Below are 56,990 nucleotides of genomic sequence, written 5' to 3'. Positions count from 1 at the left end.
CACGCCCGACGGCGTCGTGTCGAGTGTCCTGGACGGCCTCGCGTTCGCCAACGGGGTCGCGCTCTCCGCGGCGGAGGACTTCGTGTGCGTCGCGGAGACCGGCGCCCGCACGGTCGCCCGCTACTGGATCAGCGGCCCCGACAAGGGCACGCGGGACCTGCTCTGCAGCGACCTCCCCGGCTACCCCGACAACATCGCGCGTGGCTCGGACGGCCTGATCTGGATCAGCATCGCCAGTCCCACGGACCCCTTCGTCGAGCGCCTCCAGCGCGGGCCGATGGCGCTGCGCCGTCTCGCCACGGCCGTTCCGGCACCCCTGCAGCCGAAGCCGAAGGAGACCGTGCGCGCGCTCGCGTACGACGAGCGCGGCACGCAGGTGCACGACGTCGACATCCGTCCTGCGGAGCACGGGGCGTCGTACCACATGGTGACCGGAGTGCGGGAGCACGACGGGCGGCTGTGGATGGGCAGCCTCCACGAGCCCGCAATCGCGGCGTACGACCTGTGACGGCCTAGACTCGACTCCATGCCGGTGCTCGACACGATCTCCACCCCGCGCGACCTGAGGGGCCTGTCCGAGGACGAGTTGACCCAGCTGGCCGCCGAGATCCGGGACCTCCTGATCCGCACGGTCGCGACCAACACCGGCCACCTCGGGCCCAACCTCGGCGTCGTCGAGCTGACCCTGGCCATCCACCGCGTGTTCGACTCGCCGCGGGACAAGGTCGTCTTCGACACCGGTCACCAGTCCTACGTCCACAAGCTCGTCACCGGCCGCGCCGCCACCTTCGGCACGCTGCGCCGCGAGGGTGGCCTCAGCGGCTACCCGAGCCAGACGGAGTCCGAGCACGACCTGGTCGAGAACTCCCACGCCTCCACGGCCCTCAGCTATGCCGACGGCCTCGCGAAGGCGTACGCGATCCGGGGCGAGGACCGCCACGTGGTCGCGGTCATCGGCGACGGCGCGCTGACCGGCGGCATGGCCTGGGAGGCGCTGAACAACATCGCGATCCAGCACGACAGCCGCCTGGTGATCGTGGTCAACGACAACGGCCGTTCCTACACGCCGACCATCGGTGGCCTGGCCACGGCGCTCACCAGCCTGCGCACCAATCCTCGCTACGAGACGGTCCTCGAGGTCGTCAAGAAGCGCCTCAACTCGGTGCCCGGTGTGGGGCCGGCGGCGTACGACGCACTGCACGCCATGAAGAAGGGCATCAAAGACGTCCTCGCGCCCCAGGGCCTCTTCGAGGACCTCGGGCTCAAGTACGTCGGCCCGGTCGACGGCCACGACCGCTCCGCCATGGAGCAGGCGCTGACCCAGGCCAAGCGTTTCGGCGGTCCGGTGATCGTGCACGCGATCACCCGCAAGGGCTTCGGCTACGACCCGGCCGAGCGGCACGAGGCCGACCAGTTCCACGCTCCGGGACCCTTCGACGTCCAGACGGGTGCCGAGAAGCCCAAGGGACCGATCTGGACCGACCACTTCGCCGACCACATCGTCCGGATCGGTGAGCGCCGTCCCGACATCGTCGGCATCACCGCCGCGATGATGCACCCGGTCGGCCTCGACAAGTTCCAGACGCGCTTTCCCGAGCGGACCTTCGACGTCGGCATCGCCGAGCAGCACGCGGCGACCTCCGCCGCGGGTCTCGCGATGGGTGGCCTGCACCCCGTCTTCGCGGTCTACGCGACGTTCCTGAACCGTGCGTTCGACCAGGTGCTGATGGACGTCGCCCTGCACCGCTGCGGTGTCACCTTCGTGCTCGACCGCTCCGGTGTCACCGGCGACGACGGTGCCAGCCACAACGGCATGTGGGACATGTCGATCCTGCAGGTCGTGCCGGGCCTCCGCCTGGCCGCGCCGCGCGACGTGACCCGGATGCGCGAGCTCCTCGACGAAGCGGTCGAGGTCGCGGACGCCCCGACCGTCGTGCGCTTCCCGAAGGGCCCGCCGCCCGAGGACATCGAGGCGATCGACACCGCCGGTGGCTGCGACGTCCTGGTGCGCGAGGGCGACCGCGACGTGCTGGTGGTCGCGGTCGGCTCCATGGCTGCCACGGCCGTCGACGTCGCCGCGCGCCTGGTCGCCCAGGGCATCGGCGTCACCGTCGTCGACCCGCGCTGGGTCAAGCCCGTCGACCCGGCGCTCGTCGAGCTCGCCCGCACCCACCGCCGCGTCGTGACCATCGAGGACAACGGCGTGATCGGCGGCGTCGGCGCCGTGCTGCTCCAGACCCTGGCCGAGGCCGGTGTGCGCACCCCCGTGCGGATCCACGGCGTGCCCCAGGACTTCCTCGACCACGCCAAGCGGGCAGCGATCCTCGAACGGATCGGCCTGACCGCATCGACGATCGCCCTGGAGGCGCTCCACGACATCACGGCGGAGACCGCCCCGGAGGACAGGTCGCTGCTTGATGTCGACAGGTCGCGCTGAGCCCCGCAACGGGCAGCGGGACTTCCGTCGCCGTTCGGGTGTGGCGGTCCTGGCACTGCTCCTGGCGCCGCTGAGCGCCTGCTCGGACGACGTGCCGCCGCCGACCTACTCGGGCGGCGGCTACGACGACGTCGCGACCTTGATGCAGAAGGCCGTCAACGCACGTGCCACCGCCCTCAGGACCGGCGACCTCGCGAAGTTCCGCCGTACCCTCGACCGCGCCGACTCCACCCTGGTCCAGGACCAGCAGACCTACTTCGACAACCTCGAGCAGCTCCCCGTCGGTGCCCTGCGGATCCAGGTCCTGGCCGACACGATCAGCCCGGTCGAGGGGACCGAGCTCGACGGCGAGCCGGAGTACTGGGCCGAGGTGAGCGTCGCCCTGCGGCTCAAGGGGTACGACGCCGCGCCGGTCATCACCCGTGACCGCTTCCTCTTCGTCTCCTCGCCGGACGGCACCCGTCTCGTGGTGGGTTCGACCACCGACTACGAGTGGGAGGCCCAGCACCCCGGCAACATGCAGCCCTGGGACCTCGGCCCTGTCCGTGTCGAGACGGTTCCCGGTGTGCTGGGGATCTTCGACGACCAGACCGATGACACCTCTGACCTCGTGCTCGACATGGTCGCCTCGGGCCGCTCGGACGTGCGGGCGGCGCTCGGTCCCGGCAGCGCGACGCGCGGTCAGGGTGTCGTGGTCTACGCCGTGAGCGACCCGGCGTTCCTCGACGGTCTCGCCGGCCAGACCGTCGGGGACCCCGACCGGGCCGATGGCCTGACGATCGCGGTGCCGGCCGATGCGGCGGACCCGAGCAGTGGCGTGGCGTCGTACCGCATCTTCCTGAACCCGCGCGTGCTCGACGAGAAGGAGTCCGTGGTCGGGCGCCTGGTGCGTCACGAGCTGACCCATGCCCTGCTCGGCGCGCGCGGTCTGGGTGCGCCGCTGTGGCTCAACGAGGGCCTGGCCGAGTTCGTCTCGGTGCAGTCGATGCCGCAGTCCCAGCGGCGACTGCCCGCCACGGCGCTCGACGTCGGTGCGACCGTGACCGACCTCCCGGGGGAGGAGCAGTTCGGCGGAGCGAGCGCCGAGGCGTGGTACGCCGTGTCGTGGTGGGTGTGCGAGTACATCGCCAGCACCTACGGAGAGCAGGTCCTGCTGTTGCTCCTTGACCGCCTGGAGGGCGGCACGGACCAGGCCGAGGCGCTGGAGAGCGTCCTCGGGATCAGCTCGGCCGAGCTCGCCCAGCGCGGAGTGGCGTTGATGGCGACCACCTATGCAGAGCCGCCCGAGCCGCCGGACCCGTACGACGGCACGACGGACGATCCGTCGAGCGACCCCTACACGGCAACGCCCGAGGACCCCGCCACTACGCTTGGTCCGTGACGTCCTCCGCTCAACCCTCCGGTTCCTGGCCGCGTCTGGTGCACATCGTGGACGAGGTGCCCGAGCTCGAGGACATCGAGTCGCTGCCCATGGTGGTGGCGCTGGAGGGATTCCTGGATGCCGGCAACGCCGGTGCCCACGCCTGTCAGCACCTCGCCCGCACCGGTGCATCGTCCGCGGACGGCGGAGGGGTGGTCGTCGCGACCTTCGACGTCGACCAGCTGCACGACTACCGCGCCCGCCGGCCCCCGATGACCTTCGCTCGCGACCACTACGAGGGCTACGAGGCTCCGCGGCTCGTGGTGCGCCTGCTCCACGACACCGGCGGGTCGCCGTACCTCCTGCTCCACGGTGCCGAGCCCGACATCCGCTGGGAGGCGTTCTGCCGCAGCGTGCTCGAGGTCGTGCAGCGCTTCGGCGTGTCCGTGGTGGTGTCCATCGGCTCGGTCCCGATGGCGGTGCCGCACACCCGCCCGATCGCGATCACCCACCACGCGAACAACCCGGAGCTGTTGACCGGCACCAGCCCGTGGCGCGGCGAGCTGCGGGTGCCGAGCAGTGCCCAGGCACTGCTCGAGGTCCGTCTCGGCGACTGGGGCCACGACGCCCAGGGCTTCGTCGCCCACGTCCCGCACTACCTCGCGCAGCTGGACTTCCCGCGCGCCTCGCAGGCGCTGCTGGAGCAGGTCGAGCTCGCCGCCCGGCTCACGATCGATCTCTCCGAGCTCGGTGTGGTCGCCGAGGAGCGGGAGGGCGAGATCGCCCGCTACCTCTCCGCCAACGACGAGGTGCAGGACGTCGTCACCGCACTTGAGCAGCAGTACGACACCTTTGCCCGTGCCGAGGCCGACGGCAGCAGCCTCCTCGCTGAGGACGAGCCGCTCCCGACCGGCGAGGAGATCGGTCAGCAGTTCGAGCAGTTCCTTGCCGGCCTCGAGGGCCCGGACGAGACCGGAGGCACCCCGTGAGCGAGCCCGAGATCGGCCGGGAGACGGACCGGGAGACGGGCCGGGAGATGGGGGAGGCGACCCGCAAGCTGGTCGACCTGCTCGACCTCGAGGAGCTGGACACCAACCTGTTCCGCGGCCAGCAGCCCGAGACCATCCGCCAGCGCGTGTACGGCGGCCAGGTGGCCGCGCAGGCGCTCATCGCGGCGTCCCGGACGGTCGAGGAGGGCTTCCAGGTGCACTCGCTGCACTCCTACTTCCTGCTCGCCGGCGACTACGACGTGCCGATCATCTACGACGTCGAGCGGATCCGCGACGGGAAGTCCTTCGCGACGCGGCGGGTCCTGGCGCGTCAGCACGGCCGGCCGATCTACTACCAGACGCTCAACTTCCAGCGCGGCGAGGAAGGTCTCGAGCACCAGGACGTCATGCCGACGGTCAAGCCGCCCGAGGACGGGCTGGACATGATGCAGCTCATGAACGAGCGCGGTTCGGACGACGGCCTCTCGAAGGAGTGGGCAGCACTCGACGTGCGGTGGCTCGGCAACTCGTCGTACGGCCTGGATCCCGACCCGATGCACCCCTCCAGGACCCAGGTCTGGATCCGGGTCGACGGTCGCCTCAGTGACGACCCGCTGGAGCACCTGGCGACCTTCACCTACGCCAGCGACGTGTCCCTGCTCGGGGCGGCGCTGGCGGCTCACCCCGACCACGGCCCGCACAAGGTGCAGATGGCCTCGCTCGACCACACGATCTGGTTCCACCGGCCGTTCCGCGCCGACGAGTGGTGGCTCTACGACCAGTGGTCACCCTCGGCCAGCGGGGGACGGGGCCTCGCCCTGGGCAGGATCTTCACCCAGGACGGGACCCTCGTCGCCACGGTTGCGCAGGAGGGCCTGATCCGGCCCCGTCGCCAGGACTCCTGAGGTCAGAACGCGGACGTGCGGCCCAGCAGGTGCGGGGCACCGGACTTCGGGTTGACCAGCGTGAAGTCGTAGCCCTCGGCTGACTTCTCGGCGCCGAACTGCGCCTTGCCGGGCAGGAAGATCGGCTTCTTGAACGCGACCTCGACCTTGACCGCGTCGGGGAGCCGGTTCTCGAGCGCCGCGATGCAGCGCGCCTTGCTCCACATGCCGTGGGCGATGTGTCGGGGGAACCCGAGCGCCTTCGCCGTCAGCGGGTGGAGGTGGATCGGGTTGCGGTCGCCGGACACGGCGCCGTAGGTGCGTCCGAGGTTGTCGGGCAGCGACCAGACCGGTCCCTTGGCCTCGACGGCAGCGAACGAGAGGCCGGCGTCGCCGTTCTCCTTGTCGCCCTTGCCGACGCGCAGGTACGTCGACACCGACTCCCACACGACCTCGTCATCGACGGTGCCGGTCACGTTCATGTCCCAGGCGCGCCCCTTGGTGCTGGCGCGCAGGTTGTCGGCGCTCAGCGACAGCGACACGCTCTCGCCGATCGCCACCGGACGGTGCTGGACGATCGTGTTCTCCAGGTGCACCGAGCCGATGGCCGGGAACGGGAACGTCGCGTCGGTCATCAGCTGCAGGTGCAGCGGGAACGCCAGCATGTGCAGGTAGGGGACCGGTGCGACGTCGCGGGTCGGGAACCCGCACACGGCGGCGTACCGGTCGACCTCCGAGCGCTCGACGAGGACGTCGGTGCGCACGAGGGTGAGGTCCGGCAGCGCCCCTCCGGTCTTCTTGATCCCGGGCAGCTGGTTCAGGCCGGGGACAGCCGGAAGGGCCGCCTTGAGCATCACGGGCAGAGCCATGTCAGGCACCCAGCATCATCTGGCCGCAGACCCGCACGACGTTGCCGTTGACGGCGGTCGAGGCGGGAGAGGCGTACCACGCGATGGTCTCGGCGACGTCGATCGGCAGACCGCCCTGCGACATGGCGTTGAGGCGCTGGCCGACCTCGCGCGTCGCGAACGGGACCGCCGCGGTCATCTGGGTGATGATGAAGCCCGGGGCGACGGCATTGATCGTGATGCCGTCCTCCAGCGTGGCCGCGAGGGAGTCCACGAAGCCGATGACACCGGCCTTGGAGGCGGCGTAGCTCGTCTGGCCGAGGTTGCCCGCGATGCCGGCGATCGAGGCGACGCCGATGATGCGGCCGTTGGCGTTGACGACCTTCTGGTCGAGCAGCTCGGCGGTGATCCGCTCCGGGGCCTCGAGGTTGATCTGCAGCACCTTGCCGAAGCGCTCAGGGGTCTGGTTCGCGAGCTTCTTGTCCAGCGTCACCCCGGCGTTGTGCACGACGATGTCGACGCCGCCGTGCTTCTCCTTGAGGTGGTGGGCGATGCGCTGTGGCGCGTCGGGCGCCGTGATGTCGAGGGTGAGCCAGTCGCCGCCGAGCTCGTTCATGACCCTGACCAGGTCGTCCGCGGCCTGCGGGACGTCGAGGCCGACAACCGTGGCGCCGTCGCGGTGCAGCACGCGGGCGATCTCCTCGCCGATGCCGCGGCTCGCGCCCGTGACGAAGGCGACCTTGCCGGCCAGGGGAGCGGTCCAGTCGGCGAGCGCCGAGCCCTTCTGCTCCTCGTGGGCGCCGATCCGCACGACCTGGCCCGAGACGTACGCCGACTTGGGGCTCAGCAGGAAGCCGAGCGTCGAGAGGACCGAGTCCTCGTAGTCCTCGGCGACGTAGACGAGCTGGACGGTGCTGCCCTTGCCGATCTCCTTGCCGAGGCTGCGGGTGAAGCCCTCCAGTGCGCGCTGGGCGATCTGCTCGCTGCCCTCGACGAGGTTCGGGGGCGTGCCGAGCACGATCACCCGGGCGCAGCCCTTCAGGCTGCGCATGACCGGTGTGAAGAACGCCTGGAGCTCGAGGAGGTCCTCGACCGAGGTGGCGCCGGTGGCGTCGAAGACCAGGCCCTTGTACTTCTGGTCGTCCTCCTGGGACGTCGCCGAGGCGATGCCCAGCAGGTCCAGCAGGCCGGGCAGGGACTCGATCAGGCGACCGCGTCCGCCGACGAGGACGGTGCCCTTCACCAGCGGGTCGCCGGCGCTGTAGCGGTCCAGCTTGGTCGGGTTGGGCAGTCCGAGGTTCTTGACGAGCAGCTTGCCGATCGGAGAGGTCACGAAGCCCTGGTACTTGTCAGTCATGGCACCATGTAACTAGATGTGTAACTCTGAGTCCACATTTCGTGATCTGGCCCTCAAACGGTTCTCCCGGGGGCAAATGGACGTGAGGATAGGAAACATGGCAAACACTGTTCGTCGGGCCGCCGTCATTGGTGGCAACCGCATCCCGTTCGCTCGCTCCAACGGGGCCTACGCAACCGCCTCCAACCAGGAGATGCTGACCGCCGCGCTCGACGGGCTCGTCGCCCGCTTCGGCCTCGAGGGCGAGCGCATCGGCGAGGTCGCCGGTGGCGCCGTGCTCAAGCACAGCCGCGACTTCAACCTGGTCCGCGAGTCGGTGCTGAGCACCCGCCTCGCGCCCGAGACCGCCGCGATCGACCTCCAGCAGGCGTGTGGCACCGGCCTCCAGGCGATCAACTACATCGCCAACAAGATCAAACTCGGCCAGATCGAGTCCGGCATCGGTGGCGGCGTGGACACCACGTCCGACGCACCGATCGCGATCTCGGAGAAGCTGCGCAAGAAGCTCATCCAGCTCAACAACGCCCGTTCGACCAAGGACCGCCTCGCGATCCTGGCGACGATCCGTCCGGGCGACGTCGGCCTCGCGATCCCGTCCAACGGCGAGCCGCGCACCAAGCTCTCGATGGGTGACCACCAGGCGCTGACCGCGCTGGAGTGGCAGATCACCCGTGAGGCCCAGGACGAGCTGGCCGTCACCTCGCACCACAACCTCGCGGCGTCCTACGACGAGGGATGGCAGGACGACCTGATCTCGCCGTTCCGCGGTCTCGAGCGCGACAACAACCTGCGCGCCGACTCCTCGCTGGAGAAGCTCGCGAAGCTCAAGCCCGTCTTCGGCAAGGGGGAGGCGGCCACGATGACCGCCGCCAACTCGACCCCACTGACCGACGGTGCCTCCGCGGTGCTGCTCGGCTCCGAGGAGTGGGCCGAGGCCCACGGGCTCGAGGTCCTGGCCTACTTCGTCGACTCCGAGGTCGCTGCGGTCGACTTCGTCAACGGCGCCGAGGGCCTGCTGATGGCTCCCGCCTACGCCGTCCCGCGGATGCTGGAGCGCAACGGCCTCACCCTGCAGGACTTCGACTACTACGAGATCCACGAGGCCTTCGCCTCGCAGGTCCTGTCCACCCTCGCTGCGTGGGAGAGCCCGGTGTTCTGCAAGGAGCGCCTCGGCCTCGACGCACCGCTCGGCTCGATCGACCGCGCCAAGCTGAACGTGAAGGGTTCCTCCCTCGCGGCGGGCCACCCGTTCTCCGCGACCGGTGGGCGGATCGTGGCCAACACGGCCAAGCTGCTCAAGGCCAACGGTGGCGGCCGGGCGCTGATCTCGGTCTGCGCCGCCGGTGGCCAGGGCGTCGTCGCGATCATGGAGCGCTGAGCACCCGACTGCTGGAACCCCGACTGCTGGAACCCCGGGACCGCCGACTGACCCGTCAGTCGGCGGTCTCGACAATTCGGAGCAGGCCGTCCCAGTCGACGAGGTCGGCGTCGAGGAGTGCGCGCCCGACGTCGTCGGGGTCCGGCAGGTCGCCCTCGCGCTGGTAGAGCGTCGCCTCGAGTCGCGTGCGTCCGATCGTGGCGACGACCTCGGTGTCGCGGCCAGGCTCCTCGACGACGACGAAACCGTCCTCGGTCTCGCTGCAGGTGCTGGTGCCGTTGTCGCAGCGGGCGTTCTCGATCTCGGCGTCGGCCTCGCTCAGCAGCGGTCCGACGTCGACGCGGATCGATGAGGTGCCGGCCGTGTCCTCGCCGTTCGCCACCAGGTCGAGCCAGTAGCCGTCGCTGTCGAGCGCCACCCGCGGCTCCTCGCTCGGGCTGAAGCCGTCGATGTCAGGGCGCAGGGGCAGCACGCCGGCTCCCTCGAGAGCTGCCCGGATGCTGGCGACCGCCCGGGCGTCCTCGAGCCGGTCAGCGGCAGTGGGCGCGAAGGCGACCGCGCAGAGGGCGAGGCTGAGGCCGACGAGGATCGACCCGGTCACGATGCCTTCACGGCCTTGGTCCTGGTTGAGCCCCAGCGCTGTCCGGGTCGCCAGCGCCGCGCTCAGGGCGGCCGCAGGGACCCCGAGACCGAGGGCGGTCGTCGTCGGGCTCGATGCCGGACCGAGGACGAGGAGTGCGATCAGGACGGTGGGGCTGAAGAAGGCCAGCGTCATCAGGGTGGTGCCGACACTGCCCGGCAGGGCCGGGGCGAGCAGGAGTCCGGACGCGACCGCGACGAGGAGCGAGGCGACCAGGCCGAGCAGGACGCCGACGTACGACGTCGCGTCGAGGGTCCAGGCGAGCGGTGCGATCAGCAGGAGTCCGCTGCCGAGAGCGACCAGGAAGCGTTCGGAGCTGGCGGCAGCGGTGTCGTTCACGACCGGATCCTGCCGCCCGACGCGTCGGGCAAACCCGTGTCGGTGACCGGGCTCAGACGCTCGCGCGGTCGGGCGACACGAGAGCGAGTGCCGAGGACACCATGTAGGCACGCACCTGGGCCGGCGAGATCTCGCCGACGGTGGGGATGCCCGGCGCGATCTCGGTGACCAGGATGCCCAGGCGGGCGAGCTGCAACGCCCCGAGCCCGCTGGCGTAGAGGGCGTTCGCGAGCAGGACCGGGTCCTCGCTCAGTGCGAAGGAACCCCGCTCGACGCCGGCCGCGAGCGCTTCGGAGAGCACGGTCAGGCACGAGGTGATGCCACGACCGAGGCGGAAGAGCGGACCCTCGGCGATCTCGTCGAGCAGCTCGTCACCCGGCCGCACCATCAGCGCCTGTGCGCAGTCGACGAAGGCAGGGTGGGCAAGCCCGTAGTCGACGAACGAGCCGACGATGGCGGCGAGCTTCTCACGGTCGTCGTCGGAGGCCGCCGAGGCGGCCACCATCGCGTCGCGCAGCTCCTCGAGGTAGCCGACCAGGGTGAGCGCGAAGAGCTCCTCCTTGCCGGTGAAGTGCCGGTAGACGATCGCGCGGTTGATCCCGACGGCCGTCGCGATCTCCTCGATCTGCACGTCCCGCACGCCCTTGGAGTCGAAGATCCCTCGGGTGGCGGCAATGATCTCGGCCTGCCGGGCGCGCCGACGGACAGCCGCCGCCTTGCGCCGGCCGTCGGTGGCCGGGGTGTTGGTCGCCATGGGGGAAGTGTACGGCTCGTGCAACTCGGTGTTGCAACATCTGTGACGAGGTCGACTCGTCAGGCGCCGGCCAGCGACCGAACCGTCGTGATCGTGTCGGCCTCAGCAGCCGTCTTGTCGTCGCGGTAGCGCAACACCCTGGCGAAACGGAGGGCAACGCCGCCCGGGTAGCGACGGGACCGCTGGAGGCCGTCGAACGCGATCTCGACGACCTGCTCGGGGCGGACGGTGACCACCCAGCCGTCGTCGGCGACCTCGAGCTCGCGGAAGCGTTCGGTCTGCCAGCGCAGCATCTCGTCGGTCATGCCCTTGAACGTCTTGCCGAGCATCGTGAACCCGGTGGGGGAGTCGGGGTCGCGTGCGCCGAGGTGGATGTTGGACAGCCAGCCGCGACGCCGCCCGGAGCCGTGCTCGACGGCCAGGACGACCAGGTCGAGGGTGTGGACCGGCTTGACCTTGACCCAGGCGGCGCCGCGTCGTCCGGCGTCGTAGGGGGCGGTGGCGTCCTTGACGACCACGCCCTCCTGACCCTCGGTCAGTGCCCGCGCGGTGAAAGCCTCTGCCTCGGCGCGGTCGGTGCCGACCCAGCGGCGCACTCGGTGCTGCTCCGGGACCACGCGTTCCAGGGCAGCCCAGCGCTCGGTGGCCGGACGGTCGAGGAGGTCGACGCCGTCGAGGTGGAGGAGGTCGAAGAAGTACGGCACGAGGACGGCCTGGCCGGCCTCGGAGGCCGTGCGGGACGCCGTCTCCTGGAAGGGGCGCGGCCGGCCGTCCTCGGCGAGCAGCAGTGCCTCGCCGTCGAGGACGGCGGTGGTCACGGGCAGCGCACGGGCGATCTCCACGACTTCGGGCACGCGGGCGGTGATGTCGTCGAGGCTGCGCGTCGCAACGACGACCCGGTCGCCGTCGCGGTGCACCTGGATGCGGATGCCGTCCAGCTTCGCGTCGACCCCGCAGGTCCCGTCGGCGCCGCCCGCCTTGTCCATCGCGGCGGGGACGTCGGGAGCCGAGGAGGCGAGCATGGGCAGCACCGGACGTCCGACGCTCAGGCCGACCGCAGCGATCGCGTCCGGGCCGTCGAAGGCCGCGTCGACGACGTACGTCGTGCCGCCGGCGAGCATCGCGGCCCTGCGGACAGCGGCGAGGGGGATCCCGGTGGCAAGGGCGAGCGCCTCGGTCGTGACGGCCTCGAGCGCACCCTGGCGGATCTCGCCGACGGCCACCGAACGGAGCCAGGCCTGCTCGGGTGCCGTCGCCCGGCCGAACAGGTCGGACGTCATCCGCGCGCGGGTCGTCGCCGAGCCCGGGCCGGAGAGGTCGGCCATGGCGGCGAAGGCGGCGTCGACCTCGGGGAGCTCGAGGGTCGCTTCGAGAGCGGGCTCCGGCAGCTCCTGGAGGCCGCGCCAGCCGAGCCCGGTGCGGCGCTGCAGCAGGCGGCCGCTCAGGTAGTGCGCGGCGAGAGTGCGTTGCCCGGGCTCGACCGCGAGGAGGAGGTCGGCCAGCAGACGGGCCTTCTCCTTGCGGGAACGCGTCGCGGCCACCGCGCCGGACGCGTCGACCAGGCTGCGCAGGAGCATCGGTGGACCTCCCGGCGATCGATCAGTGCGAGGCTTCGAGGACGGCGGCGCTGACGGCGCCGTCGATGACCTGCTCGTAGACCACGTCGAGGTCGAGCAGGCTGGCGCTGGTGCCGGACAGGTCACCGAAGTATCCGGTCACCTCGAGGGACACGAATCCGTGCAGCGACGCGAACAGCGCCATCGCCGTCTGCAGCAGACGCTCCTCGGGCAGCCCGGCCGAGCGCACCATGACGGCCAGCGCCTCGATCGCCTCGAGCGCGGCGGCGTAGAAGCCCTCGCGGTCGATCGGGGGTCGGGTCAGTGCGGCGTACCGCTGGGGGTGCGTCCTGGCGAACACCCGCAGTTCCCGGCTCAGCGCGCGCAGTCCGTCCAGGCCGGCGTGGCCCATGGCCGCGGCGCGCACGTGCTCGCCGAGCATCCGCATCGCCCGCACCTGCACGAGTGCGCGGAGGTCCTCGAGGTTGGCGACGTGGTTGTACAGCGAGGAGACCCGTGCCTCCAGCTCGGCGGCGAGCGAGGTCATCGTGAGCGCGTCGTAGCCGTCGCGGTCGACGAGGAGCTCGGCTGCCTGCAGCACGGCCTCCTGGTCGAGGCGACCGCGACGAGCGCGCGTGGTGTCGATGGTCAACGTCCCTCCGGGGAGCCTGAGGTTGGTGAAAGAGATTCGTGCCTGTGTGACAGAGCGTAGTGCAGAACGGCGCGTCTAGAGTGCTGCGATGACCACCCCGGATGCGGTTCGCGCGTGGCGGCCGGGACGCACGGTGCCCGTGGTGGCCCTGCTGCGGCAGCAGCGTCGGGGTGGGGGAGACCCGACCCACCGGCTCGAGGTCGAGGGCCACCACTGGAGAGCCAGCCGTACGCCGCAGGGGCCGGTCACCCTCGCGATCGCGCCGCAGGACAGCACGGGGACGATCCACGCCCGCGCCTGGGGGCCGGGGAGCGACTGGGCGCTCGACCAGCTCCCGGGTCTGCTGGGTGACCTCGACGACTGGAGCGGCTTCGAGCCGCGCCATCCGGTCCTGGCGGAGGCGCACCGGCGCCACCCGCACCTGCGGCTCGGCCGCACCGGACGCGTGCTGGAGGCCATCGTTCCGGCGATCATCGAGCAGAAGGTCACCGGTCAGGAGGCCTTTGCCGGATTCCGGGCCCTGGTCATGCGCCGAGGGGAGCCTGCCCCCGGCCCGGGGTCGCGGGTGCGGTTGATGCTTCCGCCCGATGCCGTGACCCTGCGCTCGATCCCGTCCTGGGAGTGGCTGGAGTTCCACATCGATCCGGCGCGTTCGCGGGCGGTGGTGACGGCCGCACGACACGCCGACGCCCTGGAGCGGGTCGCGGACGTTGTCGGATCCGAGGCCGAGAAGAGACTGCGCAGCCTGCCGGGTGTCGGCGTCTGGACCAGTGCAGAGGTGCGTCAGCGCGCACTCGGTGACCCGGACGCGGTCTCCTTCGGCGACTACCACGTCGCCAAGGACGTCGGCTGGGCGCTGACGGGGGAGATGTTCGACGACGCTCAACTGGCGGCGTACCTCCGGCCGTGGGCCGGGCAGCGCGGCCGGGTCCCGTTCCTCGTGGCCGCCGCCCGACTGCACCGTCCACGACGGGGTCCGCGGATGTCACCGCGTGAACATCTGAGGACACGTGACCTATTCGCGTGATATCTGTTACACCGAGCAACAGGCAGCCGATCGGGCTCGAACCGGCTGTGTTGCACCGCGCTGAAGGGCAGGGGTACGGATGGCAACGGTGAGGCTGGGTGCGCTTTCGCACGCCTCCCCCGGAGATGTGGCGATTTTTCTTCGCGACGTCCCGGCGGCTCCCTTCCTGGAAGCCGTCCGCTCGGCAACCGACGACGAGATCGCGGACCTCGTGGACGAGGACCGCGCCGCCGCCGTCGTCGAGGGCGTGATGGGTCGCCTCGGGGACCTGGCCGTCCCCGCCCAGCTGGCCGGCACCGACTGCACGGTGCGCTGGGAGCTCCCGGCGCCCGTCGAGGGCCACGCACGTGCGGGTACGACGGTCCGCCTCGGCGCCGATGGCGCCGTGGCCTGCGACGCCGCCGCGGACCTCGTCGTACGCGGCTCGGCAGCGCAGCTGCTGCGGTTGGTGGCCGGACAGCTCGACGTGGCCGTTGCCTACCTCGGCGCCTCCATCGCCATCGAGGGGACCGGGGCCACCGCCCTCGTGCTGGCATCGCTCTTCGCCGCCGAGGGGACGCCGCCGCTCACCGGCACGCCCGTCGATGCTCGCGACATCGACCCGCTCGACATCGCGCGGGTCCTCCACGGCGTCCCTGCCGACCATCTCCGGTCGGTCCTGGCGTCGGACTTCCGGCAGGTCATCCTCGAGGAGATCTTCGAGCGGATGCCGACCTACGTGAACGGCCGCAAGGCAGCAGGCGTCCAGATCACGGTCGGCTTCAGGTTGACCGGGCGCCCCGACGGAGAGGTGGACCGTTACGTGCTCCGACTCAGAGATGGTCAGGCGAGTGTCCTCGCCGGTCAGGCGGCCGATGCCGTCGACCGGCAGGACCGCCAGGCGACCGTGACCTGCGAGGCGGCCGACTTCCTGCGACTGGTGACGGGACACCTCAGCGTCATCACCGGCGTCCTGCGAGGGCAGTTGAAGGTGCACGGCGACAAGGTCGCCGCACTCCGGCTCAACTCGGCGTTCGACATCCCGACGGCGGCGGCCTGATGAGCGCCGTGGTCGCGGGCGGACGCAGCTTCGCCGACAACATGACCGGCCGGTTCAAGGCCGGTGTCATCACGACCGGTGAGCTGGTGAAGCTCGCCGTCGAGTCCCTCCAGTGGGGCTTCGCCGACATCCTCGCGCGCCGCTTCTCGTGGTCCGAGTTCCTGCTGCAGTGCTGGTTCATGACCCGGGTGGCGCTGCTGCCGACGATCCTGGTGTCGATCCCGTTCGGCATCATCACGTCGGTCCAGATCGGTGCCGCTGCCAACCAGATCGGTGCGCAGTCGTTCATCGGCGCGGTCAACGGCATCGGCGTCCTGCGCCAGGGCGCGCCGCTGGTCACCTCGTTGATGATCGCCGGAGCGGTCGGCTCGGCCATCTGTGCCGACCTCGGCGCACGCACCGTGCGCGAGGAGATCGACGCCCTCAAGGTCATGGGCATCTCGCCGATCCAGCGGCTGGTCGCCCCGCGCATCCTCGCGGCGCTGCTGGTCTCGATCCTGCTGACCGTCGTCGTCGCGATGACCGCGATGACGACGGCGTTCATGATCGTCGTCGGGCAGGGACAGATTTCCGCAGGCACCTATCTCGACTCGTTCGTCGGGCTGGCCCAACCAGCCGACTTCATCCTCGCCGAGCTCAAGGCCTTCATCTTCGGGTTCGTCGCGACCATCGTCGCGGCCCACAAGGGACTCAGCGCCCGAGGCGGCCCGAAGGCGGTCGCCGACGCGGTCAACCAGGCGGTGGTCCTCAGCGTGATCCTGCTCGCGGTGATCAACGTCGGTCTGACGCAGGCCTACGTGATGCTCTTCCCCGGAGGTGCCTGATGACGGAGGTCCAGCTCGGACGCAGCATGGGTTCCCGGGTCTCCGACGCCCTCGTGGGGCTCACGGACGGGGTGATGAAGAGTCTCGCCACGCTCGGGGACTTCATCACCTTTGCGATGAAGGTCTTCCGCGAGGTGCCGGCGACGATCACGATGTATCCCAAGGAGGTGCTGCGCCAGATCAAGGACATCGCCTGGGGCAGCGGTGCCCTCCTCGTCGGCGGTGGCACGGTCGGCGTGATGATCCTGCTCTCCGTCGCAGCGGGCACCTCGATCGGCATCGAGGGCTTCAACGGCCTCGAGATCGTCGGCCTGGCGCCGCTCACCGGCTTCATCTCGGCCAGCGTCAACACCCGTGAGCTCGCGCCACTGATCGCTGCGCTGGCACTCGGCGCGCAGGTCGGCTGTCGGTTCACGGCCCAGATCGGTTCGATGAAGATCCACGAGGAGGTCGACGCGCTCGAGGTGATGGCGGTCAGCGCGATGCGCTACGTCGTGACCACCCGGGTGATCGCCTGCATGGTGGCCATCCTGCCGCTGTACATGATCGGCCTGATCGGGAGCTACGCCGCATCGCAGGCCTCGGTCGTCGTCCTGTTCGGACAGTCGCCGGGCCAGTACGACCACTACTTCTCCACGTTCATCCAGGGTCGCGACATCATGTTCTCGGTCATCAAGATCCTGATCTTCGCGCTGACCGTGGCGTTGATCCACTGCTGGTACGGCATGAAGGTCGCCGGCGGACCGCAGGCGGTCGGCGAGGCGACCGGCACCGGCATCCGCGCCAGCATCGTGTCCATCGTCGTGCTCGACATGGTCCTGACCCTGATCTTCTGGGGCGGCGACCCAGGCTTCCGGATCTCGGGGTGAGGTGAGGACATGGCACGCGAAGTGACTCGACAGCAGCTGGCACGGCGGGGGCTCATCACACTGGTGGCCCTGGCGGTCATCGCCACCGCCATCACGTTGCGCAGCAACGGCACGTTCGGCTCCGCGCCGCACGTGACCGCCGACGTGGCCAACGCCGGAGGCGCGCTGCGCTCGGGGTCGGACGTCAAGATGAACGGCGCGATCGTCGGCAAGGTGGCCGAGATCCGCCGTGCCGAGACCGGCGGCGGCGTCACCATCGAGATGGTGATGTCCGAGGAGGACATGAAGCTGGTGCCCGCCAACGTGGTCGCCCGGATCCTGCCCGCGACCGTCTTCGGTACGACGTTCGTCGACCTGGTCGTCCACGGCCAGGGGACGGGCCGGCTCGAGGCCGGATCGTCCATCAAGGCCGATGCGACGCAGGGGACCCTCGAGCTGCAGCAGGCCCTCGACGACATCGACCGACTCGTCAAGGCGCTCGGCCCGGCCGAGCTCGCCTCGGCGATCGGCTCCGCCGCCGAGGCCCTCGACGGCCGCGGCAACAGGATCGGCGACACGGTCCGCACGCTCAACTCCTACCTGGACCGGCTCAACCCGCGGATGCCGCAGGTGCGCTCGGACCTCCAGGCGCTGGCGTCAACGACCGAGCTGCTCGACGAGATCGCCCCCGACCTGCTCGACGCGACCGACGACGTGCTCGTCACGATGAACACGATCGTGACCCAGGAGGCGGCACTGACCGCCCTGCTCAGTGGTGGAACGACCCTGGCCCGCGCGGCGCGCGGCTTCCTGGACGAGAACCAGAGCGACCTGGTCGAGTTCATCAACGGCTCGGCCGTGCTGCTCGACGCGGTCCACGACAACCGCAAGGCGGGCATCACCGACGCCATCGCCATCAACATCGCGCTCGGCCGTACCCTCCCGAGCGCTGTCCGAGAGGGTTTCGTGAAGACCGACGGCACGATCCGGCTGTCGCCGCCGCCGTACTACAAGAGCGGTCAGCGCCCGAACTTCCGTGCCGCCGGCACGAGTGACGCCGGTTTCGGCTCCCTGGGAGGCGACCGATGACCGGACTGAAGTCGATCGCCGCGAAGTTCGCCGCTTTCGCGATCGTCAGCGGGATGCTGATGGTCCTGCTCGTCAACACGATGCAGAACGGCGTCAACGGGGACACCAACGAGTACACCGCCGAGTTCGTCGACGTCAGTGGCCTGAGGGTCGGCGACGACGTGAAGGCAGCGGGTGTCCGGGTGGGGCAGGTCAAGGAGATCGAGGTCTCCGAGGAAGGCGCCGACGTCACGCTCGAGGTCGTCGAGGACCAGCCGCTGCTGGCCAACACCAAGCTCGTCATGCGGTACCAGAACCTGCTCGGCCAGCGGTACATCGGCCTGGTGCAGGGCGCCGAGCGCGGTGAGGCGGTCAAGGACGGCGGCACTGTCCCGGTCGCCCTCACCGACCCCGGCTTCGACCTGACCGGACTGCTCAACGGCTTCCGTCCGTTGTTCCGTGTCCTGCAGCCCGGTGACGTCAACACGCTGGCGACCTCCCTGATCAAGGTCCTGCAGGGTGAGGGCGGCACCATCGAGCAGCTCCTGGCGCAGACCAGTGAGCTCACCAACTTCCTGGCGGACCGCGACGGGGTCATCGGCGAGGTCATGACGTACCTGCAGCCGGTGCTCGACAACCTGGCGGGTCAGGGCGACGAGCTCACCCGCACGGTCACCGAGCTCCGCGCCCTGATGACCGGACTGGCGAAGGACCGCAAGTCGATCGGTGCCTCCATCGACGGCGTCAGCCGACTCGTGGGTGCGACCAGCTCGCTCCTGAAGGAGGTCAAGGTGCCGCTGGTGAGGTCGACCGACCAGCTGGTCACCGTGGCCGACATGTTGGAGAAGTCCCGAGGAAGACTGGAGGAAGCGGTGCCGTCCTTCTCGTCGATCTTCGAGTCCCTCGGACGCGCGACGTCGTACGAGAACGCGCTCAACGTCTACGTCTGCTCGCTGTCCATCGCGATCGGTGCCAACAGCACCGGCATCAACCCGGCCGGCAACAAGGGCCCGTGGCGTCAGGTGTGCCGATGAAGCCCATGAACGAGCGCGATCCGCTCAAGATCGGCATGATCACGATCCTCGTGATCGGTCTCATCGGTGCCGGTGTCATCGTGCTGAGCCTGTCGAACTTCGGGACCAGGACCTACACGGCCGTCCTCGAGCACACCGCCGGCCTGCGCACCGGCGAGGACGTCCAGGTCCACGGCGTCAACTCCGGCAAGGTCACCGGCGTCGAGCTGGAGGAGGACCACGTCGTGGTCACCTTCGTGCTCGACTCCGACATCGACCTGGGGGACCGCTCGACGGCCACCGTCAAGGTCGCGACCCTGCTCGGCAGTCACTACCTGGAGGTGGACCCCAAGGGGTCCGGCACCCTGGCCGGCGAGCAGATCCCGATCGACCGCACTGCCGTCCCGTACAACCTGCAGGATGTCATCGAGGAGGGCTCGGAAGCGCTCGACGAGCTCGACCCCGACCTCCTCGCGAAGGCACTGACCGCCATGGCCGGCACCCTCGGTGCCAGCGAGCAGGAGATCGGGCCGGCGCTCGAGGGCGTGGCCCGGCTCTCCGAGGTCATCTCCAAGCGTTCCGACCAGGCCGGCGACCTGCTGGCGGCGACCCGCAAGGTGACCGACCAGTTGTCCGACAGCAGCCAGGACATCGTCGGGCTGATGAAGCAGGCGAACCTGGTGGTCAGCGAGATCACCGCCCGCAAGGAGGCCATCCACCGGCTGCTGGTCGAGACGACCGACCTGTCGAAGGCCCTGACCGCCGTCGTGAAGTCGACCGAGGGCAAGCTCGCTCCTGCGCTCGCCGACCTCAATGCCGTGCTGAAGACCCTCAACAGCCAGGACAAGCAGCTGACCCACCTGCTCGAGGTGATGGCGCCCGCCGTGCGGTACGTCGCCAACGCGACGGGCAGCGGTCCCTTCGTTCCGCTGTACCTCAAGCCACCGGCCATCCCCGGTGACGACACGACCTGCAAGCTGCGGGGGGCCTGCTGATGCGTACTCGCAACCTGCTCCGCGCCACCGGCGCGCTGGTGGCCGTGGCCGCCGTGTTCCTCACGTCGGGCTGCGGAGCCGTGGGGGGCGGCGACCGGATGAGGGTCAAGGCCTACCTCGCCGACTCCGCCGGTCTTTTCGTCGGCAACGACGTCGGGATCCTGGGCGTCACCGTCGGTGAGATCACCGCCATCGAGCCGCAGGGCGAGAAGGTCCTGGTCACCATGGAGATCGACGCCGACCACGCGGTTCCGGCCGATGCCGGTGCTGCCGTGGTGGCCCGGTCCGTCGCGACCGACCGCTACGTCGAGCTCACGCCCGTCTACCGCGAGGGCGCCAAGATGGCGGACGGGACCACCATCCCGATCGACCGGACCCGCACCCCCGTCGACTTCGACCAGGTGCTGGCCTCGCTCAACGAGTTCGCGACCGGCATCGGTGGCAACAAGGAGACGACCAAGGCCGTCCAGCGGTTCATCGACGCGGGTGCCAGCGCGCTCCAGGGCCGTGGACCGCTGCTGAACCAGACGATCCACTCCCTCGCCGACGGTGTCGACGGCATCGCCAGCCAGCGCGAGGACATCGCCGCCACGTTGAAGTCCCTCGACGTCCTGCTGACCACCATCTCGACCAACGAGTCGACGGCGCGCACCTTCATCCAGCAGGTGTCGCGGGCGTCGAAGCTGCTCGCGGACGAGCGTGAGAACTTCCGTGAGGCACTGCGCTCCCTGGATTCCGCGGTCACCACGGTCGCGAAGTTCGCCGTCGACAACCGGCAGGCGATCGTGACCACCCTCGACGGATCGACCGAGCTCATGGACACGCTGCTGACCAAGCAGGACCGGCTCGCCGAGATCCTGCGCGTGATGCCGGTGGCCCTGCAGAACCTGAGCCAGATCCAGGGGGACCGCCTTCCGGTGCGGATCGATCCCTTGATCCTCGACCCGCTCGGCGGAGTGCTCCAGACGGTCTGCGGCGCGCTGCCGCTCAACCTCTGCAGCATCCTCGACGGAACCCAGATCGGAGACTGAGGCGGACGATGAGGATGCGTACGACGACCGCCCGCACCGCGCTCACCGCGGTGCTCGCCCTCGGGCTGGGCACGATGTCTGCCTGCGGCACGACCATGCGGGACCTGCCGATCCCGGGCACGGGTGTCTCCGGGGACACCATCGAGGTGAAGGCCCAGTTCGCCGAGGCGTTGAACCTCGCCGAGGGCGCGCCCGTCAAGGTGAACGGTGTCGACACGGGCAAGGTCAAGTCGATCACGGTCGACGACTTCACCGCCGAGGCGACCCTGACCCTGAAGGCCGACGCCGAGCTCCGCGAGGGCGCCCACGCGCGGCTGCGCTACACGACCCCGCTCGGTGAGCTCTTCGTCGACGTCACGAACCCGGCCACCGGCAAGGTGCTGGGGAACAATTCCACGCTGGAGCTCAAGGACACCGAGACCGCACCGACGGTGGAGGATGCGCTGGCCCAGGCGTCACTGCTGATCAACGGTGGTGGCCTCGAGCAGCTCCAGACGGTGACCGAGGAGCTCAACACCGCTCTCGGCGGCAACGAACAGGACTACCGCACGCTGCTCGACCGGGCATCGGTCTTCCTCACCCAGGCGAACTCCACGACGCAGAGCATCGACCTCGTGCTGAACTCGCTGAACTCGCTGTCGAAGACGTTGTCCACCCGCGAGGAGACGATCAACCGAGCCGTCAAGGAGATCACTCCCGCGGCCAAGGTCCTGCGGGAGAAGACTCCGCAGTTCACCGAGCTGTTGGCGGAGGTCGAGAAGTTCTCGGGCGCCGCGAACGAGACGGTCACCGCCACGCGGTCCCAGCTCCTGACGCTGCTCTCCGAGCTGGAGCCGGTGCTCGCCGAGTTCGCCAGGAACAAGGGCAGCTTCGACGAGTCGCTGCGCCAGATCATCAAGGGTGCCGTGGCCGCCGACGAGGTCATCGCCACCGACTACCTCAACATCAGCCTGGAGCTCCACCTCGACGGCATCGACGCCGGCGGCTTCGTGCAGGGGACCCTCGGCGGCATCCTGAAGCTGCTCGGGATCGACCCCGATGCCCCCGGCCTCGGCTCCATCCTCGACAAGCTCGGACTGGGCGACCTGCTGGGCGGCCTGGGGCTGGGCAGGTCGACCACGTCGGGCACGACCGGATCCGACAGGAGCCCCGTCGCCTCGGGCGGTGCCAAGGGCTCGGGAGGCGGGTCGGACCCGCTCGGGTTGAACACGTTGCTGAACGGTCTTCTCGGAGGGGGACGCTGAGATGTTGAAGATCCTGGGCAATCGCCTCTACCTGAGCCTCATCGGCATCATCGTCGTGCTGATCCTCGCCGTCGCCTACGTCTTCGCGTCCGTCCTCGACCAGCCGCTGACCGCCAAGCCGGTCGAGGTGAAGGTGGAGCTGGAGCAGACCGGTGGTCTGTTCGAGGGTTCCGCCGTCACCTACCGCGGCGTCAAGATCGGCAAGGTCACGACGATCGTCCCGGCCGAGAGTGGTGTGCTGGCGACCGTGGCGATCACCTCCGGCGCCGACATCCCGAAGGACTCGGTCGTCAAGGTCCGCAGCCTGTCGCCGGTCGGTGAGCAGTACCTCGACTTCCAGCCTGCCAAGGTCGGTGGCCCGTTCCTCGCCAGTGGCGACACGATCCCGGCGGAGTCGACCGACCTGCCCAAGAGCCTCAGCTCGACGGTGGTCGCGGTCAACAACGTGCTGCGCCAGATCGACGACAAGAAGCTGCGCATCGTCCTCGGCGAGCTGAGCACCGGACTCAAGGGCACGGGTGAGGACCTCGGTCAGATCCTCGACCAGGGCACGGCGATCCTCGACACCCTGGACGCCGTGTGGCCTGAGACGGACCGCGTCATCAGCAGCTCCGGCTCGGTGCTCTCCATCGCCACCGACAACGCGGACTCCCTGCGCCTGCTCGCCCGCTCCTCCAAGCAGTTCGCGCAGTTCCTGCGCGAGTACGACCCCGAGCTGCGCCGGATCCTCAAGCGCGGCCCCGGGCAGATCGACGAGCTCGTGAAGCTCGTCGAGGACGCGAACCAGGTCCTGCCGGGCTTCCTGTCCACGGGGGTCAGCTTCACGGACGTGTTCCTGTCCTACGAGCCGCACCTGCGGGCACTGCTGCAGAGCTACGGTCCGGGCCTGAACGCACTGCTCAAGACCGTGAGGAACGGCGAGCTCAGGATCCAGATCATCGCCGACCGGGACCCGCGCTGCAGCTACGGCACCACGCGCCTGGACCCCACGTCCAACGAGCGTCGTGCGCTCCAGAAGAACGGCCGTTGTGCCTCGTCCTTCGCCACCCTGCAGCGCGGCGCAGCGCAGGCGCCGGGGCCGGTACAGTGAATCAGGTGTCCATCGACAAGCCGTCCGTCACCAAGGTGAGCGGTCCGGCCGGAAGTCCGAAGCAGGGCCCCGGCAATCTCGTCCTGGCACTGGCGGCGGCGCTCGTCGCCGCGCTCGCCGTCTGCGTGTGGCTGGCAGTGTCCGGCGGGGGCTCCGGCGCCGACGAGGACTCCCTGCGGGACAAGGTCAGCGCCCTCGAGGCCGAGAAGACGGCCAACAAGGACGCCCTCGAGGCCGCTTCGGCGTTCGTCGCCCGGGTCACGACGTACTCCTTCGAGGACGGGAAGCACGACCTGGACTGGGTCGAGGACCTGCAGAACGAAGAGGTCCGCGAGCAGTTCCGGGAGCGGGTCGCCGACCTGCAGGCGACGATCGTGGCCAGCAAGACCTCGGCCAAGGGCCAGGTCACGCAGTCCGCGGGCCGGGTGGTGGACGAGAGCCAGGTGGAGGTGCTGGCCTTCGTCGACCAGGCGATCACCGACCAGTCCGGTGAGGTGAGCGTCGAGCAGTCGAGCATCAACCTCACGATGAAGCTGGTCGGCGGCGAGTGGAAGGTCGACACCTTGACCTTCCTCAACGCGGTCGACCCCTGATCCCCTAGATTGGCGCGCGTGGCGCATCGTGACGGAGACCCGCTGGACGGGCTGAGGACCGTGCTGCGGCGCTTGTTGCTGACGGTCGTCGGTGTCCCGTTCGTCGTGGCCATCGCGATGTCGCTCATCGACTCGTACCGCCGTCGTGGCAAGCGGCCCAAGCCCTTCCCGACGCGGGCACCGGGCACGGTCACCGTCGGCGACGGCCAGGTGACGACCTACACCTACGGTCGCGACCTGTACGACGACATGATCGCCGCGATCGAGGGTGCCGAGCACCAGATCCTCTTCGAGACCTACATCTGGAAGGGCGACGCGACGGGCGAGCGGTTCAAGCGGGCGCTGATCGACGCCGCGGATCGCGGTGTCGATGTCTACTGCATCTACGACGGCTTCGCGAACCTCGTCGTCTCGCCGGCCTTCCAGCGCTTTCCTGCGAGCCTCAAGGTCCTGCGCTACCCGGTCTACACCGCGGGCTGGCGGTTCTTCGACCTGCGCCGCTACGGCCGCGACCACCGCAAGATCCTCGTGGTGGACGACCACGTCGGCTTCATCGGTGGCTACAACATCGGCTCGTCCTACGAGACCGAGTGGCGCGACACGCACGTGCGGATCACCGGCCCGGCCGTGTGGGACCTCAAGCGCGCATTCGCCGACTTCTGGAACCTGAACCGTCGCCGCCGGATCCGCGGCACCGAACGGCCGCTCCTGCTCGAGACCGCCTCGACCTGGGAGCCGCGGGTCCGGGTCCAGCGGAACGTGCCGCGACTGTGGATGTTCCCGATCCGGGCGATGTACATCGAGGCCATCAACCGCGCCAGCCGCAACGTGTGGATGACCCAGGCCTACTTCCTGCCCGACGAGGACTTCATCGATGCGGTCAAGGCCGCGGCGATGCGGGGCGTCGACGTCCGGCTGCTGCTGCCGCTGAAGTCCAACCACATCGTGGCGGACTGGATCTCGCGTGGGCACTTCAGCCAGCTGCTCGACTCCGGTGTCCGGATCCTGCGCTACCGCGACGCCATGGTGCACGCGAAGACCGCGACCGTCGACGGCACCTGGTCGACCGTGGGGACCGCCAACATCGACCGGCTCAGCCTCCAGGGCAACTTCGAGATCAACGTCGAGATCATCGACCAGGGCTTCGCCCGCGAGCTCGAGGCGATCTTCGAGGTCGACCAGTCCCACTGCCTCGAGCTCACCAGCGGTGAGTGGGAGGCCCGCGACGTGCACCGCAAGTTCACCGAGATGGTGCTCACCCCGCTGCGACCGCTCCTCTAGGAGGACCTGCCCATGTGGTTCCGACCCCCCGTCCGTGACCTGTCCGGGAAGAACGTCTTCGTGACCGGAGCGGCGAGCGGCATCGGCCGCGCCGTTGCGGAGTACGCCGCCGAGCGCGGCGCCGTGCTCCACCTCACCGACCTGCAGGCCGACCAGCTGGCCACGGTCGCGGCAGGGATCCGCGAGCGGGGCGGGCAGGTCGCCACCGCCGAACCAGCCGACGTCTCCGACCTCGAGCAGGTCCGCGCGCTCGCCGGGGCCGTCACCGCCCGGTCCGGGCCGATGGACGTGGTGCTCAACGTGGCCGGGATCGCCGTCTGGGGGACGGTTCGCAGCCTCGAGCCCCACCACTGGCAGCGCCTGGTCGAGGTGAACCTGATGGGGCCGATCCACGTGATCGAGGAGTTCCTGCCGCCGATGATCGATGCCGGCCGCGGTGGCCAGCTGGTCAACATCTCCTCCGCCGCCGGCATCATCGCGATGCCCTGGCACGTGGCCTACAGTGCGACCAAGTTCGGTCTGCGCGGGGTCTCGGAGGTGCTGCGCTACGACCTGCGCAAGCACCGCATCGGCGTCAGCCTGGTCTGTCCGGGCGGTGTCGACACCGGCCTGGTCGAGACGATCCGGATCGCCGGCATCGACCAGCAGAGCAAGTCCTTCGTCCGCGCCCGCCGTCACTTCCAGAAGCGTGCGGTCTCACCGGAGAAGGCCGCCGAGGCGATCTGGAAGGGTGCGCAGCGCAACCGCTACTGGGTGTACACCTCGGCCGACATCCGACTGGTCCACTGGCTGCAGCGCTACTTCCCGCCCGGCTACGCAGTGGCGATGCGGGTCTTCAACTACGGCGCCAACCGGGTCCTGCCTGCCGTCGAGCAGGCTCGTCGACCGGACCCGGCATGACCCCGGCGGTGCCGCGGGTCACTCCCGGCACCTGGCGCGAGGTGGGACCGTTCGTGGCGGCCTTTGCACGCCTTGCCGGGCGGGTGCAGGGCACCGAGCCGCCGGCGGTGTTCCTCACCCTGGGGCGTCATCGCCGGCTGTTCTGGGGCTGGCTGCACTTCGCCGGCCGACTGATGCCGGGCGGTCGCCTGTCCCGCAGGGAGTCGGAGCTGGTGATCATCCGCGTCGCGAGCCGCCGCGACTCGGCGTACGAGCTCACCCAGCACCGGCGCCTGGGTCGTCGTGCCGGCCTGTCGGTCCCGGACGTCGCCGCGATCGAGGCGTCCGACGACGCGCACACCGGATTCACCCCCAGGGAGCGGCTCCTGCTGCGGGCCGCGGACGAGCTCCTGTCAGACCAGGACCTCTCCGACGGACTCTGGGCCGACCTCAACGGGCCCTTCGACGAGCGGGAGCGGATCGAGATCGTGATGCTCGTCGGTCACTACGCGATGCTCGCCACCGCGCTGCACGCACTGAGGGTGCAGCCGGACCGACCTCGCTGAGCACGCGCGGAGGAGGCGATGTCGGTGCTCCCTCGTAGGCTGGAGCCATGCGTCCGGTCACCGATCTCGAGCGTCGTGTCGCCCCGTTCCACGTGCAGTCCGAGTACGTGCCCTCGGGTGATCAGCCCACGGCGATCGCGGAGATCACCAAGCGGCTCAACGACGGTGCCGAGGACGTCGTCCTCCTGGGCGCGACGGGCACGGGCAAGACGGCGACCGTGGCGTGGGTGGCCGAGCAGGTCCAGCGACCGATGCTCGTGCTCCAGCCCAACAAGACGCTGGCCGCGCAGTTCGCCAACGAGCTGCGCCAGCTCTTCCCGGACAATGCCGTCGAGTACTTCGTCTCCTACTACGACTACTACCAGCCCGAGGCCTACGTCCCCCAGACCGACACCTACATCGAGAAGGACTCCTCGATCAACGAGGAGGTCGAGCGGCTGCGGCACTCCGCGACCAACAGCCTGCTCACCCGCCGCGACGTGATCGTGGTGTCGACGGTGTCCTGCATCTACGGTCTCGGCACCCCGCAGGAGTACGTCGACCGGATGGTCCGGCTGCGGGTGGGGGAGGAGCACGACCGGGACTCCGTGCTGCGTCGCCTCGTGGAGATCCAGTACACCCGCAACGACCTCGCCTTCACCCGTGGGACCTTCCGGGTGCGGGGCGACACCCTCGAGATCTTCCCGGTCTACGAGGAGCTGGCGGTCCGGATCGAGTTCTTCGGCGACGAGATCGAGCGCCTGATGACGCTGCACCCCGTCACGGGCGAGGTGCTGACCGAGGACACCGAGCTCCACGTCTTCCCGGCCAGCCACTACGTCGCCGGCCCGGAGCGGATGGAGCGTGCGATCGGGCAGATCGAGATCGAGCTCGCCGAGCAGCTCGCCACCTTCGAGCGGCAGGGCAAGATGCTCGAGGCCCAGCGGCTCCGGATGCGCACGACCTACGACATCGAGATGATGCGCCAGGTCGGTTCGTGCTCCGGGATCGAGAACTACTCGATGCACATGGACGGTCGTGGCCCGGGCACCGCGCCCAACACGCTGCTCGACTACTTCCCCGAGGACTTCGTGCTCGTGGTCGACGAGTCCCACGTGGCGGTCCCGCAGGTCGGCGGGATGTACGAGGGCGACCGTTCGCGCAAGCGCAACCTCGTCGAGCACGGCTTCCGACTGCCCAGTGCGATGGACAACCGGCCCCTGCGGTGGGAGGAGTTCCTGGAGCGGATCGGTCAGACGATCTACCTCTCCGCGACGCCGGGCAACTACGAGCTCGACAAGGTCCAGGGTGACGTCGTCGAGCAGATCATCCGGCCGACCGGGCTGGTCGATCCCCAGGTCGTGGTGAAGCCGACGAAGGGTCAGATCGACGACCTCATCCACGAGATCCGGCTCCGCACGGAGAAGGACGAGCGGGTCCTGGTCACGACGCTGACCAAGAAGATGTCGGAGGACCTGACCGACTACCTGCTCGATGCCGGGATCCGCACCCGCTACCTCCACTCGGAGGTCGACACGCTGAAGCGGATCGAGCTGCTCCGGGACCTGCGCCTGGGTCTCTACGACGTGCTTGTCGGCATCAACCTGCTCCGTGAGGGTCTCGACCTGCCCGAGGTGTCGCTGGTGGCGATCCTCGACGCCGACAAGGAGGGCTTCCTCCGCTCGGACAAGTCGCTGATCCAGACGATCGGACGAGCGGCCCGCAACGTGTCCGGCGAGGTGCACATGTACGCCGACCGGATCACGCCGTCGATGGCCTCTGCGATCGACGAGACCGATCGTCGACGCGCGCGGCAGGTCGCCTACAACGAGGCCAACGGCATCGATCCGCAGCCGCTGCGCAAGAAGATCGCCGACATCACCGAGATGCTGGCGCGCGAGGACGAGACCACCCAGGAGCTCCTGCAGACCTGGGCCGATGCCGGGGTCAAGGGCCGAGCCGGCGGCGTACGCCCCAAGAAGTCGCCGACACCGCAGCTGCGCTCGACCGACATCGGTGGTCACGCGGCGTCCCTGGCCGGTCTGCCGAGTGCCGACCTGGCTCAGCTGATCCAGGACCTCACCGAGCAGATGAAGGCCGCTGCGGCCGAGCTGCAGTTCGAGCTGGCGGGTCGCCTCCGCGACGAGATCAGCGACCTGAAGAAGGAGCTCCGTCAGATGATGGAAGCGACTAAGTGAGCGGTGGCGACCAAGTGAGCCCACGCTGACCAGCTCTCGCCGCTACGCCGTCTGGTCCGTCGGACTTGCCGTCTACGGGCTGGCGGTCTTCCACCGCAGCAGCCTCGCGGTCGCGGGCCTGGCTGCCACCGAGCGCTTCGACATCACGGCCAGTCAGCTGGCCTCCTTCACCATGCTGCAGCTGCTGGTCTATGCCTCGATGCAGATCCCGGTCGGCCTGATGGTCGACCGCTACGGGTCGCGCACGGTGCTCACGGTTGCCGTGAGCGTGGTCAGCCTCGGTCAGGCGGGCTTCGCGCTGGCCGGCGACTATCCCACGGCGCTGATCGCCCGTGCGCTGGTCGGCGTCGGCGACGCGATGACCTTCATCTGCGTGCTGCGGCTGGTGACGTCGTGGTTCCCCCGCCGTCAGGTGCCCCTGGTCAGTCAGCTCACCGGCAACCTCGGGCAGCTGGGTGCGCTGGCCGCCGCCGCACCGATGACCTGGGCGCTGGGGGAGTTCGGCTGGACCCGGTCCTACCTCGCGAGCGCGGTCGCCGGGGTGGCGATGCTGCTGGTGCTCCGCCTGGTCCTGCACGATTCCCCGGAGCAGGTCCACCGGCGTGGTGTCCCGATGTCGGCTCGGGCCCTGAGCCGCAGCCTGGCGGCCTCCTGGGAGCAGCCGGGCACCAGGCTCGGTCTCTGGATCCACTTCTCCACGCCGTTCAGTCCGGCGTTGCTCGGGCTGTTGTGGGGCTTTCCGTTCCTGGTCAGCGGCGAGCACCGCTCCGAGGCCACCGCGGGCGTGCTGATCTCGTTGTTGTTCCTCACCAACCTCGCCTACGGCCCCCTGCTGGGCTGGCTGGTCGGGCGCCATCCGTGGCACCGCTCGACGGTCGGGCTCGCGATCATCGCCGCGATGGCCTCGGTCTGGGCGATGGTGCTGCTGTGGCCGGGTGACGCGCCCCTGTGGCTGCTGGTGGTCCTGATCCTGGTCGTGGGGGCCGGCGGACCCGGGTCGATGGTCGGATTCGACGTGGCCCGGACCAGCAACCCCGACCACCGCACGGCGAGCGCGAGCGGGATCATCAACGTCGGCGGGTTCACCTCCTCGCTGCTGGTCATCGTGGCGGTCGGCGTCGTGCTGGACCTCGCGACGCCGGGCGGGCAGGGGAGCTACCCACCGGAGGCGTTCCGGTGGGCGCTGGCGGTGCAGTACGCCTTCTGGGCGTTCGGCACCGTCCAGATCGTGCGCTACCGCCGCCAGGTGCGCAGGCTCACCGGCCGCGACCAGGTCGCGGGCGGCTCGACGATGGTCGAGTTCAAGCCTTCCGGGAGCTGAGCCCGACGAGTCGGGCCACGACGAGCGCGACGTAGAAGACTCCGGCGACCTGCTCGACCATCACCAACGACCGGGCGTGTCCGAGCACCGGGTAGATGTCGGAGAGGCCGACGCTGGTCAGTGTCGTGAAGGACAGGTAGAGCAGGTCGAACCACGGCAGCGCCTCGGCGCCGTCCGGACTCGCCCAGCCGATGAAGGACCCGGGCCACACGACCTGCGCGGCGGCGTACACGTAGGCGAAGCCCCAGGCGACGACGGTGAAGGCGGCGCCGGTCGCGAAGAGCTCGTCGCGGGTCACCTCGTCGTCGTGGAAGAGGTAGCGGAGCATCGCGTAGGAGACGAAGAAGTAGAACGGGGCGTGGAAGGCCGCGGAGGCCAGCACGACCGCGTCGCTCTCGGGCGAGATCGCCTCGGCGACCGTCAGCAGGACGGCGGGGACACCCAGCAGGCCGGCCACCCAGGGCAGGACCGCCGTCCGCCGAACGGCCCAGACCGCGATCAGGACGACCAGCATCTGCACGACGCCGACGGCGGCGCGACCGGCGATCGAGCCCTGGAGCCCGGGGTAGGCCAGCACGACGACCAGCTGGGCGATCAGGAGCAGCGCGGAGGGGTGGCGGCCGAGGGCATGGAAGGGGCCGGGGAGGCGCGGGGCGGTCGGCTGCACGGACTGATCCTAGGAAAGCCCCCCGTCCGGCACCGCCGCGGGCCTACCGTGACCCGGGTCCGGGGGAGACGTTGTTCGATGTGTCCAGATGTGGTGCCCGTCACCCTGTGTCGCGTTGGTCACAACGAGAACGTGTTCTACTATTGCCGCGGCACCGACTCGGGGCCGGGTTTTCCTGGGGAGCAGCGGGAGAGGAGCGGGGCGTGGCGTTCAACGCCGTTTCGATCGTCCGCGGTCCTGGTGAGATCGCGCTGATGGTCGTCGAGGTCACCAAGCGGATCTTCACGACGAAGTTCCAGTTCCGGGAGTTCCTGGAGCAGGCATGGTTCGTCACCAGCGTCACGCTGATGCCGACGATCATGGTGTCGATCCCGTTCGGAGCAGTCATCTCGCTCCAGGTCGGCAATCTCACCGGTCAGCTCGGCGCACAGTCCTTCGCGGGAGCCACAGCGGTCCTCGCGACCGTGCGTGAGGCGGCACCGATGGCCGCGGCGATGATCATCGCCGGCGCCGCCGGGTCCGCCATCTGTTCCGACCTCGGTGCGCGCAAGATCCGCGAGGAGATCGACGCGATGGAGGTGCTCGGCATCGATCCGCTCGAGCGACTCGTCGTCCCACGCGTCGTGGCCACCATGTTCGTCGCGCTGATGATCAACGGCATCGTGATCGGCACCGGGATCGGCGGTGGCTACTTCTTCACCGTCATCATCCAGGGCGGCTCGGCAGGAGCCTTCCTGTCGTCCTTCACGGCGCTCGCCTCCCTGCCGGACCTCTACATCGCCATGGTGAAGGCACTCATCTTCGGCTGGCTGGCCGCGATCATCGGCTCCTACAAGGGACTCAACGCCGGCGGCGGCCCCAGCGGTGTGGGCCGCGCCGTCAACGAAGCGGTGATCATCGCGTTCATGGCGCTGTTCTTCCTCAACGCCGTCATCACCGCCATCTACTTCCAGGTCGCTCCACCGGTGGGGTTGTGATGGCAGCCTCCGAGTTCTTCGAGGACGCCTACCGGGCGCGCCGCGCCACCCTCGAGGGGTACGGCGACCAGCTCCTCTTCTACGTCAAGGCGCTCGGCTGGGCGCCGCGTGCCATCCGGCGCTACCCCCGCGAGATCAGCAACACGCTCGCCGAGGTCGCCTTCGGTGCCGGTGGCCTCAGCCTGATCGCCGGCTCGGTCGGCGTCATCGCCTTCATGGCCTTCTTCGCCGGCACCGAGGTCGGCATCCAGGGCTACGCCTCGCTCAGCCAGATCGGCGTCGCGAAGTTCAGTGCCTTCATCTCTGCCTACTTCAACACCCGTGAGGTCGCGCCGCTCGTCTCGGCGATCGCGCTCGCCGCGACGGTGGGCTGCGGCTACACCGCGCGGCTGGGCTCGATGCGGATCTCCGAGGAGATCGACGCGCTCGAGGTCATGGGCATCCCGTCGCTCCCGTTCCTCGTCACGACGCGCATGATCGCGGCCTTCATCGCGGTCATCCCGCTCTACATCGTCGCTCTGTGCGCGTCGTACCTCTCGCCCCGACTGATCGTGACCCTGATCTACGGGCAGTCGGCCGGCACCTACGACCACTACTTCCTGCAGTTCCTGCCGCCGATCGACATGCTCTGGTCGTTCTTCAAGCTGTTGTTCCTCGCGGTCGCGGTGATCCTGATCCACTGCTACTACGGCTACACGGCCTCCGGCGGTCCCGCCGGGGTGGGCCGCGCCGTCGGCACCGCGATCCGGACCAGCATCGTCACGATCGTCGTCGCCGACTTCTTCCTGAGCTTTGCCATCTGGGGTTCCACGACCACCGTGAGGATCACCGGATGAGCGCCCCGCGCAAGGAGGAGGTGGCGCCGTGCTGGTGAACATCCATCACGACAGCCGCAAGGAGCACAACCGGCTCGTCATCGCCGGGATCGCCTTCCTGCTGACCCTCGCCCTCCTGGTCTGGCTCTCGATCGCGCTCTACAACAAGACCTTCACCAACTACACGACGATCACCGTCAAGGCGGACCGGGCCGGTCTCCAGCTCGCCAAGTTCGGAGACGTCCGGATGAACGGCGCACTGGTCGGCCGGGTCAAGAAGATCGACCAGGACGGCAAGGAAGCCGAGATCACGCTCTCGCTCGAGCCCGATGCGGCCAGGAAGATCCCGGCCAACGTGGGGGTGCACATCCTTCCCACGACGCTGTTCGGTCAGAAGTTCGTGGCACTGGTGCGCCCCGAGGACGCCTCCGGCCGCTCGCTCGAGGACGGCGACGTCATCCCGTCGGACCGGGTGGAGACCAACGTCGAGCTCAGCCAGATCCTGGCCGACCTGTTCCCCCTCCTCCGATCGGTGCGTCCGGCCGACCTCAACGCGACCCTCAACGCGGTGGCCACCGCGCTCGACGGCCGCGGCCAGGAGCTCGGCACGACGATGGACCGGCTGGGGGAGTACGTCGGTGAGATCGAGGAGAGCCTCCCGACCCTGCGCCAGGACCTGATCGCGCTGGCCGAGGTGGCTGATGCCTACGACCTGGCGGCGCCGGACCTCCTCGACGTCCTCGACAACGTCACCGTCACCAGCAAGACGGTGAGCGAGAAGGCGGCCGACCTCAACGTCTTCTTCACCGACCTGACCGGCCTCGCGCGCACGGCGACCCGGCTGCTCAACGACAACGAGCAGAACCTGATCCGGATGGGCGAGGTGACCGAGCCCCTCGTGGGACTGCTCGCCGACTACTCGCCCGAGTTCCCCTGCCTGATCCGCGGTGCCGCCAACTACGAGCCCATCCTGTCCAAGACCTTCGAAGGCAACGTGGTCAAGCAGTACATCGAGTTCTTCCAGCCCCAGTCGCGGGCGTTCGACGAGCGCGACCTCCCGGAGTACGGCGAGGTCGGGCACGGACCCTGGTGCGTCGGCCTCCCGGACTTCAAGGTCCCGGCGACGCCGTACGCGCTGGACCAGGGGTCCCCCCTCGACGAGGACCCGCCGACGCTGCCGCTCCCGAACCTGGGCCTGTTCGACCCCATCAGCAGCATCGACAGCGGCCATGCCGGCACGCGCGCCGAGCAGGCGGTCGTCAACGCGATGCTCGCCGGTGAGAGCGGCCGTTCGGCCGACACCTACGGCGCGCTCGGCTCGCTCCTCTACGGACCGGTGGTCCGCGAGGGGAGGACGGCCGGATGACGGACTCGATCGGACGGCTGCGCCGCCGCCGCAACGCCGCGACCATCTCGGCGGCCGTGAAGCTCACCATCTTCACCCTCGTCTCGCTCCTCGTGACCGGCGTCCTCACCGTGATCATGGGCAACATCGGCTTCGGTGACCGCAACGAGTTCAAGGCTGTGTTCACCAACGCGACGATGCTGTCCAAGGGCGACGACGTCCGGGTGGCCGGCGTGAACGTCGGCGAGGTCAAGGACGTCGAGCACTACGAGCGCTCGATGGCCCTGGTGACCTTCAAGGTCGACGCCGGCGTGAAGATGACGTCGGCCTCGCGCGCCGAGATCCGCTTCCTCAACCTCGTGGGCGACCGCTACATGGCCCTCGAGCAGGGCACCGGCGCCAAGGATGCCGAGCCGTTGAAGGACGGCGCGACGATCCCGGTCGACCGCACCAAGCCCGCTCTGGACCTGACGGTCCTGTTCGACGGCTTCAAGCCGCTGTTCGCCGCGCTGACGCCCGACCAGGTCAACGAGCTGAGCATGAACCTGGTCCAGGTCCTGCAGGGGGAGGGCGGAACGGTGCGCAGCCTGCTGGCGCACACGGCGTCCCTCACGACCACCCTCGCCGACCGGGACCAGCTCATCGGCGACGTCATCACCAACCTCGGCGAGACCCTCAAGACGGTCGACGACCGGCACCACCAGCTGAGCACCCTGATCACCGAGCTCAACGACTGGATGCGCGACCTGGCCGTCGACCGGGAGACGATCGGCTCCTCGCTGGACAACATCTCCCAGCTGACCGTCACCGTCGCCGACCTCCTGCGCCGTGGTCGCCCGCTGCTGAAGGAGGACATCGCCGCGCTGCGGTCGCTGTCCAAGCTGCTGAACCGCAAGGAGAACCGAGCCAACCTGGCCTCGCTCCTCGACCGCATGCCGGAGACGATGCAGGACCAGACCCGCACCGGGACGTACGGCTCCTGGTACAGCTACTACGTCTGCGGTGTGTCCGCCCGGATCAAGCTCCCCGTGATCGCCAACCTGCCGGTCATCAAGGAGATCCAGAAGTTCATCGCGGACTTCAAGCTCCACTCGACCGCGCCGAGGTGTCAGGACAAATGACCCGATCACGCGACGCCCGCGTCATCCGCCTCGGTGTCATCACACTCGTGCTGATGACGCTGGTGTCGGCTGCGACCTTCAACCTCGGCAAGTTCCCGGGGTTCCGTGGCACGACCTACTACGCCGAGTTCAGTGACGCGAGCGGCATCCACAAGGGCAACATCGTCCAGGTCGGCGGCATCCGGGTGGGTCGGGTCACCGACGTCACCCTCGCCGACGACCGGGTCAAGGTGAAGTTCGAGGTCGATGGCGGTGTCGAGTTCGGGACCAAGAGCAAGGCCTCCATCGAGGTCCTCAACCTGCTGGGGGAGAAGTACCTCGACCTCGAGCCGGTCGGCGAGGGCCAGCTGGCCCAGGACGGCACCATCCCCATGGAGCGGACGGAGTCGGCGTACGACATCGTCGGCGTGTTCACCGACCTGACCACCACCACCGAGGAGATCGACACCGAGCAGCTCTCCAAGGCGCTGGACTCGGTCGCCGACACGCTCGAGGTCTCCGCCCCCGAGATCCAGGCCTCCTTCGACGGCATCGCCCGCCTGTCGCGCAGCGTGGCCTCGCGCGACGCCGAGGTGCAGACCCTCTTCGAGAGCACCAGCGAGGTCAGCGAGGTGCTGGCCGACCGCAGCGGCGACATCGTCGAGCTGATGAAGAACAGCGACCTGGTCTTCAAGGAGCTCACCAAGCGCAAGGCAGCCGTGCACGACCTGCTGGTCAACGCCCGGTCCCTCGCGGTCGAGCTGCGCGGCCTGGTCAAGGACAACGAGGACCAGATCGGTCCGGCCCTCAAGGAGGTCGACGGCCTGCTGAGCTTCCTCGTCGGCAAGGAGAAGAAGATCAAGGCCACCCTGGCGGCACTCGGTCCGTACGTGTCCATCCTCAGCAACATCATCGGGACCGGCCCCTGGTTCGACGCGTACGCGTCCAACCTGCTGGCGCTGCCCACCGGTGAGTTCCTTCCCGGGGAGCGGTGATCGCGATGGTCTCGACGATCCTCAAGCGCATCGACCGGCGGGTCCTGGTCCTCGTCGGGGTCCTGGTCCTGGTCGTGGTGACGATCAACCTGATGAGGTCCCCGGCGGAGATGAAGACGGTCACGGCCCACTTCCCCCGGGCTGTCAGCGTCTACAAGGGAACCGACGTGCGGATCCTGGGCGTCAACGTCGGTCAGGTGACCGCGGTGATCCCGGAGGGCAACTCCGTGCGGGTCGAGATCGAGTACGACGCGAAGTTCAAGGTCCCCGCCGACGCCCAGGCCGTCATCGTGACGCCGACGCTCGTCGCGGACCGGTTCGTGCAGCTCACCCCGGTCTACCAGGGCGGCGGCGAGGTGATGGCGGACTCCGCTGACATCGCGCTGCCCAAGACCGCGGTGCCGGTCGAGCTCGACCGCATCTACAGCAGCCTCCAGTCGCTGACCCAGGCGCTCGGCCCGAACGGCGTCAATGCCGACGGCACGCTGGACCACCTGCTCGAGGCGGGCCAGAAGGCGCTCGACGGACAGGGCTCGCGAGGCAACGAGATGATCCGCGAGCTCTCCGCAGCCGCCGAGACCTTCGGCGACGGCGCAGGGCCGCTGTTCGAGGCGGTCACCCACCTGGCGGAGTTCACCGGCACCCTCGCCGACAACGACCGGTTGGTCCGTGCGTTCATGCAGGACCTGACCGGGGTCTCGCGGATGCTGGCCGAGGAGAGCGACGAGCTGGACGCGGCGGTGTCCGAGGTCGCCAAGGCCGTCGGGAGCATCAAGGGCTTCGTGACGGACAACCGTGACGCCTTCATCACCGACGTGCGCAAGCTGACGCGGGTGATGAACAACATCGCCTCGGAGACCGACAACATCGAGACCGCGGTGCGGGTCGCCCCGGTCGCGATGGGCAACCTGGCCCTCGGCTTCGAGCACGTCAGCGGCACCCAGAGCTCGCGCATCGGCGTGGGCGGCAACATCTGGGACGCCGACGGCCTGATCTGCGCGATCCTGCAGCAGAACCCCGCCATGCCGGCCGCGCTGAAGGACGTTGCGTGCGACGTCATCTCGGCACTGCTCGAGCCGATCGTCGCGAACCTCCCGTGGCTTCCGCCGGAGTACGCGTCCTTCCTGCCGAAGGGTGCCAACAAGGGTGTCGTCGACACCGACAAGGGGATCCAGGTGCCCGAGCTGACCGAGGCGACGTACTCGACCGGTGACCAGGCGTCCGTCGGAACCCTCCTCGGAGGTGTGTCGTGACCGGCTTCATCAGGTCTCGCGGCGCACGTGCGGCGGCTGCCCTCGTCGCCGGCACGGTCGTTCTCACGGGCTGCGACTTCGACGGCGCCTACGACCTGCCGCTGCCCGGGCACGAGGTCTCGGCCGACGACGCCTACACCGTGACGGCGTACTTCAAGGACGTGCTCAACGTCGTGCCGCGATCGCCGGTCATGGTCGACGACGTCGTCGTCGGCGAGGTCGGCGAGGTCGATCGCTCCGGGTGGAACGCGAAGATCACCCTGCTGGTCCGCAAGGACGTCGAGCTCCCGGACAACGCGATCGCCGACATCCGCCAGGTGTCCCTCCTCGGCGAGAAGTACGTCGCCCTGGAGGCACCGACCCAGGACGAGCCGAGAGGTCGCCTCGCAGACGGTGACACGATCGAGCTGGCCCAGACCGGCCGCAACCCGGAGGTGGAGGAAGTCCTCGGCGCACTGTCCTTCCTGCTCAGTGGCGGTGGTGTCGCCCAGCTCGGCACCATCACCAAGGAGGCCAACGAGGTGATGTCGGGCCGCGAGGACCGGCTTCGCGCACTGTTGTCCTCACTGGACTCCGTCGTGGGCACCATCGACGGCCAGAAGACCGACATCATCAACGCACTGGAGTCGCTCAACAACCTGACTGCGACGCTGAACGCGGAAAAGGACACGATCGGTGACGCCCTGGACGCGATCGGTCCTGCCATCGACGTGCTCGGCGACCAGCACACCGAGCTGGTCGAGATGCTGACCTCGCTCGACGAGCTCGGCAAGGTCGGCACCCGGGTGATCAACGCCAGCAAGGAGGACGTGCTGACGATCCTCAAGGACCTCAGTCCGGTCCTCCGCAAGCTTCGCGAGGCCGACAACCAGCTGGCCCCGGGTCTCAACCTGCTGGTCAGCTTCCCGTTCCCGCAGGCGGCCAACAACATCGTCGAGGGCGACTACGCCGACACCGAGATCGTTGCCGACTTCGACCTCGCCAACCTGTTCAAGTCGCTCCAGATCCCCGAGATCCAGCTGCCGGACGTCGGCGAGGTCCTCAGCCAGGTCGGTCGGTGCCTGCGCAGCGGCAAGCTCACCAGCACCGCCTGTGCGAAGGTGCTGCGCGACGTGAACCTCCTCCAGGACCTCCAGAAGCAGTGCAAGACCAAGGCGCTGCGCGACGGCCCGGTCTGCAAGCTGCTCAACGCCCTGCCCGAGATCGACCTGGGCGGACTCCTCGACGGCGGTGGCCTCCTGGGCCCGAACGGTCTGCTGGGCGGACTGGCCAAGGGCCTCTCCGGTTCGCAGGCGTCCTACGAGGGCGACTCGACCGAGCAGCTGCTGGGGGCGATCGCATGAGCCGCGGAGTACGGATCCGGCTGATGGCCTTCGTGGTGCTCAGCGCCGTCGGCATCACCTACATCACCGCGGCCTATCTCGGACTGGTGGACAAGGTGACCGGTCGCGAGGTCGTCGTGTCGGCCAGCCTGCCGGGCTCCGGCGGTCTCTTCGAGGGCAGCGAGGTCACCTACCGCGGCGTCAAGATCGGCCGCGTGGGCAAGGTCGTCCCCACCGAGGAGGGCATCGACCTCACCCTCGTCCTGAAGCCCGGGACCGAGCTCCCGCTCGCCTCGGACATGTTCGTGCACAACCTGTCGGCCGTCGGTGAGCAGTACCTCGACTTCCAGCCTGCCGAGGACAAGGGGCCGTACGCCGCCGACGGATCGCACTTCGAGGGCAATGCGGACTCGCTCCCGGTCGACGAGGGCGACCTGCTGGTCGACCTCAACCGGTTCGTGGCCTCCGTCGACAAGGAGAGCCTCCAGTCGGTGGTCAAGGAGCTCGGGCTCATGTTCAACGACACCGGCCGCGATCTCCAGCGACTGCTCGACGGCGGCTCGGCCTTCATCGAGGAGGCCCACGCGCACACCGACGAGACGATCGCCCTGCTGGACAACGGGCTCGTCGTGCTGCGGACCCAGCGCGGGCAGAAGGAGAACATCCGCAAGTTCGCCGCGGACCTCGCCACGATCACGGGCACGCTGCGCAAGAACGACCAGAACCTGCGCACGATCCTGGACGAGACCCCCGGAGCGGCCAAGGCCCTCACCCGCCTGCTGGAGGATCTCGAGCCCACGCTCCCGGTCCTGCTCGGCGACCTGATCGGCGTCGGCCAGGTCCTCGTGAGCGAGCTCGCGGGCCTCGAGCAGCTGCTGGTGACCTACCCGGTGCTGATCGCCGGCGGCCCGACGGGCAGCACCTCGGACGGGTTCGGTCACGTCAACCTGCAGCTCGACTACAGCGTCCCGCCCTGCACCCAGGGCTACGTCCCGCCCTCGGAGTGGCGCTCGACGCAGGACCGCACCGATGCCCCGGCTGCCGACGTCGGGTGCACCGCTGGCCCGCCGTACGTCATGCGCGGCAGCAAGTACGCGCCCGGCAACCGGAGGGCCGGCAACGCGTCCCCGCCGCGCGTCTACAGTGGCGCCTACGACCCGTCCACGGGTGTGGTGCCCGGGCTGGTCGACTCAACAGGAACCCCGGTCAAGATCCATCAGCCGGAGGACCTGTCCGTCCTGGGAGGGGATGCGTGGAAGTGGTTGCTGGTCGGTCCGGTGGCGAGTCGGTGACCCGGGAGTCCCCTGACGAGGTGCGCAGTCGCGTCCGCCTGAACGTCGGGCTCTACGCCGCCACGGTCCTGCTCGGGTGCGTGGCGATCCTGCTCCTCTTCGTGCACGTCTCGGGGAGCAACGAGGTCGACGGCACCGACGTGGCACCCGGCCTCGGCGAGGACCTCGGTCGCGGTGTGGTCCAGGAGGTCAAGCAGGCCGACGACGAGCAGCAGGAGCGGGTCGCTGCGCAGATCAAGGCGGCCAGCGAGATGGTCACCGCCTTCGTGAACTTCGACTACAAGGACTCCGCCGCCACGATCGACGCGGTCAGCGAGCGGTCCACGGGCACCTTCCTCGAGCAGTACCAGAAGGGCGCGGTCGACCTGAAGAAGCTCGCCACCGAGGCGCAGTCGACGATGGTCGCGCGCGTCGTCTGGGCCGGTCTGGTCGCCGGGGACAAGGACTCCGCGACGGTCATCGTCGCGAGCAGTGGTCATGTCACCAACAAGACGACCGAGTTCGAGGAGGAGGCGCGCAACTACCGGATCCAGGTCCAGCTCGTCCTCGAGGACGGCAAGTGGCTCACCAACGACCTGCAGTACGTCGAGCTGGGCTGAGGAGTCTGACGATGAGCCGCCCCACCCCCCGCCGTCCCGCGAGCTCGAGCGGGTCCACACCGCGACCTCGCAAGATCGCCGGCCAGAGCAGCGTCGTGCGCCCGGACGAGGTCCAGGAGCCCACGACCGACAAGGTCGACCTCGCCAAGCCGGCGCGCCCCACCAAGGCAACGGGGGCAACGGGGGCAACGGACACACCAGCCACCACGGTCACCACCAGGGCGACGGACGCGGCGACCCCCACGCCGGACCCGGGCCGGGGCGGGGACCGCCCCGGCATCCTGGCCCGCGAGAAGACGACCCGGGTCCTGATCGCCACGCTCGCGCTCGTCGCCCTCGCATCGGCGGCACAGTTCGCCCTCCTGCTCGCGGACCGGCTCGGCGAGGACGACGAGAAGCCGAGGGCCATCGACGACAGCGGGCAGATCTCCGTGCCGGAGGGCCTTCCGGTGGTCGCCGACGAGCTCGCCGTCCTCGAGGGCGTCGAGAAGGCGGCCAAGGCCGCCCAGGAGATCGTGGCCATCGACTTCGAGTCCTACGACGACGAGGTGGCCAAGGCCGCCGAGCTGATGACCAGCACCTTCGAGGAGCAGTACCGCACGACCGCGACGGACATCCAGGAGGAGTTCGTCGCGAACAAGACCAAGGTGCAGGCCAATGTCGTCGCACAGGGTGTCGTGCGCGCCAACCGGACGCGCCTGGAGGCGTTGATCTTCCTCAACCAGGTCGTCTCGCGTGAGCGCGACGGTGAGCCCGAGACGGTCGTGACGCCGTACAAGGTCCTCGTGACCATGGTCCACACCGACCAGGGGTGGCTCGTCGACGGACTCGACACGGACGCAGAGCAAGACAAGACCAACTAGAACACGTTACAGTTCTGGCGTGGACAACCGAGTGCGATGTGACCTCGCCATCGTCGGCGCCGGTCCGGCGGGCCTGTTCGCGACGTACTACGCGGGGTTCCGCGGGCTGAGCGTCGCGCTGGTCGACTCCCTGCCCGAGCTCGGGGGACAGGTCACGGCGATGTACCCCGAGAAGGCCATCCTCGACGTCGCGGGCTTCCCGAGCATCAAGGGCCGCGAGCTCGTCGACGGCCTGGTCGCGCAGGCGCTGACGGCGGAGCCGACGCAGCTGCTCGGACGTACGGCCGCAGGGCTGGTCGCTGACGAGGAGTCGGGCGTCGAGCTCACCCTCGACGACGGAACCGTGGTGCAGGCCGGGGCCGTCATCATCACGGCAGGCATCGGGAAGTTCAGTCCGCGACCGCTGCCCGCTGCCGATGCCTGGGTCGGTCGCGGGGTCGAGTTCTTCGTGCCGAGCTTCGCGCCGTACGTCGACCAGGACGTCGTGATCGTGGGCGGAGGTGACAGCGCGTTCGACTGGGCGCTGCACCTCGAGCCCATCGCGCGTTCGGTCGCCCTCGTCCACCGGCGCGATGCCTTCCGTGCCCACCAGCGCACCGTCGACCTGGTTCGCGCCTCCTCGGTGGAGATCATCACCAGGGCTGAGGTGACGGCAATGCGTGACGCGAGCGGTGGAGCCGACGGAGCGCTCGCCGAGCTGGAGGTCACCGTCGACGGCGTCGCCTCGACGCGCCCTGCCCAGGCGGTCGTGGCCGCCCTCGGCTTCATCGCCGACCTCGGACCGCTGCAGCAGTGGGGCCTGGAGACCCACCGCCGGCACATCGTGGTCGACCCGTCGATGCGGACCAACCTGCCGCGGGTCTTCGCGGCCGGCGACATCACCGAGTACGACGGCAAGGTCCGCCTGATCGCCGTCGGCTTCGGCGAGGCGGCCACTGCCGTCAACAACGCGGCGGTCGTCATCGATCCCAGTGCCCACGTCTTCCCGGGGCACTCCTCGGAGGGCAGCTGAGATGAGCAGCGGACGCGCCACGGTCAAGCTGAGTGACGACGAGGTCCGGGCCCTCCTCGAGGAGAACCTCAAGGTCCAGGTCGCGGCCAACGGCCACGCCGGCCACCCCCACCTGACCACGCTCTTCTACGTCGTCATGGACGGGAAGATCGTGTTCTGGACCTACGGCCGCAGCCAGAAGATCCTCAACCTCGAGCGGGACCCCCGGGTCACCGCCCTGGTCGAGGACGGCACGGACTACTTCGAGCTCCGCGGTGTCTCGATCGAGGGGAGCGCGGAGATCGTCCGCGACCCCGAGGCGATCCTGGAGATCGGCAAGGCCGTGTCGGTCCGGATGTTCGGCGTCGAGTCCTTCGAGGCACTCGGCGACGTCGGCATGCAGGCCGTCGAGAAGCAGGCGACCAAGCGAGTGGGCGTGGTCATCCACCCCGACCGCATTGCGTCGTGGGACCACCGGAAGATGACCTGAAAGGCCATTGTCATGAAGATCAAGGTCGATTTCGACCTCTGCGAGGCCAACGGGCTGTGCGAGGCCATGGCTCCCGAGGTGTTCGAGCTGGATGACGACGACTTCCTCCAGCTGTCCACCGAGGAGACCACCGACGAGAACATCGACAACGTCCGGCGGGCGGTCGCGGCGTGTCCGCGGGCCGCCATCACGCTGGTGGAGGAATGAGCATGACGCAGCTGGACGCCGGCACCTCGCTGGACGGCAAGGTCGCGATCGTCACCGGCGCCGGGGCCGGTCTCGGCCGCGCCGAGGCGGTTGCCCTGGCGCGCGCCGGAGCACGGGTCGTGGTCAACGACCTGCCCGGGGCGGGCGAGGACGCGGTCGAGGAGATCCGTTCCTTCGGTGGCGAGGCCCTCGTCGTCGCGGGTGACGTGAGCCAGCGCGAGACCGCGGACGCGATGATCGCGGCCGCCGTCGAGCAGCTCGGCGGCCTGGACATCGTGGTCAACAACGCCGGGATGACCCGGGACCGGATGCTCTTCAACCTCGCGGACGACGAGTGGGACGCGGTCATCGCAGTCCACCTGCGCGGTCACTTCCTGCTCTCCCGCAACGCGGCGTCGTACTGGCGCGGCAAGGCGAAGGAGAGTGAGACCGGAACGGTCTACGGCAGCATCGTCAACACGGCCTCCGAGGCGTTCCTCGGTGGCTCGCCGGGCCAGGCGAACTATGCCGCGGCCAAGGCGGGCATCACTGCCCTCACCCTGTCGACGGCCCGTGGGCTGGCGAAGATCGGCGTGCGCGCCAACGTGATCTGCCCGCGGGCGCGCACCGCGATGACCGCGCAGGTGTTCGGCGACGACGAGTCCGGCAAGGCCGTCGACCCGTACTCTCCCGAGCACGTCGCGCCCCTCGTGGCCTACCTCGCCTCGCCGGCAGCCGAGCGGATCACCGGCCAGGTCTTCGTCGTGTACGGCGGCATGGTGGCCCTGGTCGCCGCGCCGGTCGTGGAGCAGCGCTTCGACGTCTCCGGCGACCTGTGGTCCGGCGAGGACCTCGACAAGCAGCTGGGCGGCTTCTTCGCCGACCGGGACCCGAGCGTCGGCTTCGCGGCCGACTCCATCATGAAGCTGACGGTGTGAGCATGGTTACCAGTGCAGGACGTCTGGACAACAAGGTCGCGATCGTGACCGGCGGCGCGCAGGGCCAGGGTGCTGCCATCGTGCGCTCCTACGTGGCCGAGGGGGCGCAGGTGGTCATCGCCGACGTCGCCAAGGACGAGGGCCAGGCCCTCGCCGACGAGCTCGGTGCGAACGCCCACTTCGTGCACCACGACGTCAGCGACGAGGCGTCGTGGACCTCGCTCGTCGAGGACACCGTCGCTCGCTTCGGCCCGGTGAACGTCCTGGCCAACAACGCCGGGATCCTGCGCTTCGGTGACATCGAGCGGATGCCCGCGGCCGAGGTGGAGCTCGTCTGGCGGGTCAACCAGCTCGGTGTCTTCCTGGGCATGCAGGCGGTCGCGCGGACCATGCGCAAGAACGGCGGCGGCTCGATCATCAACGCGTCCTCGGTCGAGGGCCTCGCGGGGATGCCGTCCTGCACGGCCTACGCCGCGACCAAGTGGGCGATCCGGGGCATGACCAAGTGCGCGGCGATGGAGCTCGGTCCCAAGGGCATCCGGGTGAACTCGGTGCACCCCGGCATGATCGACACCCCGATGACCCGCGTGCACGGCGGCGACGCCGCGATGGAGTACGGCGCCAGCAAGGTCCCGCTGCGTCGCGTGGGTCAGCCCGAAGACATCGCGCCGGTCTACGTCTTCCTCGCCAGCGACGAGTCGTCGTACATCAACGGTGCGGAGATCGCGGTCGACGGCGGCGTGACCTCGACCCACGCGTTCGGGGCCTGAGTGCGTCCGTTCGTCCCCGAGCGCTCAGTCGCGAAGGATCAGGTGGACGGCGGTCTCCATGTGGGAGGCCGTCTCGGCTGCCGTCGAACGGCCGGTCACCCAGGCCACCAGGGCGGAGAGCCACACGTCGCCGATGACGCGCGCAATGGCGATGTCCTCGTCGGTCACGGCGTCCTCGGCGGGCACACCGCCGTGCATCGCGTGCGTCACGATCGACGTCATCGCCATGCCGACCACGTGGATCTCGTTGGCCACGCTGCTGTCGGCGAACATGAAGGCGCGGGTCAGGGCCTCGGTGAGCTTGGGGTCGCCCTGCATGCCGCGCGCCATCCGCTTGAGCACGTAGAGGACGCGCTCGGCGGGAGTGTCGCCCGGGATCTCGCGGTCGTGCAGGCGCACCGCGGCCTCGTCGAACTGGCGACCCAGCGCGGAGACCAGCAGGTGGATCTTCGAGGGGAAGTAGCGGTAGAGCGTGCCGAGGGCGACGTCGGCCTGTTCGGCGACGGCCCGCATCTGGACGGCGTCGAAGCCGCCGGACTTGGCGAGCTCGTAGGTCGCGTCGAGGATGCGCTTGCGTCGCTCGCGCTGTGCGGACGACCCGAGCTCGTCGGACGCGGACACGTTGGTGGAGGTCACCGGTACTCCCTGCACTGGACTGAGGAAATCAGGTCGTTCGGACCCAGAAGATAGGCTACTGGCTGGTAGCGCATAATCAGCAACACGTTCCAGTTTTGTCGCACCGACGTTGTGGGCCTGCTCCCGCAGAGCTAGCACAAAGGGGAGAAGGACCAAGATGCGCATCGCACTGCTGTCGTACCGCAGCAAGCCGCACGTGGGCGGCCAGGGGATCTACATCCGTCGGCTCAGCCGTGAGCTCGTGGCACTCGGCCACACGGTCGAGGTGTTCTCGGGGCAGCCCTACCCCGAGCTCGACGAGGGCGTCGCGCTGACCAAGGTGCCGAGCCTCGACCTCTACCGGCCCGGCGACGAGTTCCGGAACCCGCGACCCCGCGAGTTCCGTGACCTGATCGACCTCCAGGAGTGGGCGACCATGCGAAGTGGGGCCTTCCCGGAGCCGCTCACCTTCAGCAAGCGTGTGGTCAAGCTCCTCGACGAGCGCCGCGACGACTTCGACATCGTCTTCGACAACCAGACCCTCGCCATGCCGTTGCTGGAGATCGAGGACTACGGCCTCCCGCTCGCCGCCGCGATCCACCACCCGATCACCCTGGACCGGGCGATCGAGCTCGACACCGCGGTGTGGATGCGCCGCAAGCCGGGCTCCCGGATCCGCTTCGAGCTGCCCAAGATCGGTGTCTGGCGCTGGTACTCGTTCCTGCGGCAGCAGAAGCTGACGGCACCGAAGATGCGCAAGGTCATCGTCCCCTCGGAGTCGTCCAAGCGGGACGTCGTGCGTGAGTTCAAGGTCGACCCGGACCGGATCACCACCATTTTGCTCGGCGTCGATGATCGTTTCGCACCCTCGGGTGAGCCGCGGGTGCCCGGTCGGATCCTGGCGATGGCCAGTGCTGATGCGCCGTTGAAGGGCATCCACATCCTGCTGGAGGCCTTCGCCAAGCTGCTCACCGAGCGTGACCTGTCGCTGGTGCTGGTGACCAAGCCCAAGGAGGGCGGCGTCACGGAGAAGCTGATCGAGAAGCTCGGCATCGCCGAGCACGTCACCTTCGCCAACGGCCTCACCGACGACGAGCTGGTCGCCCTGATGGGCTCGGCCGAGCTGGCCTGCGTCCCGTCCCTGTACGAAGGCTTCTCGCTGCCCACGGCAGAGCTGATGGCGTGCGAGACCCCGCTGGTCGTCTCGCGGGCCGGCGCGATCCCCGAGGTCGTCGGCCCCGACGGCCTCTGCGCGGACGTCGTCGAGCCCGGCGATGTCGAGGAGCTCACGCGAGCCGTCGCTGCCCTCCTCGACGCACCCGAGCGCCGGGCCCGGATGGGGGCCGCCGGACGCGAGCGGGTCAAGGAGCTCTTCAGCTGGTCCGCCGTCGCGGCCAAGACCGCTGATGTCTTCGATGAAGTGATTACCCAGTACCACCAGGAGAACGCAGATGCTGACCGTTGACTTCGACCGACTGGGCCTTCGGCCCGGAGACCGGGTGCTCGACATGGGAGCCGGTGCCGGCCGGCACAGCTTCGAGATGTACCGCCGTGGCGCCGACGTCATCGCCTTCGACCTCGACGCCGACGAGCTCGCGGGGGTCAAGGATCTCTTCGTGGCGATGGCCGAGGCCGGTGAGGTGCCGGCGGGCGCCGAGGCCGACGTCAAGCAGGGTGACGCCCTGTCGTTGCCCTTCGCCGACGGCGAGTTCGACCGCATCGTGTGCTCGGAGGTCCTCGAGCACATCCACGACGACGTCGCCGCGATTCGCGAGCTGATCCGCGTGCTGCGTCCCGGTGGATCGCTCGCGGTCACGGTGCCCCGCTGGCTGCCGGAGGTCATCAACTGGAGCCTGTCGGCCGACTACCACAATGCCGAGGGCGGCCACATCCGGATCTACACCGACCACGAACTGGTCGACAAGGTCACCAAGGGGGGGCGCTTCAACGATGGCACCCCCGGGGAGGCGATGGAGTTCACCGGCAAGTCGTACACCCACGGTCTGCATGCGCCGTACTGGTGGATCAAGTGTGCGGTCGGCGTCGAGAACGACAACCACCCGCTGGCCAAGGCGTACCACAAGCTCCTGGTCTGGGAGATCATGAAGCAGCCGAAGGTGCTCCAGCTGGCCAACAAGGTCCTGGACCCCACGATCGGCAAGAGCATGGTGCTCTACTTCCGGAAGCCCGAGACCGCATGAACGAGGTCAGCAACCTCAGCGAGGTGCCGCTCAGCCACCTGCCGCACGTCGAGGGCGTCCTGAGCGCCGAGCAGGTCGCCGACACCGCGGCGGCGATCGCCGCGATGCAGGAGCCCTGGGGCGCGGTGCCGTGGACCTCGGGCGAGCACGTCGACATCTGGAACCACGTCGAGGCTGCGATGGCCATGCTGATCGGTGGTCAGGTCGAGGCTGCCGAGCGTGCCTATGCCTGGGTGCCCACGATGCAGCGGGCCGATGGCTCCTGGCCGATGAAGATCGTCGCCGGCGCCGAGGACGACCCGCGTGGCGAGGTGAACATGTCGGCCTACTTCGCCGTCGGCGTGTGGCACCACTGGCTCGTGCGTCGCGACATCGGTTTCGTCCAGCGCTACTGGCCCTCGGTGCGCGCCGGACTCGACTTCGTGGTCTCCCTGCAGGAGCCGTTCGGCGGGATCCGCTGGACCCCGGTCGACGACTTCTGCCTGCTCACCGGCAACTCCAGCATCTACCACTCGCTGCGCGCCGGGGTGGCGCTCGCCGAGCTGATGGACGACCCGCAGCCGGAGTGGGAGCTGGCCGGCGGCCGGCTCGGTCACGCGGTGCGGCACCACGCCGACCGGTTCGCCGACAAGGCGACGTACTCCATGGACTGGTACTACCCGGTCCTCGGCGGTCCGGTGCGTGGCGACGCCGCGCGCGAGCTGCTGTCACGACGGTGGGACGACTTCGTCGTGCCCGGCCTGGGCATCCACTGCGTCGACACGAACCCGTGGGTGACCGGCGCCGAGACCTGCGAGCTCGCGATGGCCCTCGACGTGATCGGCGACCACCGCAGTGCCCTGACCCTGCTGACCGACATGCAGCACCTGCGTGAGGACGACGGTCGCTACTGGACGGGGTGGGTGTACGACGACCCGGCCCGCCCGTCCGACGGTGAGCCCCGCAACGTGCACTGGCCGGTGGAGCACACGACCTACACCGCAGCCGCGGTGCTGCTGGCCGTGGACGCCCTGGGGGAGACCTACGGTCACTCCACGCCGGGCTCCGGCATCATGCGCGGCACCTCCCTGGCCCCGCACTTCGAGGAGATCGCACTCGAGTGCGACTGCCCCTCACCCGAGCGGGTCGCCAGCCGTTCCTGAGGTGCGCTCCAGGACCCGCAGCGATCCGACGGCCGTCACCTCGGTGAAGGCCCCGCTCGCCAGCGCGGGCAGGTAGATCTGCTCGTACGGCGGGCGGCCGCCGTCGGCGGGGTCGACGAAGACGTCGTGGATGGCGAGGTGGCCGCCCGCGTCGACCCAGTGCGCCCAGCCGCGGAAGTCGTCCCGGGCGGGCTCCTCGCCGTGGCCGCCGTCGATGAAGAGCAGCGACAGCGGGGTGCGCCAGTGGGCCGCGACCGTGGTCGACTGGCCGACGACGGCGATGACGTGGTCCTCGAGCCCGGCCCTGGCGATGTTCTTGCGGAACTGTCCCAACGTGTCCATCAGGCCGAACTCGGAGTCGACCACGCTCGTGTCATGGTGCTCCCAGCCCGCCTGGTTCTCCTCGGATCCGCGGTGGTGGTCGACCGTGAAGACGACCGCCGCCTTCCCTGAGGTGGCGCTGACCTGCTGTGCGGCGGCACCGAGGTAGATCCCCGACTTCCCGCAGTAGGTCCCGACCTCCAGGCCGGGGCCGTGGGGGAGGCGCTCGAGCGCCACCCGGTGCAACAGGTCGCCCTCGTCCTCGGGCATGAAGCCCTTGGCGCGGCGGGCGTGGTCCAGCAGGTCGGACGGCATGGTGTCGGGCACGCCGTCATTCTAGTAGGATTAGAACCTGTTCTAGTTTGTGCTCCGCTGGTTGGGTGCGGGCGCAGCGAGCCTCGACATCAAGGAGCGCCATGTCCCTCGGCATCACCGACGAGCAGGTCGAGCTCGCCGACAGCCTGCGCAAGTGGGCGTCGAGCCTGGGTTCGATCGAGGCGGCGCGTGCTGCCGAGGGTGATCCCGCCGCCGACTTCGCAGCGATCTGGTCCGCCGCCGACGAGATGGGCATCGCTGCGATCGCCGTGCCCGAGGCCGACGGCGGCGGCGGTGGCACCGTGCTCGACCAGGCTGTCGCGCTCGAGGCGTGCGCCCATGAGCTGGTGCCCGGTGGACTGCTCGGAGCGGCGATCGGCGCGCTCCTCGAGAGCGCGCCGGGTCGGTACGGCGTGCAGGTCCACCCCGGTGGCGTGGTCTGGGACGGCGGCGCTGCCACCGAGCTGCTCCTCCTCGGCGGTGACGGCTCCGGCGTCGTGGCCGAGATCGGCATCGACCTCACCACCCGGCACGCCCGCGCCACGACCCCGCGCGAGGTGCCCGTCGAGCGTCGCCGCCGCCTGGTCGCCGTGACCCTCGCGGCCGCGGAGGCTGCGGGCGTGGCCCGCTGGTGCCTGGAGACGGCGGTCGACTACGCCAAGGTCCGTGAGCAGTTCGGCCAGAAGATCGGCTCCTTCCAGGCGATCAAGCACCTCTGCGCCCAGATGCTCGAGACCGCGGAATCCGTCACGGCCGCCGCCTGGGACGCCGCGGCCGCGGCCACGGCGCTCGAGGAGGGCACCGAGGACGAGACCCAGTGGGCCTTCGCCGTCGACGTCGCCCAGGCCACCTGCTTCGACGGCGCCGTCGAGGTGGCCAAGGCGTGTGTGCAGGTCCTCGGCGGCATCGGCTTCACGCACGAGCACGACGCCCACCTCTACCTCCGCCGCGCGCTGACGCTGCGGGCCCTCGTCGGTTCGTCCGACAGCGCGGCCGAGCGGATCACCGCCGCCGCCGTGGCCGGGGTACGACGCCAGGTGGCCGTCGACCTGGAGGGGCGCGACGACGCGGTCCGCCCCGACGCCCGGGCGGCGGCCGAGCGGATCTCCGCGCTGGCACCCGATGAGCAGCGCGCGGCGCTGGTCGAGGCGGGCTACCTGACGCCGCACTGGCCCACGCCCTACGGACTCGGTGCCGACCCCACCCTGCAGATCGTCATCGACCAGGAGCTCGGGCGGGCGGGCGTCGTACGCCCGGACCTGGTGATCGCCGGCTGGGCCGTGCCGACGATCCTGTCGCACGGCACCGACGCCCAGCGTGAGCGCTTCGTGCGGCCCTCGCTGCTCGGGGAGCTCACCTGGTGCCAGCTGTTCTCGGAGCCCGGGTCGGGCTCGGACCTGGCGTCCCTGCGCACGAAGGCGACCCGGGTCGAGGGCGGCTGGTCGCTCACCGGGCAGAAGGTGTGGACCTCGGTCGCCGAACGCGCCGACTGGGGCATCTGCCTGGCCCGCACGGACGCCGACGTGCCCCAGCACAAGGGCATCACCTACTTCCTCGTCGACATGCGTTCGCGTGGCATCGAGGTGCGCCCGTTGCGCGAGATCACCGGTGAGGCGCTCTTCAACGAGGTCTTCCTCGACGACGTGTTCGTGCCCGACGAGTGTGTCGTGGCCGAGCCCGGTGACGGCTGGAAGCTGGCCCGCACGACCCTGGCCAACGAGCGGGTCGCGATGGCCAGCGCCCGGCTCACCAAGAGCGTCGAGCGTGCCGTGGACCTTGCGGCCTCCCGCGACCTGTCGGCGGTCGAGCGGGTCCAGGTCGGTCACCAGGTCGCCCTCGCCACGGTCTGCGCGTTGCTCGGCGTGCGCACGACGCTGCGTGCGCTCGGCGGGCACGGTCCCGGCGCGGAGTCGAGCGTCGCCAAGCTGATCGGCGTCCGCAGTCGTCAGGACTCCTCGGAACTGGTGGTCCGGCTCCAGGGCGACGACCTGGCCCTGCTCGGTGCCATCGGCAAGGAGTCCGGCGAGCTCGGGGCCGACGTGTGGGAACAGCTCAACACGCGCTGCCTGTCCATCGCGGGCGGCACCACGCAGATCCTGCGCAACGTGGCGGCGGAGCGGATCCTGGGACTGCCCCGCTAGGAGGGTTGGACCGACTGGTCCTGCTCGCGGCGCCAGCCGTTCCAGTGCCAGTGCAGGAACCGGTCGGTGGCGCGGACGAGGTGCTGGGACCGGATCGACGGGAAGATGTCGAACGCGTGCTGCGCGCCGGGGAGCTCCGCGTAGGTCACCGAGCGCTTCGAGATCGCCCGCAACGCCGCGACGAAGGCCCGGGCCTGACCCGGGTCGACCAGCGTGTCCTGCGAGCCGTGGATGACGAAGAAGTCCGGCGCGTCGGCCGTGACCCGCAGCAACGGGCTGGCCTGCTCGAACGGCTCGAGGTCGTCGGCGGGGTTGCGCTTGAAGACGATCGGGCCCAGGAACCGGTCCCGCATGAGCTCCGAGGTGGGCAGGCCGCTCGCCCCCGCCATGTCGTAGACGCCGTAGTAGGGAACGGCGACCTGCAGCGTGGTGTCGGCGGCCTCGAAGCCGGGCTGGAACTCGGGGGCGTTCGGCGTGACGGCGGCGAGCGCGGTGAGGTGTCCGCCTGCCGAGCCGCCGGTGATCGCGATGTACGACGGGTCGCCGCCGTACTCCGCGATGTTCTCCTTGATCCAGGCGATCGCCGCCTTCACGTCGACGATCTGCGCGGGCCACGGATTGCGGGGTGCGAGGCGGTAGTTGATGGCGACGCACACCCAGCCCTTGGCCGCCATGTGCTGCATGAGGGGGAGTCCCTGCTGGTCCTTGTTCCCGATCGACCATCCGCCGCCGTGCACCTGGAGCAGGACGGGTGCGCCCGCCGCGGGCGTGACCTCGGAGGTGTAGATGTCGAGCAGGCCCCGCCGGCCGTACGGCGCGAACGCGATGTTGCGGTGGACCTCGAGGCCCGCACGCCGGGCGGCACGCCGGAAGGCGAACGGGTTCGCGAGGCGGCGCCACGGGGTGGCGAGCTCGGCGGGGGTGGGCTTCGCGTCGAGCTGCTCGACGTAGTCGACCCCCAGGCCCTCGACCAGGGCGTCCTCGGCCTCGGTGACGGCGCGACGGCTCTGGTTGACCAGGTGCGCCAGGCCGGCGGCCGAGGCCCCGGCGAGGGCCAGCCCCCTCCAGTCGCGACGTCTCCCGGTTGCGTGGGCCGCGGCATCGGCGGCCGTCAGCCCGAGCAGGTGGGGAGCGAGCTCACCGGTCAGCCACCCCGCGAAGAACGCCGGGATGCCGGCACGGAAGCCGGGGATCGGGCGGATGGCGTTGGCGGTCAACGCTGCAGTGACGACCTGGCGGCGTACGAAACCCATGACCGGAGCGTATCCGGCTCGTTGTGAGAAACTGGTACACGTTCTAGGTTTCGAGGCTCGCTGCGCTCGCACCTCAACCACCGAGAGGTTTGATGCATGGACAGGCTGTCCGGACTCGACGCGAGCTTTCTCTACCTGGAGACGCCCGCACAGCTGATGCACGTCTGTGCGGTGATGGTGCTCGATCCGTCCACGATGAGCACGACGTACTCCTTCGCCGGTCTCCAGGACCGCCTCGACTCCCGGGTGCGGGACGTCCCGTCCTTCACCAAGAAGTTGCGACGTGTCCCCCTGGGACTCGACCACCCGGTGTGGGTGCGCGACCGCAGCTTCGACATCGAGCGCCACGTGCACCGGCTCGCGCTGCCGACCCCCGGCGGCTACGCCGAGCTGATGGACCTGTGCGCGCACCTCGCGTCCCTGCCGCTGGACCGCTCCCGCCCGCTGTGGGAGATGTGGGTGATCGAGGGCTACCGGCCCGACGGTGCCGAGGACGAGAAGGTCGTCGTCTTCGCCAAGATGCACCACGCCACGGTCGACGGCGTCTCCGGCGCCAACCTGGTGTCCCACCTGTGCTCGATCGAGCCCGATGCGGCGCCGATGGTGCTCGAGGAGCAGTCCCACCCGCGTGACCCCGGCCGCGGCGAGCTCCTCGGTCGCGCCGTCATCGGTACGGCGGCACGGCCGGTCACCCTGGTCAAGGTGCTCAAGCCGTCCGCGCAGCTGATCACCAAGAGCATCGGACGAGCCCGGCAGGGGACCGCGATGGCAGCGCCCTTCTCGGCGCCCCGGACGTCCTTCAACGGCACCATCACCTCGCACCGCTCGATCGCGATGGCCGACCTGGAGCTGGGGGAGATCCGCCGGATCAAGAAGCTCACCGGCACCACGGTCAACGACGTCGTCCTGGCGATCGCCGGCGGCGCCCTGCGGTCCTACCTCGTCGCGCGCGACGAGCTCCCGTCGTCATCGCTCCTGGCGACCGTGCCGGTCAGTGTCCGCGACAGCTCACGACGCTCGAGCGGCGCGAACAAGGTCTCGGCCCTGTTCACCAAGCTCGGCACCGACATCGACGACCCGCTCGAGCGGCTCCACATGCTCGCCGAGCGCAACCAGCACGCCAAGGAGCACCACAACGCGATCAGCGCCGACGCCCTGCAGGACTGGGCCGAGTTCGCTGCCCCGCGCACGTTCGGGCTCGCCGTGCGCACCTACGCCAACCTCCGACTGGCCGAGCGCCACCCGGTCGTCCACAACCTGGTGATCTCCAACGTTCCCGGCCCGCCGATCCCGCTCTACTTCGCCGGTGCCCGGATCGAGGCCCTCTGCCCGCTCGGCCCGGTCTTCCACGGCGCCGGTCTGAACATCACGGTGATGTCGAACGCCGGTCAGATGCACGTCGGGGCGATCGCGTGCCGCGAGTCGATGCCCGACACCGATGCGCTCGTGCGCTTCTTCCCGGCCGAGCTGGAGCGCCTCGCCGCGGCGGTCGCCGGGCACGCCTGACGGAGTCGCTGTTGAGGGTGGGGGCGATATTGCACTCTGCAGATACAGTTCCAGCGAGACCGGCACCGGTCCGCGTCCGGCGGCGGTGTCGTCCTGACGTTGTCGCCAATCGATCGAGGACCCCAACGCCATGATTTTCCGCACCTTCGGGTGGTCGTTCTTCTTCACGATCCTCGGCGTCCTCGGCGCCCTCTGGTACGGCGGTGTCGAGGGCATCGCCCTGGCACTGATCCTGATCGTCCTGGAGATCTCGCTGTCCTTCGACAACGCGGTCGTCAACGCCAAGGTCCTCGAGAGGATGTCCGAGTTCTGGCGCAAGATGTTCCTGACGGTCGGCATCCTGATCGCCGTCTTCGGCATGCGCCTGGTCTTCCCGTTCGTCGTGGTCGCCCTCGCCGCCAGCCTGTCGCCCTTCGAGGTCATCGACCTCGCGCTCGAGAAGGGCGACCCGGACACCCCCGGCACCTACGGCTACTACCTCGCCGACGCGCACCACACGATCGCTGCGTTCGGCGGCATGTTCCTGCTGATGATCTTCCTGAACTTCCTGTTCGAGGAGAAGGACATCACCTGGCTGTCCTGGATCGAGAAGCCGCTCGAGAAGGCCGGCAAGATCGACGCCCTCTCCATCATCGTCGCGCTCGGCGTCCTGTTCGCTGCTGCGCAGGGCCTCGGCGGCGAGCACGAGTCCAGCGTGATGACCGCCGGCCTCGCCGGTCTGCTGACCTACCTCGTCGTGAACGGCCTGGCCGAGGCCTTCGGCCCCGACGAGGAGGCGCTGGAGCACATGGGCGAGGACGCCTCCGGCAAGATCATGCCGGTCGTCGGCAAGGCTGCCTTCTTCCTGTTCCTCTACCTCGAGGTCCTCGACGCGAGCTTCAGCTTCGACGGTGTGATCGGCGCGTTCGCGGTCACCACCGACCCGATCATCATCGCGATCGGCCTCGGCGTCGGCGCGTTCTACGTCCGGTCGATCACGATCTACCTGGTCCACCAGGGCACGCTGTCGGACTACCGCTACCTCGACCACGGGGCGCACTGGGCCATCGGCGCCCTGGCAGCGCTGCTGATGATCTCGATCGGCGTCCACGTGCCCGAGGTCATCACCGGCCTGATCGGTGTCGCGTTCATCGGCTCGGCGTTCTACATGAGCCTGCGGGCCAACAAGCGTGACCTGCTCGCCGGCGACTCCGGGGAGCCGGACCGCGACGAGATGGTCGTCTGAGGGTCGACCTCAGCCAAAGCCCTGCCCGCCGTCAACCGATGGCGGGCAGGGCTTCTCTCGTGGGGATGCCCCCAGATGTGCGGACACCGAATAGTTGCGTTTAGCTGCCCGACCGCACCGGTCCGTGCCAGCATCTGCATGCTGACCGAGATCGTGAGGTGTCGATCGGCCCAGGAGCAGGCAAATCTGAGTAAGGAGTGGTTTCGGGTGGCAGTCAGTCTCGGCAAGGGCGGCAACGTCTCATTGACCAAGGAAGCCTCGGGAGGACTGACCGCTGTGACGGTCGCTCTCGGTTGGGACGAGCGCACCACCAGCGGGGCGGACTTCGACCTCGATGCGTCCGCGCTCATCCTTGGCGAGAACGGTCGAGTCCTGTCCGATCAGCACTTCGTCTTCTACGGCAACCTCACCTACCCGCCTGGCACCCACCTCGAGGACGCGCTCGTGGGTCACACGGGCGACGTGACCGACGGCGGTGTGGAGGGGGACGACGAGTCCATCAACGTCAATCTCGCGGCTCTGGGCTCCGAGATGGCACGGGTCGTCTTCCCGGTTTCGATCCACGATGCCGATGCGCGAGGACAGAACTTCGGTCAGGTCCAGAACGCCTACATCCGGATCGTGAACTCATCCGACAACCGTGAGCTCGTCCGCTACGACCTCACCGAGGACTACTCGACCGAGACCGCGCTGGTCTTCGGTGAGCTGTACCGCAATGGGGACGAGTGGAAGTTCCGCGCCGTGGGACAGGGGTATGCGTCGGGGCTTGCTGGCATCGTGCGCGACTTCGGCGTCAACGTCTCCTGAAAGCGCTCGGTACCGACCACCTCCCACCTCCCGAGAACTGAGGAACGTGACACATGATCTTTCGGACATTCGGCTGGTCCTTCCTGTTCACGGCTCTCGGTGTGGCGGCAGCGCTCTGGTATGGCGGTCCCGAGGGAGCGTTCGTCGCAGGAATCCTGATCGTTCTGGAGGTGTCGCTGTCCTTCGACAATGCCGTGGTCAACGCCAAGGTCCTGGAACGGATGTCGGAGTTCTGGCGGCGGATCTTCCTGACCGTAGGCATCCTGATCGCGGTCTTTGGCATGCGGCTGGTGTTCCCGTTCGTCGTGGTCGCCTTGGCTGCGAGTCTCTCGCCGGTCGAGGTCATCGACCTCGCCCTGGAGAAGGGTGACCCTGACACACCGGGCACCTACGGATACATCCTCGCCGACGCACATCACACCATTGCCGCGTTCGGCGGCATGTTCCTCCTGATGATCTACTTGAACTGGCTGTTCGAGGAGAAGGACATCCTCTGGTTGTCCTGGGTCGAGGGCCCGCTGGAGAAGGCAGGCAAGATCGACGCTCTTGCCATCATCGTCGCGGTCGGCGGGCTCTTCGGAGCTGCCAAGGCCTTCGGGGGGGAGCACGAGTCCGCCGTCCTGACAGCTGGCCTGGCCGGCCTTCTCACCTACCTCGTCGTGAACGGACTT

At 69.2% G+C, this 56,990-nt stretch carries 55 protein-coding genes (2 of these 55 cut by a window edge); 45 read left to right on the top strand and 10 right to left on the bottom strand.

What is annotated here, in order from left to right:
* The 5 genes in view from ASE01_RS13445 to ASE01_RS13425 are tightly spaced (at most 18 nt apart) and all read left to right on the top strand, a layout consistent with a single transcriptional unit that may run on beyond the window.
* Window positions 1–508 carry the 3' portion of an SMP-30/gluconolactonase/LRE family protein gene (locus tag ASE01_RS13445; RefSeq protein WP_056752602.1) on the top strand. 428 nt of this gene lie to the left of the window's left edge, so only the last 508 of its 936 coding nucleotides appear in the window; its start codon lies off the left edge, out of view; its stop codon occupies window positions 506–508.
* An 18-nt stretch (window positions 509–526) separates the two neighbouring features.
* Window positions 527–2,437, top strand: a complete 1,911-nt coding sequence (dxs, locus tag ASE01_RS13440) for a 1-deoxy-D-xylulose-5-phosphate synthase (RefSeq protein ID WP_056752598.1) — start codon at window positions 527–529, stop codon at window positions 2,435–2,437.
* The gene (locus tag ASE01_RS13435; RefSeq protein WP_056752595.1) at window positions 2,418–3,818 is read left to right on the top strand and encodes a hypothetical protein; all 1,401 of its coding nucleotides are present in this window, start codon (window positions 2,418–2,420) and stop codon (window positions 3,816–3,818) included. Before dxs ends, ASE01_RS13435 begins: the two co-directional genes overlap by 20 nt.
* Window positions 3,815–4,786, top strand: a complete 972-nt coding sequence (locus ASE01_RS13430; RefSeq protein ID WP_235535994.1) for a PAC2 family protein — start codon at window positions 3,815–3,817, stop codon at window positions 4,784–4,786. Before ASE01_RS13435 ends, ASE01_RS13430 begins: the two co-directional genes overlap by 4 nt.
* Window positions 4,783–5,691 carry an acyl-CoA thioesterase II gene (locus tag ASE01_RS13425; protein WP_321164125.1) on the top strand — a complete coding sequence of 303 codons (909 nt, stop codon included), beginning with the start codon at window positions 4,783–4,785 and terminating at the stop codon, window positions 5,689–5,691. The genes ASE01_RS13430 and ASE01_RS13425 overlap by 4 nt, the downstream gene beginning before the upstream one ends.
* Window positions 5,692–5,693: 2 nt before the next feature.
* Here ASE01_RS13425 and ASE01_RS13420 read toward each other — a convergent pair whose 3' ends face one another.
* Both ASE01_RS13420 and ASE01_RS13415 read right to left on the bottom strand, forming a co-directional pair.
* Window positions 5,694–6,539, bottom strand: coding sequence for a MaoC family dehydratase (locus ASE01_RS13420; protein ID WP_056752591.1), 846 nt, complete (start codon window positions 6,537–6,539; stop codon window positions 5,694–5,696).
* A gap of 1 nt (window position 6,540) precedes the next feature.
* Window positions 6,541–7,875 carry a 3-oxoacyl-ACP reductase gene (locus ASE01_RS13415; RefSeq protein WP_056752587.1) on the bottom strand — a complete coding sequence of 445 codons (1,335 nt, stop codon included), beginning with the start codon at window positions 7,873–7,875 and terminating at the stop codon, window positions 6,541–6,543.
* 97 nt (window positions 7,876–7,972) lie between these two features.
* On the opposite strand from ASE01_RS13415, the gene ASE01_RS13410 reads away from it, so the two are divergent.
* On the top strand, window positions 7,973–9,253 hold the full coding sequence (locus ASE01_RS13410; RefSeq protein WP_056752584.1) for an acetyl-CoA C-acetyltransferase: 1,281 nt from the start codon (window positions 7,973–7,975) through the stop codon (window positions 9,251–9,253).
* Between the two features lie 55 nt (window positions 9,254–9,308).
* Here ASE01_RS13410 and ASE01_RS13405 read toward each other — a convergent pair whose 3' ends face one another.
* Genes ASE01_RS13405 through ASE01_RS13390 form a run of 4 tightly spaced genes read right to left on the bottom strand, consistent with a single transcriptional unit; the run spans window position 9,309 to window position 13,194 of the window.
* The gene (locus ASE01_RS13405) at window positions 9,309–10,232 is read right to left on the bottom strand and encodes a hypothetical protein (RefSeq protein ID WP_056752579.1); all 924 of its coding nucleotides are present in this window, start codon (window positions 10,230–10,232) and stop codon (window positions 9,309–9,311) included.
* Window positions 10,233–10,284: 52 nt separating this feature from the next.
* Window positions 10,285–10,986 carry a TetR/AcrR family transcriptional regulator gene (locus ASE01_RS13400; RefSeq protein ID WP_056752574.1) on the bottom strand — a complete coding sequence of 234 codons (702 nt, stop codon included), beginning with the start codon at window positions 10,984–10,986 and terminating at the stop codon, window positions 10,285–10,287.
* A 59-nt stretch (window positions 10,987–11,045) separates the two neighbouring features.
* Window positions 11,046–12,563 (bottom strand): ATP-dependent DNA ligase, encoded by a 1,518-nt coding sequence (locus tag ASE01_RS13395; protein ID WP_056752570.1) that lies wholly within the window; start codon window positions 12,561–12,563, stop codon window positions 11,046–11,048.
* Between the two features lie 22 nt (window positions 12,564–12,585).
* Entirely contained in the window at window positions 12,586–13,194 is a 609-nt protein-coding gene (locus ASE01_RS13390) for a TetR/AcrR family transcriptional regulator (protein ID WP_056752565.1), read from the bottom strand.
* A gap of 88 nt (window positions 13,195–13,282) precedes the next feature.
* On the opposite strand from ASE01_RS13390, the gene ASE01_RS13385 reads away from it, so the two are divergent.
* The 16 genes from ASE01_RS13385 to ASE01_RS13310 all read left to right on the top strand — a co-directional run bounded on the left by ASE01_RS13385 (window position 13,283) and on the right by ASE01_RS13310 (window position 30,190).
* Window positions 13,283–14,221, top strand: coding sequence for a DNA-3-methyladenine glycosylase family protein (locus tag ASE01_RS13385; protein WP_056752562.1), 939 nt, complete (start codon window positions 13,283–13,285; stop codon window positions 14,219–14,221).
* A gap of 127 nt (window positions 14,222–14,348) precedes the next feature.
* On the top strand, window positions 14,349–15,260 hold the full coding sequence (locus ASE01_RS13380) for an alkyl sulfatase C-terminal domain-containing protein (protein ID WP_056752557.1): 912 nt from the start codon (window positions 14,349–14,351) through the stop codon (window positions 15,258–15,260).
* Window positions 15,260–16,084 carry an MlaE family ABC transporter permease gene (locus ASE01_RS13375; protein ID WP_056752553.1) on the top strand — a complete coding sequence of 275 codons (825 nt, stop codon included), beginning with the start codon at window positions 15,260–15,262 and terminating at the stop codon, window positions 16,082–16,084. Before ASE01_RS13380 ends, ASE01_RS13375 begins: the two co-directional genes overlap by 1 nt.
* On the top strand, window positions 16,084–16,953 hold the full coding sequence (locus tag ASE01_RS13370; protein ID WP_235535992.1) for an MlaE family ABC transporter permease: 870 nt from the start codon (window positions 16,084–16,086) through the stop codon (window positions 16,951–16,953). The genes ASE01_RS13375 and ASE01_RS13370 overlap by 1 nt, the downstream gene beginning before the upstream one ends.
* Before the next feature lie 9 nt (window positions 16,954–16,962).
* Window positions 16,963–18,021 (top strand): MCE family protein, encoded by a 1,059-nt coding sequence (locus tag ASE01_RS13365; protein WP_082606044.1) that lies wholly within the window; start codon window positions 16,963–16,965, stop codon window positions 18,019–18,021.
* Window positions 18,018–19,034 carry an MCE family protein gene (locus tag ASE01_RS13360; RefSeq protein WP_056752545.1) on the top strand — a complete coding sequence of 339 codons (1,017 nt, stop codon included), beginning with the start codon at window positions 18,018–18,020 and terminating at the stop codon, window positions 19,032–19,034. The genes ASE01_RS13365 and ASE01_RS13360 overlap by 4 nt, the downstream gene beginning before the upstream one ends.
* On the top strand, window positions 19,031–20,008 hold the full coding sequence (locus ASE01_RS13355; protein WP_056752540.1) for an MCE family protein: 978 nt from the start codon (window positions 19,031–19,033) through the stop codon (window positions 20,006–20,008). The genes ASE01_RS13360 and ASE01_RS13355 overlap by 4 nt, the downstream gene beginning before the upstream one ends.
* Window positions 20,008–21,039, top strand: a complete 1,032-nt coding sequence (locus ASE01_RS13350) for an MCE family protein (RefSeq protein WP_056752537.1) — start codon at window positions 20,008–20,010, stop codon at window positions 21,037–21,039. Before ASE01_RS13355 ends, ASE01_RS13350 begins: the two co-directional genes overlap by 1 nt.
* A gap of 14 nt (window positions 21,040–21,053) precedes the next feature.
* Window positions 21,054–22,283 (top strand): MCE family protein, encoded by a 1,230-nt coding sequence (locus ASE01_RS13345; protein ID WP_056752534.1) that lies wholly within the window; start codon window positions 21,054–21,056, stop codon window positions 22,281–22,283.
* Between the two features lies 1 nt (window position 22,284).
* The gene (locus ASE01_RS13340; protein ID WP_056752531.1) at window positions 22,285–23,373 is read left to right on the top strand and encodes an MlaD family protein; all 1,089 of its coding nucleotides are present in this window, start codon (window positions 22,285–22,287) and stop codon (window positions 23,371–23,373) included.
* A gap of 5 nt (window positions 23,374–23,378) precedes the next feature.
* Window positions 23,379–23,966: a hypothetical protein gene (locus ASE01_RS13335; RefSeq protein ID WP_056752527.1), complete on the top strand. Its 588-nt coding sequence runs from the start codon at window positions 23,379–23,381 to the stop codon at window positions 23,964–23,966.
* A gap of 18 nt (window positions 23,967–23,984) precedes the next feature.
* Entirely contained in the window at window positions 23,985–25,247 is a 1,263-nt protein-coding gene (locus ASE01_RS13330) for a phospholipase D-like domain-containing protein (protein WP_235535990.1), read from the top strand.
* 12 nt (window positions 25,248–25,259) lie between these two features.
* Window positions 25,260–26,147, top strand: coding sequence for an SDR family oxidoreductase (locus tag ASE01_RS13325; protein ID WP_056752525.1), 888 nt, complete (start codon window positions 25,260–25,262; stop codon window positions 26,145–26,147).
* Window positions 26,144–26,692, top strand: a complete 549-nt coding sequence (locus tag ASE01_RS13320; RefSeq protein ID WP_056752521.1) for a carboxymuconolactone decarboxylase family protein — start codon at window positions 26,144–26,146, stop codon at window positions 26,690–26,692. Before ASE01_RS13325 ends, ASE01_RS13320 begins: the two co-directional genes overlap by 4 nt.
* Before the next feature lie 47 nt (window positions 26,693–26,739).
* On the top strand, window positions 26,740–28,869 hold the full coding sequence (gene uvrB / locus ASE01_RS13315) for an excinuclease ABC subunit UvrB (RefSeq protein ID WP_056752518.1): 2,130 nt from the start codon (window positions 26,740–26,742) through the stop codon (window positions 28,867–28,869).
* Between the two features lie 25 nt (window positions 28,870–28,894).
* Window positions 28,895–30,190 (top strand): MFS transporter, encoded by a 1,296-nt coding sequence (locus ASE01_RS13310; RefSeq protein ID WP_056752515.1) that lies wholly within the window; start codon window positions 28,895–28,897, stop codon window positions 30,188–30,190.
* Here ASE01_RS13310 and ASE01_RS13305 read toward each other — a convergent pair.
* Entirely contained in the window at window positions 30,171–30,857 is a 687-nt protein-coding gene (locus ASE01_RS13305) for a potassium channel family protein (RefSeq protein WP_056752512.1), read from the bottom strand. The genes ASE01_RS13310 and ASE01_RS13305 overlap by 20 nt on opposite strands.
* A gap of 254 nt (window positions 30,858–31,111) precedes the next feature.
* On the opposite strand from ASE01_RS13305, the gene ASE01_RS13300 reads away from it, so the two are divergent.
* From ASE01_RS13300 to ASE01_RS13230, 15 genes are read left to right on the top strand one after another with little or no spacing between them, the layout of a single operon-like run.
* Window positions 31,112–31,834 carry an MlaE family ABC transporter permease gene (locus tag ASE01_RS13300; RefSeq protein ID WP_056754672.1) on the top strand — a complete coding sequence of 241 codons (723 nt, stop codon included), beginning with the start codon at window positions 31,112–31,114 and terminating at the stop codon, window positions 31,832–31,834.
* Window positions 31,834–32,670 (top strand): MlaE family ABC transporter permease, encoded by an 837-nt coding sequence (locus ASE01_RS13295; protein WP_056752508.1) that lies wholly within the window; start codon window positions 31,834–31,836, stop codon window positions 32,668–32,670. The genes ASE01_RS13300 and ASE01_RS13295 overlap by 1 nt, the downstream gene beginning before the upstream one ends.
* Window positions 32,671–32,698: 28 nt before the next feature.
* The gene (locus ASE01_RS13290) at window positions 32,699–34,015 is read left to right on the top strand and encodes an MCE family protein (RefSeq protein WP_056752505.1); all 1,317 of its coding nucleotides are present in this window, start codon (window positions 32,699–32,701) and stop codon (window positions 34,013–34,015) included.
* Window positions 34,012–35,115 carry an MCE family protein gene (locus ASE01_RS13285; protein WP_056752503.1) on the top strand — a complete coding sequence of 368 codons (1,104 nt, stop codon included), beginning with the start codon at window positions 34,012–34,014 and terminating at the stop codon, window positions 35,113–35,115. Before ASE01_RS13290 ends, ASE01_RS13285 begins: the two co-directional genes overlap by 4 nt.
* Window positions 35,112–36,089, top strand: coding sequence for an MCE family protein (locus ASE01_RS13280; protein WP_056752499.1), 978 nt, complete (start codon window positions 35,112–35,114; stop codon window positions 36,087–36,089). Before ASE01_RS13285 ends, ASE01_RS13280 begins: the two co-directional genes overlap by 4 nt.
* A 5-nt stretch (window positions 36,090–36,094) precedes the next feature.
* Entirely contained in the window at window positions 36,095–37,342 is a 1,248-nt protein-coding gene (locus ASE01_RS13275) for an MCE family protein (RefSeq protein WP_157537336.1), read from the top strand.
* A complete protein-coding gene (locus tag ASE01_RS13270; protein WP_056752491.1) occupies window positions 37,339–38,685 on the top strand; it encodes an MCE family protein in 1,347 nt (448 codons plus the stop codon). The genes ASE01_RS13275 and ASE01_RS13270 overlap by 4 nt, the downstream gene beginning before the upstream one ends.
* Complete coding sequence (locus ASE01_RS13265; protein WP_082606042.1) at window positions 38,682–39,956, top strand: MCE family protein; 1,275 nt, start codon at window positions 38,682–38,684, stop codon at window positions 39,954–39,956. Before ASE01_RS13270 ends, ASE01_RS13265 begins: the two co-directional genes overlap by 4 nt.
* A 20-nt stretch (window positions 39,957–39,976) precedes the next feature.
* Entirely contained in the window at window positions 39,977–40,555 is a 579-nt protein-coding gene (locus tag ASE01_RS13260) for a hypothetical protein (RefSeq protein ID WP_157537334.1), read from the top strand.
* An 11-nt stretch (window positions 40,556–40,566) separates the two neighbouring features.
* Window positions 40,567–41,418, top strand: a complete 852-nt coding sequence (locus ASE01_RS13255) for a hypothetical protein (protein WP_056752481.1) — start codon at window positions 40,567–40,569, stop codon at window positions 41,416–41,418.
* 19 nt (window positions 41,419–41,437) lie between these two features.
* Window positions 41,438–42,430 (top strand): NAD(P)/FAD-dependent oxidoreductase, encoded by a 993-nt coding sequence (locus ASE01_RS13250; protein WP_056752478.1) that lies wholly within the window; start codon window positions 41,438–41,440, stop codon window positions 42,428–42,430.
* 1 nt (window position 42,431) lies between these two features.
* Window positions 42,432–42,899, top strand: a complete 468-nt coding sequence (locus ASE01_RS13245; RefSeq protein WP_056752475.1) for a pyridoxamine 5'-phosphate oxidase family protein — start codon at window positions 42,432–42,434, stop codon at window positions 42,897–42,899.
* A 12-nt stretch (window positions 42,900–42,911) separates the two neighbouring features.
* Window positions 42,912–43,106 carry a ferredoxin gene (locus ASE01_RS13240; RefSeq protein WP_056752472.1) on the top strand — a complete coding sequence of 65 codons (195 nt, stop codon included), beginning with the start codon at window positions 42,912–42,914 and terminating at the stop codon, window positions 43,104–43,106.
* 2 nt (window positions 43,107–43,108) lie between these two features.
* Window positions 43,109–44,023 (top strand): 3-oxoacyl-ACP reductase, encoded by a 915-nt coding sequence (locus ASE01_RS13235; RefSeq protein ID WP_200958848.1) that lies wholly within the window; start codon window positions 43,109–43,111, stop codon window positions 44,021–44,023.
* A gap of 2 nt (window positions 44,024–44,025) precedes the next feature.
* On the top strand, window positions 44,026–44,793 hold the full coding sequence (locus tag ASE01_RS13230; RefSeq protein WP_056752463.1) for an SDR family NAD(P)-dependent oxidoreductase: 768 nt from the start codon (window positions 44,026–44,028) through the stop codon (window positions 44,791–44,793).
* Window positions 44,794–44,817: 24 nt separating this feature from the next.
* On the opposite strand, the gene ASE01_RS13225 is transcribed toward ASE01_RS13230, so the two are convergent.
* Window positions 44,818–45,429, bottom strand: a complete 612-nt coding sequence (locus ASE01_RS13225; protein ID WP_235535989.1) for a TetR family transcriptional regulator — start codon at window positions 45,427–45,429, stop codon at window positions 44,818–44,820.
* 157 nt (window positions 45,430–45,586) lie between these two features.
* On the opposite strand from ASE01_RS13225, the gene ASE01_RS13220 reads away from it, so the two are divergent.
* From ASE01_RS13220 to ASE01_RS13210, 3 genes are read left to right on the top strand one after another with little or no spacing between them, the layout of a single operon-like run.
* A complete protein-coding gene (locus ASE01_RS13220; protein WP_056752457.1) occupies window positions 45,587–46,873 on the top strand; it encodes a glycosyltransferase family 4 protein in 1,287 nt (428 codons plus the stop codon).
* Window positions 46,860–47,609, top strand: a complete 750-nt coding sequence (locus ASE01_RS13215; RefSeq protein ID WP_056752453.1) for a class I SAM-dependent methyltransferase — start codon at window positions 46,860–46,862, stop codon at window positions 47,607–47,609. Before ASE01_RS13220 ends, ASE01_RS13215 begins: the two co-directional genes overlap by 14 nt.
* Window positions 47,606–48,751, top strand: a complete 1,146-nt coding sequence (locus tag ASE01_RS13210; protein ID WP_056752450.1) for a hypothetical protein — start codon at window positions 47,606–47,608, stop codon at window positions 48,749–48,751. The genes ASE01_RS13215 and ASE01_RS13210 overlap by 4 nt, the downstream gene beginning before the upstream one ends.
* Here the strand turns inward: ASE01_RS13210 and ASE01_RS13205 are convergent.
* The gene (locus tag ASE01_RS13205; RefSeq protein ID WP_235535987.1) at window positions 48,722–49,399 is read right to left on the bottom strand and encodes a class I SAM-dependent methyltransferase; all 678 of its coding nucleotides are present in this window, start codon (window positions 49,397–49,399) and stop codon (window positions 48,722–48,724) included. The genes ASE01_RS13210 and ASE01_RS13205 overlap by 30 nt on opposite strands.
* 89 nt (window positions 49,400–49,488) lie before the next feature.
* On the opposite strand from ASE01_RS13205, the gene ASE01_RS13200 reads away from it, so the two are divergent.
* Window positions 49,489–51,528 (top strand): acyl-CoA dehydrogenase family protein, encoded by a 2,040-nt coding sequence (locus ASE01_RS13200; RefSeq protein ID WP_056752447.1) that lies wholly within the window; start codon window positions 49,489–49,491, stop codon window positions 51,526–51,528.
* Here ASE01_RS13200 and ASE01_RS13195 read toward each other — a convergent pair.
* On the bottom strand, window positions 51,525–52,781 hold the full coding sequence (locus ASE01_RS13195; RefSeq protein WP_056752444.1) for an alpha/beta hydrolase: 1,257 nt from the start codon (window positions 52,779–52,781) through the stop codon (window positions 51,525–51,527). The genes ASE01_RS13200 and ASE01_RS13195 overlap by 4 nt on opposite strands.
* A 96-nt stretch (window positions 52,782–52,877) precedes the next feature.
* Here ASE01_RS13195 and ASE01_RS13190 point away from each other — a divergent pair, with 96 nt between their 5' ends.
* From ASE01_RS13190 to ASE01_RS13175, 4 genes are all read left to right on the top strand, one after another.
* Complete coding sequence (locus tag ASE01_RS13190) at window positions 52,878–54,287, top strand: WS/DGAT/MGAT family O-acyltransferase (protein ID WP_056752439.1); 1,410 nt, start codon at window positions 52,878–52,880, stop codon at window positions 54,285–54,287.
* Between the two features lie 130 nt (window positions 54,288–54,417).
* Window positions 54,418–55,512 (top strand): DUF475 domain-containing protein, encoded by a 1,095-nt coding sequence (locus ASE01_RS13185; protein WP_056752435.1) that lies wholly within the window; start codon window positions 54,418–54,420, stop codon window positions 55,510–55,512.
* Window positions 55,513–55,719: 207 nt separating this feature from the next.
* Window positions 55,720–56,319, top strand: coding sequence for a TerD family protein (locus ASE01_RS13180; protein ID WP_056752431.1), 600 nt, complete (start codon window positions 55,720–55,722; stop codon window positions 56,317–56,319).
* Between the two features lie 53 nt (window positions 56,320–56,372).
* Window positions 56,373–56,990, top strand: the 5' portion of a protein-coding gene (locus ASE01_RS13175; protein WP_056752427.1) for a DUF475 domain-containing protein. It continues 495 nt past the right edge of the window; only the first 618 of its 1,113 coding nucleotides appear in the window; it begins with the start codon at window positions 56,373–56,375; the stop codon falls past the right edge of the window.

It is taken from the genome of Nocardioides sp. Root190, from assembly GCF_001428565.1.
GTDB lineage: Bacteria > Actinomycetota > Actinomycetes > Propionibacteriales > Nocardioidaceae > Nocardioides.
This window is presented reverse-complemented; position numbering and strand designations above follow the sequence as displayed.

Bases quoted from the DNA above. Each gene is read 5' to 3' on its own strand.
- dxs (WP_056752598.1), top strand. From the start codon at position 527: ATGCCGGTGCTCGACACGATCTCCACCCCGCGCGACCTGAGGGGCCTG.
- ASE01_RS13435 (WP_056752595.1), top strand. From the start codon at position 2,418: ATGTCGACAGGTCGCGCTGAGCCCCGCAACGGGCAGCGGGACTTCCGT.
- ASE01_RS13420 (WP_056752591.1), bottom strand. From the start codon at position 6,539: ATGGCTCTGCCCGTGATGCTCAAGGCGGCCCTTCCGGCTGTCCCCGGC.
- ASE01_RS13415 (WP_056752587.1), bottom strand. From the start codon at position 7,875: ATGACTGACAAGTACCAGGGCTTCGTGACCTCTCCGATCGGCAAGCTG.
- ASE01_RS13410 (WP_056752584.1), top strand. From the start codon at position 7,973: ATGGCAAACACTGTTCGTCGGGCCGCCGTCATTGGTGGCAACCGCATC.
- ASE01_RS13400 (WP_056752574.1), bottom strand. From the start codon at position 10,986: ATGGCGACCAACACCCCGGCCACCGACGGCCGGCGCAAGGCGGCGGCT.
- ASE01_RS13395 (WP_056752570.1), bottom strand. From the start codon at position 12,563: ATGCTCCTGCGCAGCCTGGTCGACGCGTCCGGCGCGGTGGCCGCGACG.
- ASE01_RS13385 (WP_056752562.1), top strand. From the start codon at position 13,283: ATGACCACCCCGGATGCGGTTCGCGCGTGGCGGCCGGGACGCACGGTG.
- ASE01_RS13375 (WP_056752553.1), top strand. From the start codon at position 15,260: ATGAGCGCCGTGGTCGCGGGCGGACGCAGCTTCGCCGACAACATGACC.
- ASE01_RS13370 (WP_235535992.1), top strand. From the start codon at position 16,084: ATGACGGAGGTCCAGCTCGGACGCAGCATGGGTTCCCGGGTCTCCGAC.
- ASE01_RS13365 (WP_082606044.1), top strand. From the start codon at position 16,963: ATGGCACGCGAAGTGACTCGACAGCAGCTGGCACGGCGGGGGCTCATC.
- ASE01_RS13360 (WP_056752545.1), top strand. From the start codon at position 18,018: ATGACCGGACTGAAGTCGATCGCCGCGAAGTTCGCCGCTTTCGCGATC.
- ASE01_RS13355 (WP_056752540.1), top strand. From the start codon at position 19,031: ATGAAGCCCATGAACGAGCGCGATCCGCTCAAGATCGGCATGATCACG.
- ASE01_RS13350 (WP_056752537.1), top strand. From the start codon at position 20,008: ATGCGTACTCGCAACCTGCTCCGCGCCACCGGCGCGCTGGTGGCCGTG.
- ASE01_RS13345 (WP_056752534.1), top strand. From the start codon at position 21,054: ATGCGTACGACGACCGCCCGCACCGCGCTCACCGCGGTGCTCGCCCTC.
- ASE01_RS13340 (WP_056752531.1), top strand. From the start codon at position 22,285: ATGTTGAAGATCCTGGGCAATCGCCTCTACCTGAGCCTCATCGGCATC.
- ASE01_RS13325 (WP_056752525.1), top strand. From the start codon at position 25,260: ATGTGGTTCCGACCCCCCGTCCGTGACCTGTCCGGGAAGAACGTCTTC.
- ASE01_RS13320 (WP_056752521.1), top strand. From the start codon at position 26,144: ATGACCCCGGCGGTGCCGCGGGTCACTCCCGGCACCTGGCGCGAGGTG.
- uvrB (WP_056752518.1), top strand. From the start codon at position 26,740: ATGCGTCCGGTCACCGATCTCGAGCGTCGTGTCGCCCCGTTCCACGTG.
- ASE01_RS13300 (WP_056754672.1), top strand. From the start codon at position 31,112: ATGGTCGTCGAGGTCACCAAGCGGATCTTCACGACGAAGTTCCAGTTC.
- ASE01_RS13295 (WP_056752508.1), top strand. From the start codon at position 31,834: ATGGCAGCCTCCGAGTTCTTCGAGGACGCCTACCGGGCGCGCCGCGCC.
- ASE01_RS13285 (WP_056752503.1), top strand. From the start codon at position 34,012: ATGACGGACTCGATCGGACGGCTGCGCCGCCGCCGCAACGCCGCGACC.
- ASE01_RS13280 (WP_056752499.1), top strand. From the start codon at position 35,112: ATGACCCGATCACGCGACGCCCGCGTCATCCGCCTCGGTGTCATCACA.
- ASE01_RS13275 (WP_157537336.1), top strand. From the start codon at position 36,095: ATGGTCTCGACGATCCTCAAGCGCATCGACCGGCGGGTCCTGGTCCTC.
- ASE01_RS13265 (WP_082606042.1), top strand. From the start codon at position 38,682: ATGAGCCGCGGAGTACGGATCCGGCTGATGGCCTTCGTGGTGCTCAGC.
- ASE01_RS13255 (WP_056752481.1), top strand. From the start codon at position 40,567: ATGAGCCGCCCCACCCCCCGCCGTCCCGCGAGCTCGAGCGGGTCCACA.
- ASE01_RS13245 (WP_056752475.1), top strand. From the start codon at position 42,432: ATGAGCAGCGGACGCGCCACGGTCAAGCTGAGTGACGACGAGGTCCGG.
- ASE01_RS13240 (WP_056752472.1), top strand. From the start codon at position 42,912: ATGAAGATCAAGGTCGATTTCGACCTCTGCGAGGCCAACGGGCTGTGC.
- ASE01_RS13235 (WP_200958848.1), top strand. From the start codon at position 43,109: ATGACGCAGCTGGACGCCGGCACCTCGCTGGACGGCAAGGTCGCGATC.
- ASE01_RS13230 (WP_056752463.1), top strand. From the start codon at position 44,026: ATGGTTACCAGTGCAGGACGTCTGGACAACAAGGTCGCGATCGTGACC.
- ASE01_RS13220 (WP_056752457.1), top strand. From the start codon at position 45,587: ATGCGCATCGCACTGCTGTCGTACCGCAGCAAGCCGCACGTGGGCGGC.
- ASE01_RS13215 (WP_056752453.1), top strand. From the start codon at position 46,860: ATGCTGACCGTTGACTTCGACCGACTGGGCCTTCGGCCCGGAGACCGG.
- ASE01_RS13210 (WP_056752450.1), top strand. From the start codon at position 47,606: ATGAACGAGGTCAGCAACCTCAGCGAGGTGCCGCTCAGCCACCTGCCG.
- ASE01_RS13200 (WP_056752447.1), top strand. From the start codon at position 49,489: ATGTCCCTCGGCATCACCGACGAGCAGGTCGAGCTCGCCGACAGCCTG.
- ASE01_RS13195 (WP_056752444.1), bottom strand. From the start codon at position 52,781: ATGGGTTTCGTACGCCGCCAGGTCGTCACTGCAGCGTTGACCGCCAAC.
- ASE01_RS13190 (WP_056752439.1), top strand. From the start codon at position 52,878: ATGGACAGGCTGTCCGGACTCGACGCGAGCTTTCTCTACCTGGAGACG.
- ASE01_RS13185 (WP_056752435.1), top strand. From the start codon at position 54,418: ATGATTTTCCGCACCTTCGGGTGGTCGTTCTTCTTCACGATCCTCGGC.